The sequence below is a fragment of the Novosphingobium sp. KN65.2 genome, assembly GCF_001368935.1.
GTDB lineage: Bacteria > Pseudomonadota > Alphaproteobacteria > Sphingomonadales > Sphingomonadaceae > Novosphingobium > Novosphingobium mathurense.
The window spans coordinates 1-42421 of sequence record NZ_CCBH010000178.1; the positions used below are offsets into that span (position 1 = coordinate 1).

Consider the following 42421-nt stretch of genomic DNA (forward strand, 5'->3'; position numbering starts at 1 on the left):
TTTGCACCGCCGTTCTCACTCAACGGACTTTCGACGCTGTCGTTCAACGAACTTGATGAACCCGATCCTTTCTAACATCGAATGAACCGGAGCAGGTCGGCTAACTCCCGATTTTGTCTGCTGCCCCTTCACCTCATCGTTACGGATATGAATGAACCAACGTTCGTCCTGACGCTCAACGTCATCAACATGTAGCTGAGCGATCTCACCGATGCGGGCGCCCGTAAACAGGCACACAAGCGGAATCCAGAAACGCCAGTCCCTTGTTTGCAAACTGCCTGACAAATGCTCTTTTCCGTCAGAATCGAAACCGGTGAACAAGGGCGATTGCAAAATACGATTAAGCTGTCCGGCATCGAATGGCGGACGCGGATTCTTCCGCTTGTCCACATCGTAGTGCAGGCCTTCGCAGGGGTTTGAAGCAATATAGCCTTCCCGCTTGGCCCATATGCAAAGCGCGGAAACTGCGGAGAGATTCTTATTGACGGTGAGAAAGCTAACCCGCTTCGCCCCCGTCCTGATGGCATAGTCAGCAGCCTCCTGCATGGACATGCCCGCAAACACCTTATGCTTCTTGTAACAGGCAGGTAACGCCGACATCGCATTGCGCCATGACCTTACCTCGTCGGCAGTGATGGAACTAAGGCCACGGTCCTTGCCCACAAAGTCCGCAAATCCCTCTACGGCCTTGCGATCCTGCTTGAGGGTATCGGCCCGTTTCTTGCCCTCAGAAAGCCTCTGGGAAGCATAGAGGTCATAAAGGTCAAGGATGCCCTCCCCTTCTCTGGCACGGTCTGTACGATCCTTTATGAGCCTTTGAGTGTGGCTCGACGGCACGAACTCTGCACCGGGATTTTCAATTGTTTCCACTGCCCTGCGAAACAGGTCCGTTCCACATTTCGCAAAATGGGTCACCAGTGCCGTAAATTCGGCACTATCCTCCACAACGTTCCAGCCGCGACGGCGAACCAACAACCGTGCCTTATCGAGCCAAAAGCCGTCATCGCCTGCCAACTGCTTGCGACAAGCTTCAGTGTAACGCTCAACAAACTTGTTCCGCATGGAATCGAACGCCGTCGAACCCAACCGAGCCTTGCTCTTTATCAGTTCGTCGAGCTTCCGGCTGGCTTCTTCAAAGCCTACGAGCAAGGCAGCTTCTTCAATCTCTGCCATGGTAGGGCGATAATCCAGTAGGCCAGCACTGTCTTCCATGTCGTTGGCAGGTTGACTCTTGCAGGCCAGAACTTGGGCTTTCCAACCTGCCACGATGGGCAACGCCAAAGCTTCGGCCTCGCGTCGATCACTTGTGCCAAGAGACTTGATGAACTCGCGCTTCCCGATAATCGGGCGTGCCTGCTCCGGCACCATCATACGAGCATAGAAATTTTGCGAACCGCGTCGCTTATGGAGAAAAGTCATGCGGCTCATTGCGACCGCCCAAAGAGGATGAAACGTAGCATAGGCGCGTGACATGCCACGATTCGAAACCGCAGAAAACCGTTAGTCCTAGGCATCTTAATTGGTTAGTAGCCGTCCTGCTACGCGATGCGCCCCTTCCTGTCTCCCCGACCAACTCGATCTTCCGATCCGAACACCAGGAACTTTTGCGGCCGCCGCGCATTGCGGGGACGCAAGGCGGTGCCTTGCGTCCCCGTTGGTGCTTTTCTCGCTATCGCAGTCTCGTCAGTCCTGCGGGATGAAGCGCATTGCCGCGCCGCCGCCCGGGGCAAGCCAGATGTCGATCTTGTCGCCCTTGCGCACCATCCTGGTGTCGTAGGCGATGCGGTGGCGGGCCTCGGTGAGGTAGGTCGCGCCCTCGCCGTCCTTCCAGATCTTCGCCTCGTAGGTCTTGCCTTCATCGAGGAAATCGAAATTTAGCGTCACCGTTCGCGCCGTGGCATCGTTCACCCCGCCCACGAACCATTCCGGGCCATTGCGGTCCTTGCGGGCGAAGATCGCATAGTCTCCCACCTCGCCTGCGATCAGGTGGCTTTCGGCCCAGTCGGTCGGGACATGCTCGATGAATTCCATCTCGCGCGGATGCGCCTTCAGGTTCTCGACGAAATCGGCCGCCATCTGGATCGGCGAATAGAGTGCAAGATAGAGCCCGAGCTGCTTGGCCAGCGTCGAGGCCAAGGGGGTATGCTGCGCGCCTTCCAGGCTCAGCACGCCGGGGGTGTAGTCCATCGGGCCGGAGAGCATGCGCGTATAGACGAGCGTCGGCTCATGGTCCGGCCCGTTGGCGAACGCGTTCCAGGCATTGTACTCCATGCCGCGCGCGCCCTCGCGAGAAACCCAGTTGGGATATGTCCGGCGCAGGCCGGTATCCTTGACCGGTTCATGCGTATTGACCGCGATGTGATGCCGGGCCGCATCTTTCACAACATCGAGATAGTGGTTCACCATGCGCTGGCCGTCGTGCCAGACCATCTTCGTCTCGCCGGGCTTGTCTCCGGGGGCGATGATCCCGCCGGCATCGGCGACGTAGCCGGTCTTGACCACGTCGACGCCCAGCTTGCCATAAAGAGCCATGGCATCGTCGAGCTGCGGCTCGTAATTGGCGATGTTGCCGCCGGTCTCGTGATGGCCGATCAGATGCACGCCTTTCTTCGCGGCATAGGCGGTCAGCCCCTTGAGATCGAAATCGGGCGTGGGCTGGGTAAAGCTGAACGCGTCGCCATGGCCGAACCAGTCGCCGTTCCAGCCCATGTTCCAGCCTTCGACGAGCACGCCGCGAAAGCCATGCTGCGCAGCATAGTCGATGTACTGCTTCGCCCGTTTCGTCGTGGCGCCGTGGCGCGGACCTTCCGCCCAGGTCCAGTCGCCGCGGATCATGCCCCACCAGATGCCGATGTAGCGAGCCGGCTTGAACCAGCTGACATCGCCCAGCTTGTCGGGCTCGTTGAGGTTGAGTTCGAGGTCGTTTTCAACCAGCCCGGCAGCATCGTTGGCAATGCGGACTGTGCGCCAGGGCGTTGCGAAAGGCAGGTCGCGCACGACTTTCGCGCTGTCCGATCCGGGCGCCAGCTCGGTGCGAAAAAGCTGGCCGCTTGCGCGCTTGAACCAGTAACCGGCATAGTCGACCAGCGCCGCTTCGTGGAACGAGAGGTGCGTGCCGTCCTCCAGCCGCATGGTGATCGGGGTATGCGCGGTGGAAACCGCGTCAATCGGCGTCTCCCGGTAGACCTGCTCGTAACGGTTCCATTCGCCGCCCGGTATCCACCAGGTCTTACCCACTGGGACGATGTCGAACTCGGTCGTTTCCTCGGCAATGCGCATCGTCTTGAGCGCAGGCTGTTCGGGCAGTTCGTAGCGGAAACCGATGCCGTTATCGAAAAGCCGGAAGCGCACGTTCATCCGCCGCGCGCCCTGCACCTGCGACTGCTGGAAGCGCACCACGACCTCGTTGTAGTGATCGCTCACGAAGCGGCGCTCGCCCCAGGGCTGCTCCCATGTATCGTCGGCCGCGGCCTTCTCGCTGCCGGCGATGGAAAAGCCGCGCACCATGTTCAGGCCGTCGGTCAGGAGGAACCCCAGCTTGCTCGGCGCGATCAGCAGCTTGCCCTTGCGCGAGAGCGACCATGTCGGGCGCGCATCGTTGTCAGTCGTGACCGAGAGCACCAGCGAGCCATCCGGCGAAGCCGCAGTGACGCTCGGCCGAACATCCTGCGCCCAGCCAGGGTTTGCACAAAGCGCGGCGAGACAAAGCCCCGCCGCAGCGAGAATACGTGTCGGTTTCATGCTTGGTTTTCCTCAGTTGATCCAGAGCGCGCCCCAGGCGGGCAAGCTGCCGGCCTCCGCTCCATTGACGGCGGCAAGCACCGCAGCCTGCGTCGGGATATCGATCGGCCAATGGGCGGGCTTGGAACTCATGTTGAACAGCGCCAACACGCTCTGGCCTTCGCACTCGCGGCGCAGCACAAGGCGCGTTTCGTCGGCCAGCAAGACCTCGCAGGCGCCGCGCCGCAAGGGCGCATTGCCTCGCCGCACGCCGATCAGGTGGCGGGTCAGGTTGAGCAGCGAGTGCGGATCATCCTGTTGCCGGTCCAGCGCGCGATCCAGGTTCTCTTCGCCCACGGGAAGCCAAGGCTCCGCGCTGGAAAAACCGCCAGCGGCATCATTCCCCCGCCACGGCATCGGCGTACGTACGCCATCGCGTGAAAGGGTCAGCGGCCAGTTGGCGATGGCTTCGGGATCCTGCAGCATTTCAAAAGGCACATCGACCTGCAGCAGGCCGAGTTCCTCGCCCTGATAGACGATCGGATTACCGCGCAGCGAAGCCAGCAGCATCGCCTTCATCCGTGCGAACGGCGCTCGATCCTCCGGCTTGCACCAGCGTGAAAGGGCGCGCGGGGCATCGTGGTTTTCGAAGGCCCAGCTCGGCCAGCCGGCGCCCTGTTCCTCGGACCAGCTTTCGAGGGCGCTTTTGACGAGCGCGGGCGAGAGCGCGTCGGCGTAGAGGAAATCGAACCCGTAGGCGCTGTCGAGACGTTTCGTACCCCGCGTGAATTCCTGCATCTCGCGCACGGCGTTACGACCGCCGACTTCGGCGAGCGAGAACGTGCCGGGATAGCTGGCGATCAGCGCCTGCAGCTTCTCGATGAACTGCGGGATGTCGGCATGAGACTGGTTGTAGGTCTGCAGCTGGTAGTCGAACGAACGGGTGCGTATCTTGCCCTCCTCGGGCGCGGGCGGGTTGTCGCGCAGCAGGGGATCATGCATCGTGAAGTTGAGCGCATCGATGCGAAAGCCGCAAACACCGCGGTCGAGCCAGAACCGCGCGACATCGAGCAGCGCGTCCTGCACCTTGGGATTGTGGACGTTGAGCTGCGGTTGCTGCGGCAGGAAATTGTGCAAGTAATACTGGCAGCGACGCGCGTCCCAGCACCACGAGGGACCGCCGAAGACCGATTGCCAGTTGTTGGGCGGTGAGCCGTCGGGCTTGGGATCCGCCCACACATACCAGTCGGCAAAGGGATTGTCCCGACTCGCCCGGCTCTGTTCGAACCACGCGTGCTTGTCCGAGGTATGGGCATAGACCTGGTCGACGATGACCTTCAGCCCAAGCTCGGACGCGCGGGCGACGAGGTCGTCGAAATCGGCCAGCGTGCCGAAGATCGGGTCCACCGCGCGATAGTCCGAAATGTCGTAGCCGAAGTCGGCCATCGGCGAGGCGTAGAACGGCGAAACCCAGATCGCCTCGACGCCAAGCGAAGCCACATAGTCGAGCCGCGAGGTGATCCCCGGCAGGTCTCCCACGCCATCGCCGTTGGAATCGACGAAGCTGCGCGGATAGATCTGATAGATGGCAGCACCGCGCCACCACTCCGCCTGGCCGATCGCAGCGGGGGCGGATGGAATGATATCGTTTGTCATCGGTGTCCTGGGGGGAGGAAGAGTTGCACAGGGGTCAGGGCTCAATCGTCAGCTGCGCAGACGGCAAAACCCAGCGATGGTAGGGAAACAGCGGCGCTGCCCGGCGCCGTGGCCGCCGACGGGCATCCCGCCCCGGCCAAAGTTGTGAACTTCAGCGACTTCGCCTCGACGGAGACTTGCGCGGTCACCGCCTCGGTAGAGGTATTGAAGACCAGCAGGACTTCCCTCCCGCTATCGGGATCGAAGCGCGACACGGCAAAGAGGCCGGGGTTCTCGGTTGTGGCGCGCAGCCTGGTGGTGCCGGAGGTCAAGGCAGGCGTCCTCACCCGCAGCGCCGAGAGCTGCGCGATGAACCTGTAGAGCGGATGGCTCTCGTCGAAGTTCGAGGCAGCGCTCGTGCTGTCGGTGCCCACGAGGCCGTCCGCATTGTAGATCGCGGTGCGCGAGGGGAACATGTCCTGCCGTGACAGCTGGTCGCCGCCCTCGCCCACGAACCCCTGCTCGTCGCCATAGTAGATCGTCGGCACGCCGCGCAGCGTCAGCAGCATGGCATGGCCAAGTTCGACGCGCGCCAGGAGTTCCTCCGGCGAAATCCCGGGATTGGCCTGCTTGATGAAGTACGCAAACCGCCCGGCATCGTGATTGCCCAGGAACGTGGGCAGTTGCAGAGCCGCCCGCTTGCCCGCTGCGTAAAGCGCATCGTCCTCGTCCAGCCGCGCCAGTTCCTGCGTCCCGGCCTTCCCTTCCACCGCATCGATCACCGCGTGCATGAAGGCGAAGTCCAGCACCGCAGGCAGCCCGGCATTGCGTGTCCAGCTTGCGAGCAGAGCGGGATCGTAGTCCCCGGTCGCCACTTCGCCGAAGATATGGAAATTGGGGATGCCCTTCTGCTTCGCGCGAGTGAGCATGGCGGGGACGAAATCGCGCCAGAATTCCGGATTGACGTGCTTGGCCGTGTCGATGCGGAAACCGTCGATGCCAAAACGGTCGATCCAGTCGCCGTAGATCGCGATCATGCCCTCGACCACGCGCGGGTTCTCGGTCGCGAGATCGTCGAGCCCGACGAAGTCACCGAACTGCGCGGATTCGCCCTTCCAGTTCGTATCGCCGCGATTGTGGTAGTAGATCGGATCGTTGAGCCAGCCGGGAACCTTCACGCTTTTCTCGGCCTTGGGCACGAAAGGCGTGTAGGCAAAGGACGGATCGGTCAGCTTCGCCCAGTTCTCCGGCGTCGCCACCTCGTCACCGGCAAAGCCCGGATTGATCGCCTTGCCCCGGGCGTCACCATGGGTCGAATAGGGATAGTCCGCCTTGCTGCGATAGGCATAGTTGCCCTCCTCGCCTTCTCGGTACTGGATGACGTCGGCGGTGTGGTTGGCGATGATGTCCATGTAGACCTTCATCCCGCGCGCATGGGCCGCATCGACGAGGGCCTTGAAATCGGCATTGGTGCCGAAGTGCGGATCGACCTGCGTGAAGTCGGTTATCCAGTAGCCGTGATAGCCGGCGCTCTTGTTCCCTTCCGGTCCCTGCACCGGCTTGTTCTTGAAGATCGGGCCGACCCAGATCGCAGTCGCGCCAAGGCCCTGGATATAGTCGAGGCGCTGCATCAACCCCTTGAGGTCACCGCCATGGTAGAACGCCTTGTCCGCCGGATCGAAACCGGTCGAGAACTTGTCGCCCTTCAACCCGCCCTTGTCGTTCGACGTATCTCCGTTCTCGAACCGATCGGGCAGAACGAAGTAGATCACTTCCTGCTCGGGCTTGCGCGAACGGAAATCGCTGTCCGCCGCCGCTGCGACAGGGACTTGCTGTGCGAACAGGCATACGGCCATTGCGGCCAGCGAAGCGGTCAATCTGCTCAACGAAGTGTCTCCAATTCGGGGGATCTGGACGGAGCCGCGGCGCAAGTTGCCGCCAGAAAGTCCATGTGGCGCGGCATCGGACGCACCGTCTCGATACAGGCCTGCTCGATGGCGCCGAGGAAGCCTGAGAGATCGTCGTCGCTCAGGGCATCGGCGATGGGGTTCCAGCCTTTCGGTTCGATCCCCTGCCCTGCCATGACCTGCAGCCAGGCCGGTTCCTGGAAGAGCTCGTCACCGGCAGGTTGGATCTGGCAGGCTTCCTCGAATTCGGCGATGCGGGCGGCCAGCGTGTCCGGCACGGCCATGTCGCGGCAGCGATCCCAGAACGGTTCGCCAACGCGGGCATTGGCCCTGTAATGCAGGATCAGGAAATCGCGGATACGCTCGAATTCCTCGGCGGTCCGGCGATTGAACTCATTGACGATGGCCGGGCTCGCGGGGCCCGAGGGCAAGACGGTCAGGAACCGCATGATCGTGGACTGGATCAGGTGGATCGAGGTCGACTCCAGCGGTTCCATGAACCCGCTCGCCAGGCCGACGGCCAGGACGTTGCGGTTCCACGCCTTGGCGCGCCGACCCGTCGTGAAACGCAGCGCGCGTGGCTCCGCCTGCGCAGGCGCTTCGAGATGCGACAGCAGCAACCCGGTTGCGGCGTCGTCGCTCAAGTACTCGCTGCAATAGACAAGACCGTTGCCGATGCGATGCTGCAGCGGAATGCGCCACTGCCAACCGGCGCTGCGGGCAATCGAACGGGTATATGGGGTGAAAGGTCCCGCCGCCTCGCAAGGTGCAGCGACCGCGCGGTCGCAGGGCAGCCAATGGCGCCAGTCCTCGTAACCGGTCTGCAGTTCCTTTTCGATGAGCAAGCCCGTGAAGCCCGAACAATCGATGAAGAAATCGGCTGCAAGCGCCTGCCCGGCGTCGGTTTCCACCGCAGCGATATCGCCTGCATCATTCCGGATGACCCGCGCGACGCGTCCTTCGTGTCGGACGACGCCCATGCCTTCGGCGAGGCGGCGCAGGAAAGCGGCGTAGAGACCGGCGTCGAAATGATAGGCCCAGGGCAGTTCGGGAATGCCGGGACCGGAAATTCCGGTCGCCATGCGCCCCGTGCGCGCGGCCAGTTCGTTGGCGGCGTAGTGCGCCAACGGCCTGGCAACGCCCGAAGCCCTTGCACGCGCCCAGTAGTGGCGGAAGGGCAGCAGGCCGAGGTGACGGCCCACCGTTCCGAAAGCGTGCATGTAGCTGTGCCCTTCGCGCAGCCAGCCGTCGAAGGCGATGCCCAGCTTGTAGGAAGCCGATGTCTCACGCAGGAACTGCGCCTCGTCGATGCCCAGAGCCTTGTTGAACAGGCGGATTGCCGGGATCGTTGCCTCACCGACGCCGACAGTGCCGATCGCTTCGCTTTCCACGAGCGTCACGGCATATCCGGGAGGAGCGAAGCGGGCGAGCGCCGCGGCGCTCATCCAGCCGGCCGTTCCGCCTCCGACGATGACGATGCTGAAGCGGTTCTGGGTCACGCCTGTTGCTCTCCCGTCTGGTTCGGCCCGGCGCGCTCCACCGGCACTGCCTCCTCTTATCCCCTGTGCAGGGAGCGGCGGAACCGCAAAACTGTGTCCCAAATTGCGGTTCCGCCGCCCGGCGCCGAGAGCTGGAGGAGGAGGGATTCCCGGCGCCGATTTGTCTGGTCCGGCCCGGCATCGTGCCCGGGCCGGGGCATTCGTCAGAACTTGTAGGAGAAGCCGGCCAGGAAACGACGACCGTAGCGCTGGTAGTCGATGATCTGGCGCGAATCGCCTCCGGGGTTGGTGGTGATGAAGGGTTCGTCGGTCAGGTTCTGGCCCTGCAGGTAGAGCGAGAGACCTTCGAGCGCGCTGCCTTCCCGGAAATCATAACCGATCTGGCCGTCGACGATGAGTTCCGATGCCGCGCGGCGCCGCACGCGGTTGGCCGCGAAGCCGGAAACCTCGCCGATGAATGTCGAGCGGTACCGGACCGAGCCGCGCAGGTTGAAGCCGCCCTTCTCGAAGTAGGCGGTGCCGTTGGCGACCCACTTCGAATAACCCGGAAGGTCGCTGGACGGCGCGCCCGGTTCGGGCTGGATCTTCGTCTTGGTATAGGCAACGCTGCCGGTCACACCGAAGCCTTCAAGCGCCGGCACGAACGTGTCGAACGGCAGCGTCGTTGCCACTTCCACGCCGTAGAGCTTGCCGCCCTGCCCGTTGATCGGAACCAGGATTTGCGCGGTCGGCGAAAGCGACACGCCATCGCCCGGATCGGCAAGCGCCAGCAGACTGGTCGGGATCGTGATGTCCTGCTTGTAGACGTAGCTCTTGAGGTCTTTCCAGTAGAACTGCGCCGAGATGTAGCCCTTGCCGCCGAAGTACTTCTCGAACGTCAGGTCGAGGGCATTGGCACGCCACGGACGCAGGTCAGGATTGCCGGATTCGCCGGTTACCTGCGCAACGTCGCCGGTGATCGTGTAGCTCGTGCTGAGCGAGGCGCGCATGTCGTCGAGGCGCGGACGAATGATCTCGCGCGATGCGGCGAAGCGGACCACGAAATCGCTCGGGAAGCGCAGCGAAAGGTTGAGGCTCGGCAGCACGTCGAGATAGTCGGTACTCTCGTTTCGCACGAGCGAACCGACGTTGGGCGAACCGTTGGGATTGGTGCCGAGCAGGACCGCAGTCGCACCCTTCGAATTCTGGTCGGTCCAGTTGGCCTGGACGCCGATGTTGCCGGTCAGGTTGGCCGAACCGATATCCGCATCGAAGTTGGCCTGTACGTAGCCGGTCATGATCCGCTCGCGGATCGAGTAGCTCTTGACCACGACGTCGCCATACGGGTTCGCGACGAGGTTGTAGATGCCATCGTTGATCAGGTCGATCGGGTTGTAGCTGATCACCGGGCCCAGGCCGAGGTACTTCAGGTCCGTGGTGCCGAGACGATAAGCCTCGGGCACGGGGACGCTGGTCAATCCGTCGGTGTTGGCGGCAAGGCCAAGGAAGTACTCCTCGGGCACCAGAGACTTGGTGCGGTTGTTGTAATTCAGACCCGTGCGGATCGAGTCCAGCCAGCCGTTCTCGATGTGCTTCTGCACTTCGACGCGGAACTGCCAGAGTTCGTCCTTGACGATGCGGTTGTTGTAGTAACCGTCCTGTCCGCCAAGGATGCGGGTGCCGTCCTGCGCGATCTGGGTGCCGCCCCAGCCCTGCGGCGAGGTCAACTGGATCAGGTCGTAATCGCCGTAATCGAGACCGTGGGTAAAGCCCGTGCCGCTCGACTTGCTGCTGAACCCGATGGTGTCGGTGGCGCCGAGCGAGCCGCGACCCGTGCCCGAGTAGCTCTCGATCGAAAGCTCGTTGCGGTCGGTCTTGGAGTAGCTGGCGTCGAACATGGCATCCCAGCCGTCATCGCCTTCCCACTTGTTGTTCCAGCCGAACGAATAGAGCTTGGCGTGGCGCTGGAAAACGTCGTTGCGCAGCACGCCCTTGACGTCGTCGAAGCTGCCCGAGGTAATCAGGCCGTCCTCAACGGTATAGCCGGGGTTCAGCGTGGCATTGCCCCAGTAGAGCGGAAGCTCGATGCCGCGCTTGATCTGGTCGTCCTTGAAGTTCGAATAGAACGCATCGATGGTCGAGGTGAAGCGCGGATCCGGACGCCACTGCAGCGTGCCGTTGAGGCCAAGGCGCTTGAGCTTGGTCGACGTGTTGTACGACTTCGACCCGCCGATCACCTTGTTGCCGTCAGGCGTGTCGGCATAGCCCCAGGCGTTGAATTCCTCGATCTGATAGGGTTCGTCGGTGTAGCTGGCGCCCAGCGCCACGCCGATCGTGTCGTTGGCGAACTTGTCAACGTACATGCCGTTGACGCGGTAACCCATATCGTCGGAACCGGTGTTGAGCTTGCCGAGGTCGGTATAGGAGCCGCGCGCACCGAACGAGACGACGCGCTTGCCGGCTTCGAGCGGACGGATCGTGCGCATGTCGACCGTGCCCGAAAGGCCCTGCCCGACAAGACTCGCCATCGGCGTCTTGTAGACGTTGACCTGGCTGATCACCTCGGAGGGATACTGGTCGTACTCGACAGCGCGGTTGTCGCCGGTCGAGGTCTGCTCGCGTCCGTTGAGCAACGTGGTCGAGAAGTCGGGCGCAAAGCCGCGAATGGCGATGGCATTCGAACGGCCGGAAACGCGCTGCGAGGTCAGGCCCGGCAGGCGGGCGATCGACTCCGCGATCGAGGCATCGGGCAGCTTGCCGATGTCTTCGGCCGAGACAGACTCAACGATCTGCTGGGCCTGCTTCTTCTCGTTGATGGCATTCTCGAGGCTGGCGCGGAAACCGGTGACGATAATGACCTGGTTGGCTGTGTCCGCATCATCGGCAGCGGCGGTATCCTGCCCCTGCGCTGCAGCGGGAATGCCGGCAACAAGCGCGATGGCGATGGCCATGCCGGACGTGGTCCGGGCAGCCGAAATCTCTTTGCGAAGCGACATTCTCGTCCTCTCCTAAACGTACCAGCCGGGACCCGGAAAATGGCGACCGGCAACTGCTTCGACGAGGCCCGGCGTTTGCAACCGCGACTCTCTCGATCCCCCTTGCATAAGTGTCGTTTCCGATACGCATAATATGGCATACGTATGCGAAGGTGCGGCATGGGCTCACTGAGTTGCATCAATGCAACATGCCGGACCAGCAGAATTGCATTCGATTGCACAAGCTTGGTCTACGCAAATTCCGCAAGGTTGAAATTTTGGCAGCGTAGCGAGGGAGAGGAACGGAATGGGTCGCAAGCCGAGCAACAGACCGACGAGTTTCGACATCGCCTATCGCGCCGGGGTGTCCCAGCCGACGGTCAGCCGCGCGCTTCGGGGCAGCAAGTCCGTCAGCGCCGCCACGCGGGCACGGATCGAGGAAATCGCACGAGAGCTCAATTACTCGGTCGACAAGAACGCATCCTCGCTGCGCACCCAGCGCTCCAATACCATTGCCCTGCTTTTCTTCGAGGAGCAGACCCCAGACGATTCGAAGATCAACCCCTTCTTCCTCTCGATGCTCGGTTCGATCACGCGCCAGTGCGCCCATCGCGGCCTCGACCTGCTCATCTCGTTCCAGAAGATGGAGGACGACTGGCACGTGCGTTATCAGGACAGCCACCGCGCCGACGGGCTGATCCTGCTGGGCTATGGCGACTACACCCTCTACGAAAGCCGGCTGAAGCAACTTGTCGGACAGGGCACGCACTTCGTGCGCTGGGGCTCGGTGGGCGAAGACAACATCGGCGCAACCGTGGGATCCGACAATATCGGGGCGGGCAAGCTCGCGGGCGAACACCTGCTGGGCCTAGGCCGACGCCAGATCGCCTTTCTCGGACAGGCGGACGAGCATTATCCCGAATTCGCCGATCGCTACCGGGGACTGTGCCTGGCGCTCGAAGGGGCCGGGATCGCGCCTGACCCTGCGCTCAGGCGCAATGTCATCAGCCACGAGGAGCTGGGCGGCAAGGCCATGGCCTCGGTCATCGAAAGCGGCGTGCCCTTCGATGCCGTCTTCGCCGCCAGCGATCTCATCGCAGTCGGCGCGATGAAGGCTCTGGCAGCAGCGGGCCGTTCGGTTCCCGAAGATGTCGCGGTGATGGGCTTCGACGATCTGCCGGCAGCGAGCATGACCAATCCTCCACTGACCACGGTCATGCAGGACCTGCGCAGCGCAGGGGAACTGCTGGTCGATACATTGGTGGCCCAGATCGAAGACGGCCCGCTCCCGCCCAGCCAGATCGGCACCCGCCTGATTCCGCGCAAGAGCACGACCGGGTGAGCCTCCAGCTCCGTCCTTCCTGCACCTTGTGCATAGACGCCGTGCACAATAGGCATTCGTATGCATGTTGCCGAGCGCCCTGCCTCATGCCACGCGATGGCTCTTGAGACGCGGACACGCCTTCGGGGCGATACATTCCGCGCTGATCTTTGGGGATGATGCCATGGAGATGCCCGTGCAGGGAGACATGCCTGCCGTGAACGAGAAGCCCCGGCTGGGATTCGCCGGACTGTGGAACATCAGCTTCGGCTTCTTCGGCATCCAGATCGGCTTCGCCCTCCAGAACGCGAACATGAGCCGGGTATTCCAGTCTCTGGGCTCCAGCATCGACGACCTGCCCGCATTGTGGGTGGCGGCACCGCTCACCGGCCTTCTGGTCCAGCCGATCGTCGGGCACATGTCCGACCGCACCTGGCTGGGCCGTTTCGGCCGTCGCCGTCCTTACTTCCTCGCCGGAGCGATCCTGGCGACCATCGCTCTCCTGCTCATGCCGGAGAGCGGCGGCCTGCTGATGGCGGCGATGCTGCTGTGGATGCTCGATGCCAGTCTCAACATCTCGATGGAGCCTTTCCGGGCCTTCGTCGGCGACATGCTGCGCAAGGACCAGCATACTGCCGGTTATGCAGTGCAGACCGCCTTCATCGGCGCAGGCGCGGTCGTGGGATCGTTGTTTCCCTACGTACTCGATCACATCGGCGTTTCGAATATCGCGCCCGATGGCGGAATCCCCGACACCGTGCGCTTCAGTTTCTGGGCCGGCGGCGCGGCACTGCTGGCCGCCGTGCTGTGGACGGTCCTCAGCACGCGCGAATATTCCCCGGAGGAGCAGATCGCCTTTGCCGAAGCGCAGGAGACCGAATCCGCGGCATCGTCCGCAGCCCTGGCCACGCGCAGCCCGTTCGGCGGCCTCGTCTGGATCGCCGCGGGTGCGCTCGTCGCACTGGCCGTGCGCGCCTGGGGGCTGGAGAAGGAAGTCTACCTGCTCGCCGCCCTGTTGGCAGCCTACGGCGCTGCGGTTATCCTCGCGATCCGCCTGGCGCGTGCCGGTCGCTCCGCTTCCATGCTGGCAGGGATCGTCGGCGATTTCTCCGGCATGCCGCCGATCATGAAGCGCCTCGCACTGGTGCAGTTCTTCAGTTGGTCGGCGCTGTTCATCATGTGGATCAACACGACGCCGGTGGTCGCCCAGTACCATTTCGGATCTGCCGATCCCGCGAGCGCAGCCTATCAGGAGGCCGGCAACTGGGTCGGCGTGCTGTTCTCTGTCTATAACGGCGGGGCGGCGCTGGCCGCCCTGCTCATCCTGCCGGCGCTCGCAAGTCGTATCGGCAAGGCACGCACCCATGCCCTGTGTCTGACGGCTGGCGCTGCCGGGTTTGCGGGCTTCATGTTGCTGCGCGATCCCGACACGCTGGTCCTGTGCGAAATCGGTATCGGCATTGCCTGGGCCTCGATCCTCGCAATGCCGTATGCAATCCTGGCCAGCAGCCTGCCGCAGGCGAAGCTGGGCATCTTCATGGGCCTGTTCAACGTCTTCGTGGTGCTGCCGCAGTTGCTCGTGGCCACCGTCATGGGCTCGATCATGAAGGCCTTCTTCCCGGGCGAGCCGATCTGGACAATGGCCTTCGCCGCCGCAACGCTGCTGATCGCCGCTGCCGGAGCGCTGCGGATCGGCCAGGAAGCCTAGCTGCAGCTGTTGGTGCCGCTGGTCCCGGTGACGCCCGGCGTCAGGTTGCGATCGTCCCTGACCACGTAGGCCGCTTCCTGATGGAACTGGGTGTTCGAAGTGAACATCGTGCCGAACAGGGGCTGATACCGGTAATAGACCTCGGCATACATCACCGCCGATCCGCTGGGTGCCGTGACAGTGTGCCCCGAAGTCCCCATGGCCGTCACCGAATCCCCCTGCTTGCCGTAAGCGGAGTTCTTCACAAGGTTCCCGCTGCAGCGCTGCCAGTGGATGTATTGCCCCCCGGTAGAGCTGTTCTTCTCCAGGCTGGAGAGGATGATGCGGCCGTTTTTCTCGAAATCGAAGGCGTTGCCTTCGACCAGCGCGCCCTTGATGACCGAGGAGATCTGATCCTCCGTCACCGTCGGCGTTACCGAGCTGTTGTCCGTCTGGCCAAGGCGCGAGGCATTGTCGGCCACCGAGGTAGCGATCTGCGAAACCTGCATGTTGATCGTAGCCATATAGGCCATTTCGGTACCGAAGAAGCCCAGCGTGATCAGGATCGGCAGAATCAGCGCGAATTCGAGGATCGAGACGCCGCGGCGATCCCGTCCGAGGCGAGCGAGCCGTCCCGCTTTGATGGCGCGGCGCATCATGTGCAGGTCCTCGCCGATGAGCCGTACCGCTCCTGCAGGGCGTAGGGCTGGTTCTTCTTGACCGCGGCCGCCGAAAGCGTGCGCGTATTGTCGATGCTGTCGAGGAATGGCAGCGGGAACACCGGCTCGTACGTGACCTTCACCGTGTATAGCACGACGTCGCCCGAACCGCCGTTGCCGTCCTTCCCGATGTCCGCGTCCCACTGGCCGTTGCGGTTTTCATCGACATAGGTTTCTGAGTTGTCGCAGACGCCGTTGCCGTTGGCATCGTTCCACGATTCCGGACGGCTGATGTCGGCAAAATCGTAATAGCTGGTGCGACTTGTCGTGACCCTTGCCCCGGGCGCAACGCCGGACACCATCTTTTTCACGTAGTCGTCGTCAGCCGACGTGTCCGCGCCCTCGATAGTACCCTTGCGCGCCACTTGCTGCACCGCACCGTGCATCACCGCGGACAGGTAGGCCATGTGGCCGATGTCCCAGATCCCGACCAGCAGCATGATCAGAACCGGCGACGCCAAGGCGAATTCCACCGCGGTCACACCATCGCGCTCATCGCGGCAGCGACGCAGCAGGGCGACAGACGAACGGCGCGCGATCATTGCGTGATCCTCAATTCGCCGACCTGCTTGGCGATTTCCTGGAAAGCGGTGTTGAGTTCGGCCGAACTGTTCGCAGTGAAGGAACTGTTGTCCGATGCGCAGGTCTTGAGATCGGTCGAGAGACCGGAAGTGAAGGCCACAACCCAGATGCGGATACCCTTGTCCTTGATCGCGTTGCAAACGGCGAGGAAGCGGGAGGTGTGTCGGGCCGTATCGTCGGTGTAGCCATCGCTCGTAACCCTGCGGTCCCAATATTCGATGCCCCAGGCCTGCTGGATCAGGTAATTGGGCTCCATCACGCCGTCGGTCATGAACACGATATGGCGCGAAACCTCGCCGCCATTGTTGGGTTCGATATTGACGGTGTTCCCGAATATGCCGTCAGGCGACAGCATCCGTCCGCCCCAGATCATGCCGATGTCAAGGTAAGTGCTGCCTTGCGCCGCAAGCGAGTTGGCATAGCTGTCGAACGCGCTTTCCGACATTTCAGTCAGCAACTGCGCCTTGGCAGGACAATAGGATGAGGCAGAGCCTCCCCGATCCGAAGTCGAGGTCGTGTAATACCCGGAGCTGTTCCAGCGCCTGTACGCCACTTCCGGCCATAGCGGCGACCACTTCGTCGATTCCGTCGCTGTCGGCGCCGTATCGATATCGATATCCATTGCGCCCGAAGGCGAGTAGCCGTTCGACGAGGAATAGCTGAAGCTCGAAGAGGCAGTTGTCGTTCGTTCCTCGATGCAGCCTGCCCAAGTAGAGGAAACAGCTGCGCCATTTTCCCCCGTGTAAGTCGTAACCGGAGAAAAGGCCTTATACTGACTCGTGGAATAAGAAACCGGCTTGTATTCCCAAGTGTAGAAATCACGGTTTGCGCCGGGAGAATTCACCAACGTATAATTCGTATATGTATCGGAAGTCACCTTATCCCGGGTGTAATAATATACCCAGATATAGTACTTACCGTTCCATCCTTGCCTGTCGCACTGATAAGCGGCCTTCCTCTGAGGCTGCGTCGTCGTCTTGATTACAGCAGAACTCGAACCGCTTCCGGACGTAGTCATGGTTGTCGTCGCGGAACCATAGTCCGAATAATTGGCGTCATTACCGGGAACCTGGTTACCGCAATCGCTGCTGTTGTAGCCGGTGTTGCTGTATTTATCCCAATAGGTCGACGACTCGTTCTTGTAGGTCGGCGTACCCGATGTCTTCGTTGCCGTTGAATAATCTATGAAATAGGCCTGTCGCGACTGGTAGGTACGCGCATCTGCGATATAGCTCGGATCTTCATCATAGAGCAGTCGACCGACGTTGACGCTCGAGGAATAGGGCACGAAACCGTAGCGAATGCGCGCGTTGGTGCCTGACGTCGCATTGGCTAGCGTATCGTAGAAGTTCTTCATCGCATCGCGCAGCGCCATGATGCGGGTCTGCGAATACGACAGCGAGTTGTTCATCGAGCCGGTCGTGTCGAGCACCATCATGATGTCGGCATTGCCCACGCCCATCGACGAACCGCAGGTGACCGACAGCGTGAAGTCATTGTAGCCGAACAGGCGCATGATCAGGGTGTCGAGAACGGTCGTGGCCGTGCCTGTAACCGTATTGGCCTTTTCGTCCGCCGTAACCTTGAAGTCGGTCGAACGCGTCTCCTGACGACTGTCATCGAAGTTCGCGGTGAAGAACGCCTTGGCAGCGCTTTGCGAGGCCGCGTCGAAGCCGTTGGTAGTAACCGTGCGACGACCGGCGAGCACGCCCGCGTCGCACGCGGACTGAAGTCTGTTCTCTACCTTGTAGGCGCGGCTGAGGTCTATGCCCGAGCCCACCACCGCAGCGGCGACAAGCATGCCCACCGCGGCCAGGGGCAGGACATTGCCACCCTTCTCGCGGATGACATGTGCCGGGAAGGACATCAAATCACGCATCGGTTAGCCAGTTTGCCACAGTTCCACATCGGTCCCCGCAGCGAGCACTACATTGCAATCCTTAAAATTCCTTGCGAACCGCAGGACGGCGGCCCCGCAGTCCGCCCAATGCCTTTCCGCAAGCAAGGATGACGCCGCCTGCCGACCCCGCTAGAAGCCGGTCCATGAGCCGCGAACCTTTTCAGTCGTCCGTCCTCTTCGTCTGCCTCGGCAATATCTGCCGTTCGCCGCTGGCCGAGGCCGCGCTGCGCCATGAAGCACTACTGGCCGGACTGGAGCTTTGCGTCGATTCAGCGGGCACCGGCTCGTGGCACGTCGGCAACCCGCCCGATCCGCGCGCGCAGGCGGAAGCCCTGCGTCACGACATCGACATCTCGAACTACCGCGCCCGGCAGGTCAGCCGCGAGGACTTCGAGCGCTTCGACCATGTGATCGCGCTCGACCGGGCGAATTACACCGATCTTGAACGCCTGGCCCCGCGCAATCCACGCGCGCGACTGTCGATGCTCCTCGATCATGTTCCGGGCATGGAAGGCAGCGACGTCGCCGACCCCTATTTCGGCGGACCGGAGGGTTTTCAAGAAACCTGGCACGAAGTCGAGCTTGCAGCTCGCCATCTCGTCGCCGCGCTGCTGGACGATGCCCTCTAGTCAGCCAAAGCACGCATCCAATACTGCATCGCCTTGTCGCTTTCCCCGGTGTCGCGATGGTCCTTCCAGGCGAACCGGGTAACCAGCCCATCCACCGGCGCATAACCACGCTTGCGCCATAAACCGTCCAGCGGAACATAGTCCGCCGGTCGGTCCGGATGGTCGGACGGGCGAACGACCGCCGCAAACGTTGCCGCCACGGCCTTGCACCGTTTCGCCTGCGCCTCGCGATGGTCGAAGAAGGCATGGCCGATGCCCTGCCCGCGATACTCGGGAAGCAGAACGGACTCGCCGAAATAGAAAAGCCGGGAAGAATCGATGCCCCGTGCATCGAAGGGATCGCGAAACTCCGCCTTCTGCGCCCACATCGGCGAGGCCGTCGCCGCCCCGACGATGCGTTCGTCATCGCATGCCGCCACCAGTATGCCATCGGGCGCTTCCACGAATTCGCGCAAGTAGTCGCCCTCGTAGGCGGGATCGCCGTCATAGAGATAAGGCCACTCGGCGAAGACCGCGATGCGCAATGCGGCCAGATCGTCGATGACCTCGAGAATCTGCGCGCCCGTCAGGGTCTTGATCGCTATCGCCATGTCGCTGACGCCTTCCCTCAGGTCATTGCCATGATCAGCCAGTCTGCCACGAGCGCGGGGCGCTCCCGCCCCTCGATCTCGACACTGACCCTGAGGGTCTGGCGATACCGGCCCGGCCCCGTCCCGACAATCTCCGCAACGCTGAAATGGCCGCGCACCCGGGCTCCGGATGAAACCGGCTCGAGAAAGCGCACGCCATCGAGGCCGTAGTTGAACCCCTTGGCAATCCCCGGAAGCTCGGGCGTCCGCGCGCTTTCCCGAAGGACCGAAAGCAGCGAGAGCGAAAGGAAGCCGTGCGCGATGGTGCCTTCCAGTCCGACCGCCCGCGCCGCATCTTCGTCCACATGCAGGAACGTCCAGTCCTGCGTAACATCGGCAAACCGGGATATCATCGACTGGTCGACGGTCAGCCAGTCGGAAACGTATGTCCTGCCCTGGCTTTGCGCGATCCAGTCCTTCACGGCATCGTCGGCGTTCGTCTTCATGCTTCCGGCTCCCTTCCGGGCTGCGACCTTGCCTCCTTGCGCGGCTGTCACCAAGTGTGAAGCCGCGCAGTTTGCTTTTGATCGGGCTTGCACTATATGCGCGAAGCGAACGCCCCGGCCCGCGCAGTCGTGAAAGCGACTCCATCGTGCCGGGGTTTGTACTTTTACCGTATCAAGGACGAATCGGATGTCCCGTCGCCGCCAGATCTACGAAGGCAAGGCCAAGATCCTTTATGAGGGCCCCGAGCCCGGCACGCTGATCCAGTACTTCAAGGACGATGCCACTGCGTTCAACGCGCAAAAGAAGGGCACGATCCAGGGCAAGGGCGTGATCAACAACCGCATCAGCGAGTATGTCTTCACGCGCCTCAACCACATCGGCGTTCCCAACCACTTCATCCGCCGCCTCAACATGCGCGAGCAGCTGGTGCGTCAGGTCGAGATCATTCCGATCGAGGTCGTCGTGCGCAACGTGGCTGCCGGTTCGATCTCCAAGCGCCTCGGCATTCCCGAGGGCGAGCCGCTGCCCCACACGCTGATCGAGTACTACTACAAGGACGACGCGCTGGGCGATCCGCTGATCGCCGAAGAGCACATCGCGTGCTTCGGCTGGGCCAACAACGAAGAGATGCAGGACATCTCCGCCATGGCCATCCGTGTGAACGACTTCATGTGCGGCATGTTCGCGGCGATCAACATTCGCCTCGTGGACTTCAAGCTCGAGTTCGGACGCATCTGGGACGGCGACTACAGCCGCGTGATCCTCGCCGACGAGATCAGCCCCGACGGCTGCCGCCTGTGGGACATGGCCACCGGCGAAAAGCTGGACAAGGACCGCTTCCGCCGCGACCTCGGCGGTGAGGAAGAAGCCTACCAGGAAGTCGCGCGCCGCCTCGGCCTCTTACAGGACGACAACGGCCCGAGCGAAGTCTTCGACCTGTCGAAGCACCGCAAGCTGCGCGGCAAGTAACCGGCCCCGCGCCTCCAGCAGGGCGCGGATAAAGCCTTTCAGGGCCCGGATGGCGGTGGCAATCGCGATCCGGGCCCTTGTTATATGCGCGCGGCTGGGGCAGGTCTGGGCGCGATGAGAGGACTCCTGATTGCGCTTCTCCTGCTCCTGCCGGCCCCGCTGGCAGCCCGGGAGAACACGCCCCCCCGCGACGACACTTCCTGGGCCTTCGAGGCCAGCGACATCCCGCTCGATCCGGACTACCGCTTCGGGCGCCTCGCCAACGGCATGCGCTACATCGTCCGACACAACGCGACGCCCGCCGGCACCGGGGTGGTGCGCATGCTGGTCGAGGCCGGATCGCTGGACGAAAGCGACAGCGAACAGGGCTACGCGCACTTCGTGGAGCACATGGCCTTCAATGGCAGCAAGCGCGTGCCCGAAGGCGAGATGATCCCCCTGCTCGAGCGCGACGGCCTGGCCTTCGGCGCCGACACCAATGCCTCGACCAGCTTCGACCGCACGGTCTACAAACTGGACCTGCCGCGCAGCGATGCCACCCTACTCGACACGGCGCTGATGCTCATGCGCCAGACCGCCAGCGAACTGACCATCTCGCAAGGCGCCGTAGATCGCGAGCGCGGTGTCGTCCTGTCCGAAATGCGCGACCGCAACACCTTCGGCTTGCGCAATGCAGTCGACGGGCTGAAATTCTTCTATCCCGGCTCCCTCTACGCCAACCGCCTGCCGATCGGCACGACGCAGACGCTCAATGCCGCCACGTCGGAAAGCCTGCGCGCCTTCTACCACCGCGAGTACGTGCCGGCGCACGTCACCGTCGTCGTCGTGGGCGATTTCGACATCGACGCGATGGTCGCCGGGATCCAGCGCCATTTCGGAGACTGGCAGGCCGAACCTTCCGAGCCGCAGCCCGATGCCGGACCGATCCGGGCGAAAGACAAGAGCCGCACGGAAATCTACGTCGACCCTGCCCTTTCGGAACGGGTGACGGCCCTGCGCAACGGCCACTGGCTCGACGAACCCGACAGCGTGAAGCAGCGCCAGGAGAACCTGCTGCGCTCGATCGGCTATGACATCGTCAATCGCCGCCTCCAGCGCCTCTCGCGACAGGCTTCCCCGCCGTTTCGCGGTGCCGGCTTCGGCACCGGAGACCTCTTCGAGACCGCGCGCTCGACGCGGCTCATCGTCGATACCGTCGACGGCAAGTGGCGCGAGGGACTGCAGGCCGCCGTGGCCGAATATCGCCGCGCCCTCGCCTACGGATTTGCCGCGTCCGAAGTGGCCGAGCAGGTGGCATCGATCCGCAACACGCTGGTCGACGCGCTGGGCTCGGCCGACACGCGAAGCAACCGCACGCTGGCCGATTCCGCACTGGCGTTGGTCACCGACCGGACCGTGCCCTCCACGCCCGAAACCGTGCTGCAACGCTTCGAGACTTTCGCACCGCAGATAACGCCCGAGGCCGTGCTCGCCGCCCTTGAGCGCGAAGCCATCCCGCTCAGGAAGCCCCTTCTGCGCTTCGAAGGCCGGATCGCACCCGAAGGCGGCGCCGAAGCGCTGCGGGAGACATGGAAACAGGCGATGAAGGCGCCGGTCGAGCGCAACGAAACCGCTGCCCTCAGCGATTTCGGCTACACCGACTTCGGCACTCCGGGAGATGTGGTCAACGACCGGATCGAGCCCGAACTGGGCATCCGCGAGATCCGCTTCGCCAACGGCGTAATGCTCAACCTCAAGCGCACGGACATCGAAAAGGACAAAGTGCGCGTGAGCATCAGCATCGATGGCGGCGACAAGCTCGACACCAAGAGCGACCCGCTGGCGACGGAGATGGTCTCCTACCTCGACGAAGGCGGTCTCGGGAAGCACAGCCGCGACGATCTCGATACGATCTTCGCCGGGCGGACCGTCGGCTTCGGCCTCACAAGCGCGGATACCAGTTTCGACGGGCGCTACCAGACCACGCCGCGCGACCTCGAACTGCAATTGGACCTGATCGCCGCGCTCATCACCGATCCCGGTTATCGCCCGGAAGGTGCAGTGCAGTACCGCCAGCAGGTGAACAACTACTTCGCCCAACTGCGGGCGACGCCCTCCTCCGCCCTGAGCGCAGACCTCGGCGCGATCCTCTCGGGCAACGATCCGCGCTTCAGCCTGCAGCCGGTCGATGCCTATCGCCACCGCACCTTCGACGAACTCAAGCGGGACATCGGCGGAAGGCTGGCCCAAGGCGCCATCGAACTGGGCATCGTCGGCGACATCGACGAGGACAAGGCCATCGCTCTTGTCGCGCGCACCCTGGGGGCGCTGCCGACGCGCGAAGCAACATTCCGCGATTATGCGAACCAGCCGCCACGCACTTTCACGCCGGACCGCAAGCCGCGCATCCTGCGCCACACCGGCGCGCCCGACCAGGCGCTGCTGCGGCTGACCTTCCCGACCCGCGACGACAGCGATCCGCAGCAGACCCTCGAACTGGAATTGCTGGAGCGGGTCATGCGCATCGAATTGACCGACGAACTTCGCGAGGCATTGGGCAAGACCTATTCGCCTTCGGCCAGCAGCAATCTCTCGCGCGGGTGGAAGGGCTACGGGACATTCTCGATCGATGCCTCCGTCGACGTGGCGGACGTTGCCGCGACCCGCAAGGCGATCCACAAGGTGCTCGACGCGCTGCGCTCGGCCCCGGTCGGCGACGACATCCTGACCCGCGCGCGCCAGCCGCTCTACGAAGCCTTCCAGAACGCGCTCAAGTCCAACACCGGCTGGCTCTCACTGGTCGACCGCGCCCAGTCTGAAGGCGACCGCATCGATCGCTTCGTCAAGGCGCGCGAACGCCTGATGGCGCTCACCGCCGCCGATGTCGAAGCGACGGCCAAACGCTACCTGCAGCCGGACGCGGGCGTGGAAGTGCTGGTCCTGCCGGAAGGCGTCGATCCGCCCAAGCCCTGATCGGGGGCTGCCTCCCGATCCCGGTCAGCGAACCGAGGCAGTCCCCAGGTAATCGAGCGCGGGAATGAGCTGGTCGAAATGGTCGATCACCGCATTGGCGCCCAGTTCGCGGGGCGGCTTGTCGCAGAAGCCGAAGCTGACCGCGACGCAGGGCAGACCTGCAGCGGCAGCTGCCCCGGTATCGTAAGTCGTATCGCCGACATAGACCGCGCGTGCCTCCTCGCGCGAAACCCCGGCCCGGTCGAGCATCTCGAAGATGAGATCGGGGTGGGGCTTGGCCTTGCCCGGCCCGAGGGTATCCCCGCCGATGACAGTGAAGAAGCGGTCCGACAGGCCAAGCTCGTCAAAGATCCGCAAGGCGAAGCGCTCAAGCTTGTTGGTCACCACGGCGATCTTCACGCCGCGCGCGGCGAGACCGTCGAGCATTTCCAGGCCGCCCGGAAACAGGCGCGTCTCGACCGCGATATTGGCTTCATAGAAATCGAGCAGAATGCGGTGCAGTTCGTCGAAACGGGCGTCGGAGACCGGCTCCCCGGTAACCTCCAGCGCGCGGGCCAGCATCTTTTTCGCGCCGCCGCCGATCAGGTCGCGCACTTCGGACGCGGGGATTGCCTGCCTGCCTTCGTGCGCAATGGCATGGTTCACTGCCGCTGCAAGATCACCGTGACTGTCCAGAAGGGTTCCGTCGAGGTCAAAACCGACGATATCGAATGGAAATGTGCTCATCGCGTCCCCAGTTAAGACTTGATGTGGAAACCGCAACATTTTGCTGGCACATGAGCCGCCATGGTCGAAGACTCATCACCCCTCGCCCCGCTCGCAGTCGTCGTCCTTGCCGCCGGCAAGGGCACCCGCATGAAGAGCAACCTGCACAAGGTCCTGCATCCCATCGCCGGCCGGCCAATGCTGGAGCATCTCATGGCCAGCGCGGCCGAACTCTCGCCGCAGCGGCAGGTCGTCGTCGCCGGACACGGGCTGGAGCAGCTTGAAAAGGCGCTGGGCGACAAGGTGACTTTCGCGGTGCAGGAACCGCAGCTCGGCACCGGCCATGCGGTCCAGCAGGCGCAAGGCGCGCTCGATGGCTTCGATGGCGACATCCTGATCCTTTACGGCGACGTGCCCTTCGTGCGCACCGAAACGATGCGCGCGATGATCGAGCGCCTTCATGCCAAGGATTCCCCTGCGGTCGTGGTGCTCGGCTTCGAACCGGAAGATCCGCTGCAGTACGGGCGGGTGCTGGCCCACGACGACGGCCGCATCGCGATGATGGTGGAATACAAGGACGCGACCGAAGACCAGCGCGCCTGCCGCCTGTGCAATTCCGGCCTGATGGCGGTGAAGTCGGCGGACCTGTTCGACCTGCTCTCACGCGTGGGCAATGACAATGCGCAGGGGGAATACTACCTCGTCGACATCGTCAATGTCGCCACGCTGGAGGGCCGCACCTGTGCGGTCATCACCACGGACGATCCGGACGAAGTGGGCGGGATCAACAGCCGCAGCGAACTGGCCGAGGCCGAAGCACGCTGGCAGGCCCGCCGTCGCAAGGCGGCCATGGCCGATGGCGTGACGCTGACCGCACCGGAAACGGTCTTCTTCGCCTGGGATACGCAGCTTGGCCGCGACGTTACGATTGAGCCGAACGTTGTCTTCGGCCCGGGCGTGACGATCGCCGACGATGTCACCATCCGCGCCTTCTCGCACCTTGAAGGCGCGACGCTGGAAAGCGGTGTCGAGATTGGCCCCTATGCCCGCCTGCGTCCTGGCGCGGTGCTCAAGGCCGGTTCCAAGGTCGGCAACTTCGTCGAGATCAAGAAGGCAGTGCTGGGCGAAGGCGCCAAGGCCAATCACCTCAGCTACCTTGGCGATGCCGAGATCGGCGCGGGCGCGAACATCGGCGCAGGCACGATCACCTGCAACTACGACGGCTACTTCAAGCACAAGACGGTGATCGGCGAACGCGCCTTCATCGGCTCGAACAGCGCGCTGGTCGCCCCGATACAGATCGGCGCGGATGCGATCGTCGCCGCCGGCAGCGCTGTCACGCGCAACGTCGCGCCGGGCGAGCTCCGTCTCGTGCGCGGAGAACAGCTGATCAAACCCGGCTGGGCCGACCGCTTCCACGATGCGATGAAGAAGAAAAAGGCCGAGCAGAAAAAGTAAGTCAGCCCGGCCTTCGCAACTGAATTACGAACCGATTGCCTTCTTGCGGGCGATATGTCCCAGTTCGATACTGGCGGCCTTGTTCCCTGGCTCGAATTCCAGCGACTGCCTGAACGAATTCTCGGCCGCATCGAGATTTCCGAGCATCATCTGGTTGTAGCCGATCCCCCGCAACGCCCGCGCGGCAAGGTCGGCATCGGGTCCGGCCGGATTCTTGTCGGCCACGTCCCAGGCATGAAGGAACAGTTCGAGCGAAGCCTTCCAGTCGCGGCGCGACTTGTAGAGTTCGGCATATTCGTTGGCGTAGTGCGCATCGAAGGGCGCCAGCTCGGTCGCACGGCGCAGCTCCGCCTCGGCAAGATCGCCGCGCCCCATGTCGATCAGGGCATACCCCTTGCCGAAGTGCGCGTCGCAGACCGCCGAATCGATCAAGACCGGGCTCGCCCCCGAAGCACTGGTCGCGGTCGTGATCCGCGAGGCGTCGCGTTCATTGCGTGCGCAGAAGCGCGGACGCGGATCGCCCAGATGCCGACGGTCTGCCGCCGAGATCACTGCGTCGAATTCGGCAATCGCCTTCTTGGGCTTGCCTGCGCGAATGAAGCCAAAACCTGCCGAGGTGCGCTGCTTGTCCATGACATCGGGCGCAACCACCAGCTGGCTAACTTCGGTCAGGTGCCCCGGCGAAACCGATTCGGCGCGTGCCGGGGCCGATCCTGCAGCCGTACCGACAGCCATTGCCATGCAGATTCCGGGAACTAAGGCCTTCCACTGGTTCATCGATTTCATCCTCACCCAAATGCGCCGCGCACCTTTTGGAGGTCGACGAATCCGCTGAAATGCCGCGCACCTTGTTAGTGGTCGACGAACTGCAAAGCGTATCCGATGAACGCGGTTTGACAAGGATAATCGCCCACCCCACACCCTTGTTCCAGCTATTCACCGCAAAGGAGGCATCATGTCCGGCAGTCCCTGGAGCCATTCGCGCAGTTCTTCGATTTCAGACGACGTCGATTTCGAGATCAGGGGCCAGGAGCTGCAGTTCGTCGAAATCGAACTCGACCCCGGCGAAAGCGCCGTCGCCGAAGCGGGGGCGATGGTCTGGAAGGATGCCTCGATCGAGATGTCGACCGTCTTCGGAGACGGATCGGGCGGCGAAGGCAGCGGCTTCATGGGCAAGCTGCTCGGCGCGGGCAAGCGCCTTGTCACCGGCGAAAGTCTGTTCACGACCGTGTTCACCCACCAGGGCAAGGGCAAGGCGCGGGTCGCCTTCGCCGCGCCCGTTCCCGGCGCGATCCTCCCGATCAAGCTGGACGACGTCGGCGGGCGCCTGATCTGCCAGAAAGACGCCTTCCTCGCCGCAGCCCGCGGCGTCTCCATCGGCGTCCATTTCCAGCAGCGCATCATGACCGGCCTGTTCGGCGGCGAAGGCTTCATCATGCAGAAGCTGGAAGGCGACGGCTGGGTCTTCGTGCAGATGGGCGGCACCGTGATCGAGCGAGAGCTGGCCCCGGGCGAGGAACTGCACGTCGACACCGGCTGCGTCGCCGCCTTCACATCGGGCATCGACTTCGACGTGATCCGCGCCGGATCGGTCAAGTCGATGATCTTCGGCGGCGAAGGCGTGTTCTTCGCCCGCCTGCGCGGCCCCGGCAAGGTCTGGGTCCAGTCCCTCCCCTTCTCGCGGCTTGCCGGCCGGATGCTGGCAGCAGCCGGCTCCCGTGGTGGCCAGAACCGGGGCGAGGGTTCGATCCTGGGCGGTCTGGGCGACCTGCTCGACGGCGACTGAGCAATCTTTCCACCGCTGGCTTGCCAAGACCGGCGGCTAAACCGATTTTCAAGCTTGTCCATTCCCGGACGGAGCGCCATCTGCTGGACCGACAAGGCTCGATCCAGCCACAACAACATTCACCCGGAACAAGGCGGCAAGCGCGACACATGTGTGGAATCATCGGTATCGTCGGCAAGGAAGAAGTCGCGGAGCGCCTCGTGGACGGCCTCAGGCGCATGGAATACCGCGGCTATGACAGTGCCGGCGTCTGCACTGTCCACGAAGGTCAGCTGATCCGTCGCCGGGCCGAAGGCAAGCTGCTCAACCTCGTCAAGGAACTGGCGGTCGATCCGGCTCCGGGCCTGATCGGCATTGCCCACACACGTTGGGCCACCCACGGTGCGCCCACGGCGGTCAACGCCCATCCCCATGCGACCGGGGAACTGGCGCTCGTCCACAACGGCATCATCGAGAACTTCCGCCCCTTGCGCGAGGCGCTCGTCGCGCGTGGACGCAAGTTCGAAAGCCAGACCGACACCGAAGTCGTCGCGCACCTCGTCTCCGAACTGGTCGAGGCGGGCCAGTCGCCGCAGGAAGCGGTCAGGGCCGCCTTGCCCCAGCTTCGCGGCGCCTTCGCACTGGCCATCGCCTTCCGCCGCTTCCCGGACATGCTGATCGGCGCCCGCCTCGGCTCGCCGCTGGTCGTCGGCTATGGCGAGGGTGAAACCTACCTCGGCTCCGATGCCCTGGCGCTGGCCCCGCTGACGCAGCGCATCTCCTACCTCGAGGAGGGCGACTGGGTCGTCATCACCCGCGAAGGCGCGCAGATCTACGACGTCGACGGTCATGCCGTAGAGCGCGAGATCGTCACCTCCGGCGCCTCTGCCGTAGCGATCGAGAAAGGCAACTACCGCCACTTCATGCAGAAGGAGATCTTCGAGCAGCCGACCGTCGTTGCCCAGACCCTGCGCAGCTACATCCGCCAGATCGACCACTCCGTCGCCCTGCCCCAGATCGATTTCGACGTCACCAGCGTCAACCGCATCACCATCGTCGCCTGCGGCACCAGCTATTATGCCGGCATGGTTGCCAAGTACTGGATCGAGCATTTCGCGCGCCTGCCGGTGGACATCGATGTCGCCAGCGAGTTCCGCTACCGCGAACCGGTCCTGGAGCAGGGCGGACTGGCCCTGTTCATTTCACAGTCTGGCGAAACGGCCGACACGCTGGCGGCGCTGCGCCACTGCAAGGAAGCGGGCCAGAAGATCGCCGTCGTCGTCAACGTGCCGACCAGCACCATGGCGCGCGAGGCCGATCTGCTGCTGCCCACCCATGCGGGGCCCGAGATCGGTGTCGCCTCGACCAAGGCGTTCACCTGCCAGCTGGCCGTACTCGCCGCCCTGGCTGCGCATCTGGCAGTCAAGCGTGGGCGCATGGCGCGCGAGGAAGAGATGGAAGTCGTCAATCACCTCGTCGAAACGCCTGCCTGTCTCAACGCTGCGCTCGCCCATGACGAGGAAATCGCCGAGATGGCACACCTCATCGCCCCGGCGCGCGACGTGCTTTACCTTGGGCGCGGTCCGGACTTCCCGCTCGCCCTCGAAGGGGCGCTCAAGCTCAAGGAAATCAGCTATATCCACGCCGAGGGCTATGCCTCGGGCGAAATGAAGCACGGACCGATCGCGCTGATCGACGATGCCGTGCCGGTTATCGTCCTAGCGCCTTCCGGTCCGCTCTTCGAAAAGACCGTCAGCAACATGCAGGAAGTGCGCGCCCGCGGCGGCAAGGTCGTGCTGATTTCCGACAGGGAAGGTATCGGGGAAGCTGGTGAAGGCTGCATCGCGACGATCGAGATGCCCAAGGTTCACCCGCTGATCGCGCCGCTGGTCTATGCCGTCCCGGTTCAGTTGCTGGCCTACCACGTCGCCTGCGTAAAGGGCACCGACGTCGACCAGCCCCGCAATCTCGCCAAGAGCGTAACCGTCGAATAACGACAGTTCGCGGCAATAATTCAGTCCTGCGCGACTGATTGAACGACTTTTACCCTGTAATAACACTTGGTCGGTTATTGCAGGGGTGTGAACACGCACACGTCCACCTACTGCACCTTGCCCCGGGAACTGCCAGTATTGGCGGTCCTCGGGCTATCGGATCCGGACGACGGCGATTGGAGCCGACTGCGGGGAATCCAATATTCCTGCCTCGGCCACTCTACCTTCGCGCGGGTAACGACGCAGATTTCCGCCATGCTCGCAACCGCCGCCCTGGTCTTCGGGCAAGTGCCGATGGCGGCGGTCGCGATTTGGATCGCCGTGGCCTGCCTCACGCTCTGGCGCGGGGTCCGTATCGATCGCACGCTGATCGACGCGGACAAGCGTCGCATCTCGCGCGACGAAGTCCACGCGCAGATGATCAGCTCGATTCTCAACGGCCTGGCCTGGTCGGTCCCGATCGGCGGCCTGGGCTTCTTCGTCGACCCGCAAACGCAGGTGAAGCTGTGGATCGTGGTGGCGATGCTGATGACAGCATCGGCCGTGCTGCTGCCGGCAGTGCCGCTCGGCACCCTGCTCTTCACCGGGATTACCGGCTCTACGGCGATCGTTTTCTTCCTGAGCCGCGGCATGTTCGACATGGCCGCGGTCAGCATTGCTTTCTCCGGGATCGTGATCGCCGCCGCCATCGAGAGCGCGCGCCGCCATGTTACCGCCAAGATCGCAGAAGCAGGTATTGTCGAGAAAGACGAAGTCGTCTCGATGCTGCTGCGCGAGTTCGAGGAAGGCGAGGCGGACTGGCTCTGGCAGATCGACACCGCCCGCCGCGTGCGGTCGGTTTCCCCGCGCTTCGCCTTCGCATTGGGCATGGACGCCAAGGAAATCGAGGGGCAGCCCCTGATCCAGCTTATCGCCGGTTCGGCGTGGGAGAGCGGCCAGTTCTCGACCAGCCTCCACGACCTGGCCGAACGCATCAAGCGGCGCGAGAACTTCAACAACCTGCTGGTGCGCGTGACGATCCACGGTCAACCCCGCTGGTGGGAGCTTTCCGGTACGCCCAAGCTCGATGAAAAGGGCAATTTCGACGGCTTCCGCGGCGTCGGATCTGACGTCACCGAAGCGCGCGAAAATTCCGACAAGATCGCCTGGCTCGCGCGATACGACACGCTGACCGGCCTTCCCAACCGCATGATGCTCACCGAAGCGCTCGGCGAAGCACTGGACTATGCCGAAAAGTGGCGCACGCGCTGCGCCTTCCTGATGATCGACCTCGATCGCTTCAAGGCGGTAAACGATTCGCTGGGCCATCTCGTCGGCGACCAACTTCTGGCCCGCGTCTCGGAGCGGCTCAAGGAACAGATGACCGACAACGAGCTGTGCGGCCGCCTCGGTGGCGACGAGTTCGCCATCGTCATCCGCGACGCTTCGGACCTTGCCCATATCGACCGCGTCGCCGAACGCGTCATCAAGCGGCTTTCGCAGCCCTATGAGGTCGACCAGCACACACTTTACGTCGGTGCATCGGTCGGGTCCGCAATCGGCCCGCGCGACGGCTCGACCGTCGAGACCCTGATGCGCAATGCCGACCTCGCGCTCTATCGCGCCAAGGATACCGGCGGAAACGATCACTTCACCTATGAGCCGGCCCTGCACGCCCACGCCGAAGAGCGCCGCAAGCTCGAATTCTCGCTGCGCCGTGCGCTGGAGCGCGACGAATTCCAGCTCGTCTATCAGCCGGTCGTCGCGGCAGACACCGAAGGTGTCGTCAGCTTCGAGGCGCTGCTGCGCTGGAACAGCAAGGATCACGGCAGCGTCAGCCCGGCCAAGTTCATCCCGCTGGCAGAGGATACCCGCCTGATCGTACCGATCGGGGAATGGGTCCTCCAGGAAGCGTGCAAGGAGGCGATAAACTGGCCCGAACACATCCGCGTCGCGGTGAACGTCTCGGGTGAACAGCTCCTCGACCAGAACTTCGTCGCCAGCGTCGTAGGCGCGCTCCGGCTCAGCGGCCTCAGCCCGAACAGGCTCGAGATCGAGGTGACAGAAAGCATCTTCCTGCGCGACACGACCAAGGCCAATGCCGCGCTCGAGGAAGTCATGGCGCTGGGCTGCGGCATTGCGCTCGACGACTTCGGGACCGGCTATTCCTCGCTCGGCTACCTGCGCAAGCTGCGCTTCTCGACGATCAAGGTCGACCGCATGTTCGTGCAGGGCGCTGCCACCGGCAATCCCGAGAGCCTTGCGATCATCCGCGCCGTCGTTGCCATGGCCGACAGCCTCGGAATGTCGACGACGGCTGAAGGTGCGGAGACGCAGAAGGAAGTCGACATGATTCGGCAGCTCGGCTGCCGCAAGATCCAGGGCTATTTCTTCGGCCGCCCGATGGCCGCCCAAGATGCCATCGCCCTGTTCGGCAATCCAGCCAATCCAAGGCAAAGCGCGGCCTGAACACCCCGCCGCTCAAGACTGCCGCATCCGCGCGATAGTACGCAGATCCAGTCTGCCCCCGCTCGCAATCAATCAACTACAGAGAGGATGGAGCCGACCGCCCCGGGATGCACCCGGGACGTCGGCTTGGCTTGGGCTTGTTGGCGCTCAGGCGCCGACCAGGCCCTTGATCGCGCTTTCGAACAGCGCACGACCGTCGGTGCCGCCATGGGTCGCCTCGATGGCGCGTTCCGGGTGCGGCATCATGCCCAGCACGTTGCCGGCATCGTTGAGCACGCCGGCGATCTGTCGCGCCGAACCGTTCACGTCTTCGGCATAGCGGAAGGCTACGCGCCCCTCACCCTCAAGACGGTCGAGCGTCCCTTCGTCGGCAAAATAGTTGCCGTCATGGTGCGCAACGGGGATGACGATTTCCTGCCCGGCTTCGTAGCCGCTGGTGAACAGCGACTGCGCATTTTCCACCTTGAGGCGGACATCGCGGCAGACGAAGCGGATCACCGAGTTGCGCAGCAGCGCACCCGGCAGGAGACCGCTTTCGGTCAGGACCTGGAAGCCGTTGCACACGCCCAGCACCGGAACGCCGCGACCGGCAGCCTCGATGACGGCCCGCATGACCGGCGAGCGCGAGGCAATCGCACCGCAACGCAGGTAGTCGCCGTAGGAAAAGCCGCCCGGCAGGGCGATGAAGTCCAGTCCTTCGGGCAGGTCGGCATCACCGTGCCACACGCGATGCGGCGCAGTGCCCGAAACCTTCTCCAGCGCGTCCGCCATGTCGCGGTCGCAATTGGAGCCGGGAAAGGTGATGACGGCGGAGCGGAAGCTCATGCGGCGACCTTCTCGATACGGTAGTTCTCGATCACCATGTTGGCGAGGAGCTTGCGGCACATGTCGTCGAGCGCTTCGTCGGTTACGCTGTCGGCAACGTCGAGCTCGATCAGGCGGCCGGCGCGGACGTCGTTCACTCCCGAGAAGCCGAGGCCTTCGAGCGAGTGGTGAATCGCCCGACCCTGCGGATCGAGGACACCGGGCTTGAGGCTGACGTGGACGCGGACTTTCATCGCGGGGGCCTTTCGCTAGGGCGGTCTGGTCAATTGCAATCCCGCTTCGCGCGGAATCGCCGGATTCGTTCGGACCGCCTATGGCCCCGAGAACGCGCGGGAGCAAGCGGCAGCACGCGCTTCATGGTCAAGCTTTGCAATTGAACCGCACCGCACAACCTGCCATTTCGCGGCAAGCCCCCTCACGCACCAAGCCGGAGTGCTCCGAAAATGCCCATTTCGTTTAAAGGACAGGTCGCCATCGTGACCGGTGCCGGCAATGGACTGGGACGTGCCTATGCCCTTGAGCTGGCGCGGCGCGGCGCGAAAGTCGTGGTCAATGACCTCGGCGGCGCCCGCGACGGCCGCGGCCATTCCGATGCCGCACTCGCGGTCGTCGAGGAAATCCGAGAGGCCGGCGGCGAGGCCATGGCCGACGGCGGCGACGTTTCGGACTTCGCGCAGATGGAAGCGATGGTCACGCGCACGAAGGAAGCCTGGGGCGGCGTCCATGTCCTGATCAACAATGCCGGCATCCTGCGCGACCGCACTTTCGCGAACATGGACCCGGCCGATTTCGAACTGGTCGTGCGCGTTCACCTGCTGGGCAGCGCCTTTGCGACCAAGGCGGTGTGGGAAACCATGCGCGAGCAGCGCTACGGCCGCGTGCTGATGACCACGTCATCCTCGGGCCTTGGCGGCAACTTCGGACAGGCCAACTATGGCGCAGCGAAGGCCGGCGTCCTCGGACTTGCGCGCACCTTGCGCATGGAAGGCGCCAAGTACGACATTCGCGTCAACTCGATCGCGCCGACTGCCGGAACCCGCATGACCGCCGACATCTTTCCCGACGAAGCCTACAATGCCTTCGTCCCCGAAGCGGTCGTGCCCGCCGCGCTGTTTCTCGTATCGAAGGATGCACCCAGCGATGCCATCGTGGGTGCCGGCGGCGGCGTCTACCAGGGCGCCTTCATCACCATGAACGACGGCATCCTGCTACCCGAGGCGGAGCGCACCGTCGAAGGTTTCGCAGCTGCATGGGAGCGCATATGCGACCGGCGCGGCGACCATGTGTTCGATAACGGCATGGAGCAGTCGCACCACGCGATGGCCATGCTGTCCGGCAAGCGCGGCTGACGGCAATCGGGCCTAGCGCCCCTGCCCTTTAATCCTCGACGATCTTGAGGAGCTTGCGTTCGAGCGGGCTGAGAATGCCGGCCAGTTCGTGCCCACGCTTGAGCACTTGCCCGGCCTCGCCGAACAGCGTCCACATGCCCTGCTTTGCGCGCAGCGAAGGGCGCTTCTCCACCCGTGCCTGCGGGCGTTCGGCAGCGCGGCGAAAGGCGCTGAAGTTGGCCGCATCCTTGCCGAAGTCCATCGCATAGTCGCGCCAAAACCCGGCGGCGACCATGCGCCCGTAGAGATCGAGAATCCGCATCAGTTCGTCGCGCTCAAACCCCACCTGCAGCGGCTTGCGCCCAGGGAATGCAACGACACTGCCGAGGTTGGAATTCAGTCCGGCCGGCCCAACCGACATTCAGCTCAAACGCCCTTGCATGCCGGTTCGGTCGACTTCGCGGCCTCTTCGCGTTCGGCCATGAGCGCCTCCACTTGCGCGCGCAGGGCATCGATCTGCTCTTCAAGCTGGTCGACGCGCTGGTTGGGCGCAGGTTCGCACGGCTCCTTGCAGGGCGTGCCGTAAGGCATGAAGTCCTTGGCGTAAGTTTCTGCGGCGACAAGGGTCGAACGTGCCTTCACGCCGATCATGGTCGCGCCTTCCGGCACGCTCTCGGTCACCACGGCGCTGGCGCCGATGCGCGCACGCTTGCCGATGGTCACCGGCCCGATGATCTGCGCCCCGGAGCCGACGATGACATTGTCCTCCAGCGTCGGGTGGCGCTTGCCGCCCTTGCCGTTGGTCGGGTTGGAGCCGCCAAGCGTGACGCACTGGTAAATCGTGACGTTATCGCCGATCTCCGCCGTCTCGCCGATCACGGTGAAGCCGTGGTCGATGAAGAAGTTCCTGCCGATGGTTGCGCCCGGATGGATGTCGATCGCGGTCATGAACCGGGAGAGGTGATTGACTGCGCGCGCGAGAAAGAACAGCCGCGCCTTGAACAGGCGATGCGCGATCTTGTGCCAGAACAGCGCCCACACGCCGGGATAGAGCAGCACTTCCCAACGCGAACGGGGCGCAGGGTCACGCGCCACGACAGAATCCAGATATCGGACAAGATTACCGAGCATTGCCCGAATCTCCCATCAATTCGCCTGCAAGGCAAGCATCGTAGAGCAGACCTAGTTCCCGAGGTCTTCCGGAGCGCCGCCTTTAGTCTCGATCAAGGCTTCGCGCCAGATGGCCAGTGTGGGGGCCTGTTTGCGTTCCAGACTGAGCCGATCGATCGCTTCGACCAGCCGTTCGACCCCCAGATGGCTACGCTCGCACCGTGGTACAAGATAATCGGTTGCGGAATGGTCAAGAACGAGGCCGCGCATTTCGGCGTGCACTTCCATCAGGGCGGCCAGCATCTCGTCGTCCGGCACGTCGATTTCGAGGTCGAGTGCGGCTCCCAATCGCGAATTGAGGTCCGGCAGGCTGACTTTCCAGGCTCCCTCGCCATTGCCGCGCGGTCGGTTGCTGACGATGAGCAGGGGCCGTCCGCTCTCCTGCGCACGGTTCCAGCGGTGGAACAGCGCGTCTTCGTCGACCGTGTCGGCATCGTCGACGACATCGCCCACGCCCGAATCGGCAAACCAGCCCGCAAGCAGTGACTTGCCCGAACGCGGCGGTCCGGTGAGGATCGCGGTATGGAAGGGCCAGTTTCCCGGCTCTGACATTGCATCGATCGCGGACGCATTGGCATTGCCCACGACGATGCGCGGCGGCCTGTCCCGTTTGGACGAAAGCGGTAATGCGATCTGCCTCATGCCCAAGGCCCAGTCCTAGCGGCTGATCCTCAGCGTAGAGCCGCTGGCAGAGACATTCCAGCCCTGCGCCTTCAGCGCCGCGGCAAGGCGTTCCGCCCCACCCGCTGCGGTGACCCTCATGACCGAGGTTCCGCCGATAGCCAGGCTCACCGTGGCGGCCCCGCTCACGCCCGGCACGCCGCGAACGGCGGCCAGCGCCGAGTCGACCGCCCCTGCATCGGGTGTTGCGAACTGTACGGTCACCGTCTCGACCGGACCGGCAGCGACGCTTTCGGGCGTTGCCCCCGGGATCGGTTGAGGCGTGAGAAGTTCTGGCGGCGGCGCGCCCTGCGGCATCAGCTTGTCGCGCAATTCGGCAAAGGCGCGGTCCAGCGTGAGGCGACCGGCGGTGATCGTCGGGTCCGGCTGGAGCAGCCCCCGATCGAGCGCATCGCGGTAGATGCCATCGACGCGCTGTACCGCCTTGTCGAGCATTTCCGGCAGCTGCTCGTCGCCTGCCGCCGTCATCTCGAAGCTGGAGAGGAACTTGTTGTCCGGGCCGTAGCGTGCCGTGAAGGTGCCCTTCACCGGGCCGCCCGGCCACTGACGCTCAAGCCGGGCCACCGGCACGATCACGTCGGCCGCGTCGAACTGGTTGAGAACGTTGCGCCACCAAAGGCGACTGCGTCGGCCCGGCTGTCCCGCCGTGAGAATCAGCGATTCGCCGCCAGCGCCGGCCGGACGCACGTAATCGATAGTGCTCTGCGCCGCCTGGAACTCGGCCCAGGCGCGTTGCCAGGGCCCGCGCACCTCGAAGACCTGGCGCACGCCGCCGGAATAAAGCACGGGAATGACCAGCAACGGCGCCGAACGGACTTTCGCACCGTCCCCGCCGACGAACTGGCCCGCCCTGGCCTTGTCGAAGATAATACCCAGCGAGGCGATATAGCGGTGCGGGCCGATCTGTTCGTGCTCGATCACCACGGACGAGACCATGGCATCGATCGATTCGACCGGCATGTCAGGACCGCCCAGCTTCTTCCAGGCTTCCTTTTCCGCCTCTTTCCACGCCTTTAGACGGGCATCCGCGCCGGTCTTGTCCGACACGTCCACCTTGATGCCGTTGACCTGGATGTCCTCGGAATTGACGAGCGGAGGGATGCCGCGATCACCCTCGATCTGCGCGATCAGCGCGGAGCCGCCGGCAAAGGCGAGCGCCGCGGCCGCCACGCCGCCGAGGATCAGGCCCTTGCGCCCAGCGGCGCCCTTGAGCGAACCGGTGCGGGCAAGCCGCCGGAATTTGTGGGAGATTGTCGTGGCCATTGTCAAAACTCGGGCCTTTTGCCCAAACGGCGAGCGAAATCCAAGCAGGAAAGCGACTGCGCCCGAACTTGGGCATGCCCGGCGCTTTTTGTGCGTCATTTTTGCGGGTCGGGCGTGACTCGAAACCGATTGCGCACTATGCGCGCGCAATGTCCGAAGATAACTCCTCGAAGAGCTATAGCTATGAGCAGGCCGGCGTTTCGATCGCGGCCGGCAATGCCCTTGTAAAAGCCATCGCCCCGCTGGCCAAAGCGACCGCCCGTCCCGGCGCGGACGCGGACCTCGGCGGCTTCGGTGGCTTCTTCGATCCGCGCGCGGCCGGGTACAGGGACCCGCTCCTTGTCGCGGCGAACGATGGCGTTGGCACCAAGGTCAAGCTGGCCATCGATCACGACCGTCACGACCACATCGGCATCGACCTTGTCGCCATGTGTGTGAACGACCTCATCGTACAGGGCGCGGAGCCCCTCTTCTTCCTCGACTACTTCGCCACCGGAAAGCTTGAGAACGGCGTCGCCGAACGCGTCGTGGCCGGCATTGCCGAAGGCTGCAAGATGTCGGGCTGCGCCCTCATCGGTGGCGAAACGGCCGAAATGCCCGGCATGTATGCCGCAGGCGACTATGACCTCGCAGGCTTCTGCGTCGGCGCTGTCGAGCGCGGCGAGCAGCTGACCGGCGACAAGGTTGCCAGCGGCGACGTGCTGCTGGGCCTGGCCTCCTCGGGCGTACACTCCAACGGCTATTCGCTGGTCCGCCGCCTTGCCGAAGACAAGGGCTGGAAGCTCGACCGCCCGGCCCTGTTCGATGCGGAAACCCTGCTGATCGACGCGCTGATCGCGCCGACGCGCATCTACGTGAAGAGCCTGCTGCCCTTCATCCGCTCGGGCCGCATCCACGCCCTCGCCCACATCACCGGCGGCGGTCTGCTGGAAAATATCCCGCGCGTACTGCCCAAGGGCCTTCATGCGCGCATCGACGCGGGCGCATGGCTGCAACCGCGCCTGATGGCGTTCCTCCAGGCGCAGGGCAACATCGAGCCCGGCGAAATGGCACGCACCTTCAACTGCGGCATCGGCATGGTCCTTGCCGTGGCCGCCGACGACGCGGCAGCATTCCAGGCCGACCTCGAAGCGGCGGGCGAGACCGTCCACGTTATCGGCGCGATCGAGCCGGGCGAGAAGGGCTGCACCGTGCAGGGCAAGGCCGAAGTCTGGTCCGCTCGCGAGAACTGGGAAGCCACGCACTTCGCTTGAGGCCGTCGAGGCCCTGAACGCATGGTGCGGTTCTGGGCCGAACCGCCGCAAGTCCGCGATGGAGGAAGAACGGATGCTGAAATCCCTTCAGCATGACGCGAACGGAAGTTTCGAATGATCCGCGAGAAGGTTGCCGTCCTCATTTCCGGCAGCGGCACCAACATGGCCGCACTGCTTTACGCGAGCCGGGCCGAGGACTGTCCTTTCGAGATCGTCCTGGTCGCCTCCAACGATCCGGCAGCCAAGGGTCTCGTGCTTGCCGAGGCTGAAGGCGTGCCGACCTTCGCCCTGTCTCACAAGGGCATGGCACGCGCGGAACATGACAAGGCGATGGACGCCGCGATCCGCGAATCGGGTGCGCAGTGGGTCGCCCTTGCCGGGTACATGCGCATCCTCACACCCGAATTCGTCGCAGGATGGGAAGGCCGCATGGTCAACATTCACCCTTCCCTGCTGCCCAGGTACACCGGGCTGCACACCCATGAACGGGCCATCGAGGCAGGCGATTCGCATGGTGGCGTAACCGTGCACCTCGTCACGGCAGAGCTCGACGACGGCCCGATCCTGGGCCAGACCCCGGTCGCGATCATTCCCGGCGATACGCCCGAAACACTCGCCGCGCGGGTCCTGATTGCCGAGCACCAGCTCTACTCACGCTGCCTCGCGCACCTCGTGACGGGCGACAAGAGCGCCCAATAGCCGCCTTTTGCGGCTCGGCATGAGCCTATCGCATGGCAACGAGTTGAAGCAATTGCACCGGCGCTGTGCCCGCGCTGATCTGCGCGGCGCCCGATGTGATCACTGCTGCGATGAACGACGCGCCGGCTACAATGATGAATGTCCTGCCGATCAAGACAAGCCTCCTCCAGTTCGGAATCGATTAGCTAACTATCGATTAACCGAACGATAGACCGAGCCGCAAAGAAAAAGGCCGCCCGATTGGGCGGCCTTCGTCCATCTTGCGAAGAATTAATCGCCGATCAGCCGACGATCTCTTCCGGCTTGAAGAAGTAGGCGATCTCGATCGCGGCGTTCTCATCCGAATCCGAACCGTGGACCGAGTTGGCCTCGATCGATTCGGCGTAGGTCTTGCGGATGGTGCCTTCGGCGGCATCGGCCGGGTTGGTGGCGCCCATGACGTCGCGGTTGCGCTTCACGGCGTCTTCACCTTCGAGAACCTGAACCACGACCGGGCCCGAGATCATGAAGGAGACGAGGTCGTTGAAGAACGGGCGTTCCTTGTGGACGGCGTAGAAGCCCTCGGCCTGTTCCTGGGTCATCTGGATACGCTTGGAAGCAACGACGCGAAGGCCCGCTTCTTCCAGCATCTTGGTGACGCCGCCGGTCAGGTTGCGACGGGTGGCATCGGGCTTGATGATCGAAAAGGTGCGGGTAACCGCCATGTCAGGTTCCTTGCGAAGTATGGTATTTGGGAAAGTTGCGCGCGCCCCTAGCGGGGTTTCGGTTGCGCCGCAAGCATGCCTTTATCCGGCCTGGACCCAACGACCGCCTTCCTGCTTCCAGTAATAGTGCTCAACCCCTTCGCGGGCGCGCAGTTCGCGCCAGACGTTGCGGGCCCGTTGCACGGTCGAATCGTCGAAGAGATAGAAGGTTCGGGCGAAGGGCTCGATGCCTTCGCGCCACTGGCCATCGGCGATGGCCATGAACTTCGCCCCGTTGGCAGGCTGCGGCGCATCGGACAGCAGGATCGGCTGGCGATCCTCATGCCCGTCGCCCGCCTCGCCATTGGCAAGGAACGTTTCGGACCCGACAGACCACAGGGCCTGTCGGATCCGCTTGCGCTGCTCACCATCCGCGGAGACCACCAGGAGGCGCTCGCCCGACCCGATGACCTTGCCCGCGATCAGCGGCAGCGCGACTTCGGCAGGATCGCGGCTGAGCTGGTAGAAATCGACCCGCATCGGCCGCGTCCCTCCCCTGTCCGGTCAGGCTTCGAGCGTGTCGCGAACGAAGCGGTCGAGCAGGCGCACGCCGTAGCCGGTCGCGCCCTTGTCCCACGTCGCGCCGGGCTTGTCGGTCCACACGGTGCCGGCGATGTCGAGGTGCGCCCACGGGGTATCGTTCTCGATGAAGCGCTTGAGGAACTGTGCCGCAGTGATCGAGCCGCCGAAGCGCGGGCCGACGTTCTTCATGTCGGCGATCTGGCTGTCGAGCATCTTGTCGTAGTTCGCGCCCATCGGCATGCGCCACAGGCGATCGCCCGAGGCATCGCCGGCCGCGGTCAGCTCGGCAGCGAGTTCGTCATTGTTCGAAAACAGGCCCGCATATTCGTGCGCCAGCGAGAGAATGATCGCACCGGTCAGCGTGGCAAGATCGACGATCTTGGCGGGGCTGTATTCCCGCTGCACCCAGGTCAGCGCGTCGCACAGGACGAGGCGGCCTTCAGCGTCGGTGTTGATGACCTCGATGGTCTGGCCCGAAAGCGAGGTGACCACGTCGCCGGGGCGCTGGGCATTGCCATCGGGCATGTTTTCGACCAGGCCGCAGATGCCCACGACATTGGCCTTGGCCTTGCGCAGCGCGAGGGCAAGCATGGTTCCGGCCACCACACCGGCGCCGCCCATGTCCCACTTCATGTCTTCCATGCCCGCTGCAGGCTTGATGCTGATGCCGCCGGTATCGAACGTCACGCCCTTGCCGACGAAGGCAACGGGCTTGTCACCCTTGGCGCCGCCCATCCATTCCATCACCAGCAGGCGCGCCGGGCGAACCGAGCCCTGCGCCACGCCGAGCAGCGAGCCCATGCCCAACTCGGCCATTTCCTTGTCGTCGAGCACGCGGATCTTGAGCCCGGTGCCGGCCATGCGCTTTTCGCAGCGGGCGACGAAACTTTCCGGATAGATCGTGTTGGCAGGCTCTGTCACCAGTTCGCGGGTGAAGGCAACGCCATCTGCCACCGCAGTCTCGACGTCCCAGGTGGTCGCGGTGCCGTCCGGAGCGCCGATCACCGAGATCGAAGCCAGCGTGGGCTTCGCTTCGTCGGACAGCTTGGTGCGATAGACGTCGTGGCGCCAGGAACGCAGCACGGCGCCGAGCAGCGCGCCGCTGGTTTCTTCGGCAGAGAGCCCGGCACCGGTAACGTCGAGCGCCAGTGCAGTCTCGCCGGAGGTCAGGTACTTCGCAACGACAGCGGCACCCGCCTTTTCGATGGCAGCGCGGCGATCCTTCGCCGAAGCGGCACCGATTCCCGCGAGGACCATGCGCACGACTTTGCCGTCACGCTCGACGAAACCTTCGAAGACCTGCCCGGCCTTGCCGGTGAAACGCGACTGCTTGGCACCCTCTGCCAGCACCGGTTCGAGATCGGCGGGCATCGCATCCTGGTTGACGAGGCGGGCCACGAGGCGTTCAGCGCTGGGGGTAGCCGCATCGAGGAACTGGATATTCATGGATTCTCCTGAATTTTTTTCATGCGATGGCGCCGTTGATTTCACAACTTGTGCGGTTCACCGCATCACTGGATTGCAGTTAGGCACCGGCGATGCGATAGGCAAGTGATGCTCCCCGCCGCGCAGATACCGCAGCAAGCCAGTCATCGCCGCTTGCGTCCCGTTTCGCTGGGCATCCTCGCCGCAGGAATCGCCACGTTCACGCTCGCCCCAGGCGCTTATGCACAGGATGCGGTCTCTTCAGCCGATACCGCGGCACCGGCCGGCACCGAGGAAAAGATTCCGATCGCCTTCGAGGCGGACACTGTCGAGTATGACCAGAACGCGGATTCGGTGACCGCCAGCGGTAATGTCGTGCTGCGACGCGAACAGCAGTCGGTCCGTGCCGATAGCGTCACATGGAACCGCCAATCCGGCCAGATCGTCGCGAGCGGCAATGTCCGCCTCGTGGATGAGAACGGCAACCAACTCTATACCGACCGCATCGAGCTGACCGACGAGCTCAAGACCGGCGCCATGCAGAACCTGCTGCTCGCCATGCGCGAAGGCGGCCGGCTCCCCCCCCCCCCCC

Annotated in this window: 35 protein-coding genes; 13 read left to right on the forward strand and 22 right to left on the reverse strand. The window is 63.7% G+C overall.

Features of this window, described 5'->3' with window-relative positions:
- Positions 1-15: 15 nt before the first annotated feature.
- The 6 genes from SPHV1_RS18140 to SPHV1_RS18165 form a co-directional block, all read right to left on the reverse strand.
- Positions 16-1428, reverse strand: coding sequence for a DUF6538 domain-containing protein (locus SPHV1_RS18140; RefSeq protein WP_197277744.1), 1413 nt, complete (start codon positions 1426-1428; stop codon positions 16-18).
- 255 nt (positions 1429-1683) lie between these two features.
- Positions 1684-3741, reverse strand: a complete 2058-nt coding sequence (locus SPHV1_RS18145) for a glycoside hydrolase family 97 protein (protein WP_054947443.1) — start codon at positions 3739-3741, stop codon at positions 1684-1686.
- 12 nt (positions 3742-3753) lie between these two features.
- Complete coding sequence (locus SPHV1_RS18150; RefSeq protein ID WP_054947444.1) at positions 3754-5376, reverse strand: alpha-amylase family glycosyl hydrolase; 1623 nt, start codon at positions 5374-5376, stop codon at positions 3754-3756.
- 41 nt (positions 5377-5417) lie between these two features.
- A complete protein-coding gene (locus tag SPHV1_RS18155; RefSeq protein WP_054947445.1) occupies positions 5418-7211 on the reverse strand; it encodes an alpha-amylase family glycosyl hydrolase in 1794 nt (597 codons plus the stop codon).
- 26 nt (positions 7212-7237) lie between these two features.
- Positions 7238-8761 (reverse strand): tryptophan halogenase family protein, encoded by a 1524-nt coding sequence (locus SPHV1_RS18160; protein ID WP_054947446.1) that lies wholly within the window; start codon positions 8759-8761, stop codon positions 7238-7240.
- A gap of 203 nt (positions 8762-8964) precedes the next feature.
- The gene (locus SPHV1_RS18165) at positions 8965-11691 is read right to left on the reverse strand and encodes a TonB-dependent receptor (protein ID WP_054947447.1); all 2727 of its coding nucleotides are present in this window, start codon (positions 11689-11691) and stop codon (positions 8965-8967) included.
- Between the two features lie 331 nt (positions 11692-12022).
- Between SPHV1_RS18165 and SPHV1_RS18170 the strand changes: the two genes are divergently transcribed.
- The gene (locus SPHV1_RS18170) at positions 12023-13057 is read left to right on the forward strand and encodes a LacI family DNA-binding transcriptional regulator (protein WP_054947448.1); all 1035 of its coding nucleotides are present in this window, start codon (positions 12023-12025) and stop codon (positions 13055-13057) included.
- 163 nt (positions 13058-13220) lie between these two features.
- Positions 13221-14744: an MFS transporter gene (locus tag SPHV1_RS18175; RefSeq protein ID WP_369817949.1), complete on the forward strand. Its 1524-nt coding sequence runs from the start codon at positions 13221-13223 to the stop codon at positions 14742-14744.
- On the opposite strand, the gene SPHV1_RS18180 is transcribed toward SPHV1_RS18175, so the two are convergent.
- The 3 genes from SPHV1_RS18180 to SPHV1_RS18190 are packed head-to-tail and all read right to left on the reverse strand — an operon-like array spanning position 14741 to position 17903.
- On the reverse strand, positions 14741-15382 hold the full coding sequence (locus SPHV1_RS18180) for a TadE/TadG family type IV pilus assembly protein (RefSeq protein WP_054947449.1): 642 nt from the start codon (positions 15380-15382) through the stop codon (positions 14741-14743). The genes SPHV1_RS18175 and SPHV1_RS18180 overlap by 4 nt on opposite strands.
- Positions 15379-15984, reverse strand: coding sequence for a TadE/TadG family type IV pilus assembly protein (locus tag SPHV1_RS18185; protein ID WP_054947450.1), 606 nt, complete (start codon positions 15982-15984; stop codon positions 15379-15381). The genes SPHV1_RS18180 and SPHV1_RS18185 overlap by 4 nt, the downstream gene beginning before the upstream one ends.
- Complete coding sequence (locus SPHV1_RS18190) at positions 15981-17903, reverse strand: pilus assembly protein TadG-related protein (protein ID WP_054947451.1); 1923 nt, start codon at positions 17901-17903, stop codon at positions 15981-15983. Before SPHV1_RS18190 ends, SPHV1_RS18185 begins: the two co-directional genes overlap by 4 nt.
- 164 nt (positions 17904-18067) lie before the next feature.
- Between SPHV1_RS18190 and SPHV1_RS18195 the strand changes: the two genes are divergently transcribed.
- Positions 18068-18553: a low molecular weight protein-tyrosine-phosphatase gene (locus tag SPHV1_RS18195; RefSeq protein WP_054947452.1), complete on the forward strand. Its 486-nt coding sequence runs from the start codon at positions 18068-18070 to the stop codon at positions 18551-18553.
- Here SPHV1_RS18195 and SPHV1_RS18200 read toward each other — a convergent pair.
- Both SPHV1_RS18200 and SPHV1_RS18205 read right to left on the reverse strand, forming a co-directional pair.
- Positions 18550-19143 (reverse strand): GNAT family N-acetyltransferase, encoded by a 594-nt coding sequence (locus tag SPHV1_RS18200; protein ID WP_054947453.1) that lies wholly within the window; start codon positions 19141-19143, stop codon positions 18550-18552. The two genes, SPHV1_RS18195 and SPHV1_RS18200, sit on opposite strands and share 4 nt — an antisense overlap.
- 17 nt (positions 19144-19160) lie before the next feature.
- Positions 19161-19628 carry a MaoC/PaaZ C-terminal domain-containing protein gene (locus SPHV1_RS18205; protein ID WP_082431054.1) on the reverse strand — a complete coding sequence of 156 codons (468 nt, stop codon included), beginning with the start codon at positions 19626-19628 and terminating at the stop codon, positions 19161-19163.
- A gap of 187 nt (positions 19629-19815) precedes the next feature.
- Between SPHV1_RS18205 and purC the strand changes: the two genes are divergently transcribed.
- Positions 19816-20598, forward strand: a complete 783-nt coding sequence (gene purC, locus SPHV1_RS18210) for a phosphoribosylaminoimidazolesuccinocarboxamide synthase (RefSeq protein WP_007011290.1) — start codon at positions 19816-19818, stop codon at positions 20596-20598.
- A gap of 114 nt (positions 20599-20712) precedes the next feature.
- On the forward strand, positions 20713-23550 hold the full coding sequence (locus tag SPHV1_RS18215) for a pitrilysin family protein (RefSeq protein ID WP_054947471.1): 2838 nt from the start codon (positions 20713-20715) through the stop codon (positions 23548-23550).
- Positions 23551-23574: 24 nt separating this feature from the next.
- Here SPHV1_RS18215 and SPHV1_RS18220 read toward each other — a convergent pair whose 3' ends face one another.
- Positions 23575-24276 carry an HAD-IA family hydrolase gene (locus SPHV1_RS18220; protein ID WP_054947454.1) on the reverse strand — a complete coding sequence of 234 codons (702 nt, stop codon included), beginning with the start codon at positions 24274-24276 and terminating at the stop codon, positions 23575-23577.
- Between the two features lie 60 nt (positions 24277-24336).
- Between SPHV1_RS18220 and glmU the strand changes: the two genes are divergently transcribed.
- Positions 24337-25713 (forward strand): bifunctional UDP-N-acetylglucosamine diphosphorylase/glucosamine-1-phosphate N-acetyltransferase GlmU, encoded by a 1377-nt coding sequence (glmU, locus tag SPHV1_RS18225; protein WP_054947455.1) that lies wholly within the window; start codon positions 24337-24339, stop codon positions 25711-25713.
- 24 nt (positions 25714-25737) lie between these two features.
- On the opposite strand, the gene SPHV1_RS18230 is transcribed toward glmU, so the two are convergent.
- Complete coding sequence (locus tag SPHV1_RS18230) at positions 25738-26454, reverse strand: lipopolysaccharide assembly protein LapB (RefSeq protein WP_231634733.1); 717 nt, start codon at positions 26452-26454, stop codon at positions 25738-25740.
- Positions 26455-26668: 214 nt separating this feature from the next.
- On the opposite strand from SPHV1_RS18230, the gene SPHV1_RS18235 reads away from it, so the two are divergent.
- The 3 genes from SPHV1_RS18235 to SPHV1_RS18245 all read left to right on the forward strand — a co-directional run bounded on the left by SPHV1_RS18235 (position 26669) and on the right by SPHV1_RS18245 (position 31920).
- Positions 26669-27499 carry a TIGR00266 family protein gene (locus SPHV1_RS18235; RefSeq protein ID WP_054947456.1) on the forward strand — a complete coding sequence of 277 codons (831 nt, stop codon included), beginning with the start codon at positions 26669-26671 and terminating at the stop codon, positions 27497-27499.
- 149 nt (positions 27500-27648) lie between these two features.
- Positions 27649-29472: a glutamine--fructose-6-phosphate transaminase (isomerizing) gene (gene glmS / locus SPHV1_RS18240; RefSeq protein WP_054947457.1), complete on the forward strand. Its 1824-nt coding sequence runs from the start codon at positions 27649-27651 to the stop codon at positions 29470-29472.
- A 255-nt stretch (positions 29473-29727) separates the two neighbouring features.
- Positions 29728-31920 carry a bifunctional diguanylate cyclase/phosphodiesterase gene (locus SPHV1_RS18245; RefSeq protein ID WP_231634734.1) on the forward strand — a complete coding sequence of 731 codons (2193 nt, stop codon included), beginning with the start codon at positions 29728-29730 and terminating at the stop codon, positions 31918-31920.
- A gap of 147 nt (positions 31921-32067) precedes the next feature.
- Here SPHV1_RS18245 and purQ read toward each other — a convergent pair whose 3' ends face one another.
- Both purQ and purS read right to left on the reverse strand, forming a co-directional pair.
- On the reverse strand, positions 32068-32745 hold the full coding sequence (gene purQ, locus SPHV1_RS18250) for a phosphoribosylformylglycinamidine synthase subunit PurQ (RefSeq protein ID WP_054947458.1): 678 nt from the start codon (positions 32743-32745) through the stop codon (positions 32068-32070).
- The gene (gene purS / locus SPHV1_RS18255) at positions 32742-32978 is read right to left on the reverse strand and encodes a phosphoribosylformylglycinamidine synthase subunit PurS (RefSeq protein WP_054947459.1); all 237 of its coding nucleotides are present in this window, start codon (positions 32976-32978) and stop codon (positions 32742-32744) included. The genes purQ and purS overlap by 4 nt, the downstream gene beginning before the upstream one ends.
- 210 nt (positions 32979-33188) lie before the next feature.
- Here purS and SPHV1_RS18260 point away from each other — a divergent pair, with 210 nt between their 5' ends.
- Positions 33189-34094, forward strand: coding sequence for an SDR family NAD(P)-dependent oxidoreductase (locus SPHV1_RS18260; protein WP_054947460.1), 906 nt, complete (start codon positions 33189-33191; stop codon positions 34092-34094).
- A gap of 28 nt (positions 34095-34122) precedes the next feature.
- On the opposite strand, the gene SPHV1_RS18265 is transcribed toward SPHV1_RS18260, so the two are convergent.
- From SPHV1_RS18265 to SPHV1_RS18280, 4 genes are read right to left on the reverse strand one after another with little or no spacing between them, the layout of a single operon-like run.
- Positions 34123-34494 (reverse strand): DUF2794 domain-containing protein, encoded by a 372-nt coding sequence (locus tag SPHV1_RS18265; protein ID WP_054947461.1) that lies wholly within the window; start codon positions 34492-34494, stop codon positions 34123-34125.
- A 5-nt stretch (positions 34495-34499) separates the two neighbouring features.
- On the reverse strand, positions 34500-35204 hold the full coding sequence (gene epsC / locus SPHV1_RS18270; RefSeq protein WP_054947462.1) for a serine O-acetyltransferase EpsC: 705 nt from the start codon (positions 35202-35204) through the stop codon (positions 34500-34502).
- A 51-nt stretch (positions 35205-35255) separates the two neighbouring features.
- A complete protein-coding gene (locus SPHV1_RS18275) occupies positions 35256-35885 on the reverse strand; it encodes an ATPase (protein ID WP_054947463.1) in 630 nt (209 codons plus the stop codon).
- 15 nt (positions 35886-35900) lie between these two features.
- On the reverse strand, positions 35901-37187 hold the full coding sequence (locus SPHV1_RS18280) for a hypothetical protein (RefSeq protein ID WP_054947464.1): 1287 nt from the start codon (positions 37185-37187) through the stop codon (positions 35901-35903).
- 149 nt (positions 37188-37336) lie between these two features.
- Between SPHV1_RS18280 and purM the strand changes: the two genes are divergently transcribed.
- Both purM and purN read left to right on the forward strand, forming a co-directional pair.
- A complete protein-coding gene (purM, locus tag SPHV1_RS18285) occupies positions 37337-38440 on the forward strand; it encodes a phosphoribosylformylglycinamidine cyclo-ligase (RefSeq protein ID WP_054947465.1) in 1104 nt (367 codons plus the stop codon).
- Positions 38441-38554: 114 nt separating this feature from the next.
- Positions 38555-39139, forward strand: a complete 585-nt coding sequence (gene purN / locus SPHV1_RS18290) for a phosphoribosylglycinamide formyltransferase (RefSeq protein WP_054947466.1) — start codon at positions 38555-38557, stop codon at positions 39137-39139.
- Between the two features lie 281 nt (positions 39140-39420).
- On the opposite strand, the gene ndk is transcribed toward purN, so the two are convergent.
- The 3 genes from ndk to SPHV1_RS18305 form a co-directional block, all read right to left on the reverse strand.
- A complete protein-coding gene (gene ndk, locus SPHV1_RS18295; protein WP_013833239.1) occupies positions 39421-39843 on the reverse strand; it encodes a nucleoside-diphosphate kinase in 423 nt (140 codons plus the stop codon).
- Positions 39844-39924: 81 nt separating this feature from the next.
- Complete coding sequence (locus tag SPHV1_RS18300) at positions 39925-40362, reverse strand: DNA polymerase III subunit chi (protein ID WP_054947467.1); 438 nt, start codon at positions 40360-40362, stop codon at positions 39925-39927.
- 24 nt (positions 40363-40386) lie between these two features.
- Positions 40387-41850, reverse strand: coding sequence for a leucyl aminopeptidase (locus SPHV1_RS18305; protein WP_054947468.1), 1464 nt, complete (start codon positions 41848-41850; stop codon positions 40387-40389).
- A 108-nt stretch (positions 41851-41958) separates the two neighbouring features.
- Here SPHV1_RS18305 and SPHV1_RS18310 point away from each other — a divergent pair.
- The coding region (locus tag SPHV1_RS18310) for an LPS-assembly protein LptD (RefSeq protein ID WP_197277745.1) at positions 41959-42421 on the forward strand (463 nt) is incomplete at its 3' end.

Coding starts and splice junctions, on each gene's coding strand:
- SPHV1_RS18140 (WP_197277744.1), bottom strand. CDS start 1,428: ATGAGCCGCATGACTTTTCTCCATAAGCGACGCGGTTCGCAAAATTTC.
- SPHV1_RS18145 (WP_054947443.1), bottom strand. CDS start 3,741: ATGAAACCGACACGTATTCTCGCTGCGGCGGGGCTTTGTCTCGCCGCG.
- SPHV1_RS18150 (WP_054947444.1), bottom strand. CDS start 5,376: ATGACAAACGATATCATTCCATCCGCCCCCGCTGCGATCGGCCAGGCG.
- SPHV1_RS18155 (WP_054947445.1), bottom strand. CDS start 7,211: ATGGCCGTATGCCTGTTCGCACAGCAAGTCCCTGTCGCAGCGGCGGCG.
- SPHV1_RS18165 (WP_054947447.1), bottom strand. CDS start 11,691: ATGGCCATCGCCATCGCGCTTGTTGCCGGCATTCCCGCTGCAGCGCAG.
- SPHV1_RS18170 (WP_054947448.1), top strand. CDS start 12,023: ATGGGTCGCAAGCCGAGCAACAGACCGACGAGTTTCGACATCGCCTAT.
- SPHV1_RS18175 (WP_369817949.1), top strand. CDS start 13,221: ATGGAGATGCCCGTGCAGGGAGACATGCCTGCCGTGAACGAGAAGCCC.
- SPHV1_RS18180 (WP_054947449.1), bottom strand. CDS start 15,382: ATGATGCGCCGCGCCATCAAAGCGGGACGGCTCGCTCGCCTCGGACGG.
- SPHV1_RS18185 (WP_054947450.1), bottom strand. CDS start 15,984: ATGATCGCGCGCCGTTCGTCTGTCGCCCTGCTGCGTCGCTGCCGCGAT.
- SPHV1_RS18190 (WP_054947451.1), bottom strand. CDS start 17,903: ATGCGTGATTTGATGTCCTTCCCGGCACATGTCATCCGCGAGAAGGGT.
- SPHV1_RS18195 (WP_054947452.1), top strand. CDS start 18,068: ATGAGCCGCGAACCTTTTCAGTCGTCCGTCCTCTTCGTCTGCCTCGGC.
- SPHV1_RS18200 (WP_054947453.1), bottom strand. CDS start 19,143: ATGGCGATAGCGATCAAGACCCTGACGGGCGCGCAGATTCTCGAGGTC.
- SPHV1_RS18205 (WP_082431054.1), bottom strand. CDS start 19,628: ATGAAGACGAACGCCGACGATGCCGTGAAGGACTGGATCGCGCAAAGC.
- purC (WP_007011290.1), top strand. CDS start 19,816: ATGTCCCGTCGCCGCCAGATCTACGAAGGCAAGGCCAAGATCCTTTAT.
- SPHV1_RS18215 (WP_054947471.1), top strand. CDS start 20,713: ATGAGAGGACTCCTGATTGCGCTTCTCCTGCTCCTGCCGGCCCCGCTG.
- SPHV1_RS18220 (WP_054947454.1), bottom strand. CDS start 24,276: ATGAGCACATTTCCATTCGATATCGTCGGTTTTGACCTCGACGGAACC.
- glmU (WP_054947455.1), top strand. CDS start 24,337: ATGGTCGAAGACTCATCACCCCTCGCCCCGCTCGCAGTCGTCGTCCTT.
- SPHV1_RS18230 (WP_231634733.1), bottom strand. CDS start 26,454: ATGGCAATGGCTGTCGGTACGGCTGCAGGATCGGCCCCGGCACGCGCC.
- SPHV1_RS18235 (WP_054947456.1), top strand. CDS start 26,669: ATGTCCGGCAGTCCCTGGAGCCATTCGCGCAGTTCTTCGATTTCAGAC.
- glmS (WP_054947457.1), top strand. CDS start 27,649: ATGTGTGGAATCATCGGTATCGTCGGCAAGGAAGAAGTCGCGGAGCGC.
- SPHV1_RS18245 (WP_231634734.1), top strand. CDS start 29,728: ATGCTCGCAACCGCCGCCCTGGTCTTCGGGCAAGTGCCGATGGCGGCG.
- purQ (WP_054947458.1), bottom strand. CDS start 32,745: ATGAGCTTCCGCTCCGCCGTCATCACCTTTCCCGGCTCCAATTGCGAC.
- purS (WP_054947459.1), bottom strand. CDS start 32,978: ATGAAAGTCCGCGTCCACGTCAGCCTCAAGCCCGGTGTCCTCGATCCG.
- SPHV1_RS18260 (WP_054947460.1), top strand. CDS start 33,189: ATGCCCATTTCGTTTAAAGGACAGGTCGCCATCGTGACCGGTGCCGGC.
- SPHV1_RS18265 (WP_054947461.1), bottom strand. CDS start 34,494: ATGTCGGTTGGGCCGGCCGGACTGAATTCCAACCTCGGCAGTGTCGTT.
- epsC (WP_054947462.1), bottom strand. CDS start 35,204: ATGCTCGGTAATCTTGTCCGATATCTGGATTCTGTCGTGGCGCGTGAC.
- SPHV1_RS18275 (WP_054947463.1), bottom strand. CDS start 35,885: ATGAGGCAGATCGCATTACCGCTTTCGTCCAAACGGGACAGGCCGCCG.
- SPHV1_RS18280 (WP_054947464.1), bottom strand. CDS start 37,187: ATGGCCACGACAATCTCCCACAAATTCCGGCGGCTTGCCCGCACCGGT.
- purM (WP_054947465.1), top strand. CDS start 37,337: ATGTCCGAAGATAACTCCTCGAAGAGCTATAGCTATGAGCAGGCCGGC.
- purN (WP_054947466.1), top strand. CDS start 38,555: ATGATCCGCGAGAAGGTTGCCGTCCTCATTTCCGGCAGCGGCACCAAC.
- ndk (WP_013833239.1), bottom strand. CDS start 39,843: ATGGCGGTTACCCGCACCTTTTCGATCATCAAGCCCGATGCCACCCGT.
- SPHV1_RS18300 (WP_054947467.1), bottom strand. CDS start 40,362: ATGCGGGTCGATTTCTACCAGCTCAGCCGCGATCCTGCCGAAGTCGCG.
- SPHV1_RS18305 (WP_054947468.1), bottom strand. CDS start 41,850: ATGAATATCCAGTTCCTCGATGCGGCTACCCCCAGCGCTGAACGCCTC.